A 50,383-nucleotide genomic window follows, 5' to 3' on the forward strand; every position below is an offset into this window, starting at 1 on the left:
CCCCCGCCCTCGGCACCATATGCGCCCGTAGCTCAATTGGATAGAGCGTTTGACTACGGATCAAGAGGTTAGGGGTTCGACTCCTCTCGGGCGCGCTTTTATTAACGGGAAGTGGCTCAGCTTGGTAGAGCACCTGGTTTGGGACCAGGGGGTCGCAGGTTCAAATCCTGTCTTCCCGATTTTCCCAAAAACATGGGGCCTTAGCTCAGCTGGGAGAGCGCCTGCCTTGCACGCAGGAGGTCAGCGGTTCGATCCCGCTAGGCTCCACTTTGTTTTTTATATGTCGGAGGTATACCCAAGTTCGGCTGAAGGGATCGGTCTTGAAAACCGACAGGCGGCGAGAGTCGCGCGGGGGTTCGAATCCCTCTACCTCCTCCATTTATTTTTAAAACATAATATCGTCGCGGGGTGGAGCAGTACGGTAGCTCGTCGGGCTCATAATCCGAAGGTCGCAGGTTCAAATCCTGTCCCCGCAACCAATGGTCCCGTGGTGTAGTGGTTAACATGCCTGCCTGTCACGCAGGAGATCGCCGGTTCGACCCCGGTCGGGACCGCCATTTTATGTTGGCTCGGTAGCTCAGTCGGTAGAGCAGAGGACTGAAAATCCTCGTGTCGGCGGTTCGATTCCGTCCCGAGCCATCATTTTTTTATTTTTTTTTTATTTTATGCCGGCTTAGCTCAATTGGTAGAGCAACTGACTTGTAATCAGTAGGTTGGGGGTTCAAGTCCTCTAGCCGGCATCATTTAGGGGCATAGTTTAAAGGTAGAACTGAGGTCTCCAAAACCTCCAGTGTGGGTTCGAGTCCTACTGCCCCTGTAAAGTATATGGGCCTATAGCTCAGCTGGTTAGAGCGCACGCCTGATAAGCGTGAGGTCGATGGTTCGAGTCCATTTAGGCCCACCATATATATTCCGCAGTAGCTCAGTGGTAGAGCTATCGGCTGTTAACCGATCGGTCGTAGGTTCGAGTCCTACCTGCGGAGCCATGGCCCGTTGGTCAAGTGGTTAAGACACCGCCCTTTCACGGCGGTAACACGGGTTCGAATCCCGTACGGGTCATAAAAAAAAGAGTCAGCATATTGCTGACTCTTTTTTATTATGTATAAGCCTCTTTTTATCACCTTATTTTCCTGAAATAAATAAAGGGATTTAGGAAAAGCTATGGTATGTATTAAAAGGAGGAGATGAAAAATGACACAAGTTAGAGAACTTATGAGTACTCATATCGTACATTGTACACCATTAGACAATGTATATGAGGCAGCTTTAAAAATGAAGGAAGAATCGGTTGGATTGATTCCTGTTATTGAAAATAAACAAGTTGTGGGGCTTGTTACTGATCGAGACTTAGTTGTTCGTGGGATTGCTGAAAAACATCCTGGATCTAATCAAATTACAAATGTAATGACAACAAACATTGTTTCAGTTTCTCCAAATGATTCTATTGAAAAAGCTACAGAATTAATGGCACAATATCAAATTAGACGGTTACCGGTAGTTGAGAGCGGTCAACTTGTTGGGATGCTAGCACTAGGTGATTTAGCTATAAGAAAATCAGCAGATGATCAAGCAGGGTTTGCTTTAAGTGAAATCTCAGAGCATACGGAATAAATTATGTATAAAGATCAGATACATTATTCTAGTATATACGGATTAAACTAATATGTTAGCGTGATGTATCTGAGACATTATATAATAAGTATAGAGTCAATATTTTTGACAGTTTTTTCAAATTTGTCATTCCTAATTTTTAATAAGAGAAAAAATGATATACTGAGAGATATAAGTATTATGACAGGTTTTGAATATAACAATATTTATTTTTAGTGTTGTAATAATGAATTAATATTTCCTACGTAGATAAAGTGAAACTTTAATTATTGGGGGTTTTGTCCATCCCCCAATGATTATTAGTTGAACCAATCGGGCTTTTACGGGCAGTTTTATCTCCCACCTAACTTCCTCGCATTCACTGAATTTTGAGGTGGGAGTCTTACTGCCCGTTAATGCGGGATAAAAAGGGAAGGGGAATTATATGAGGGCTGTACAGGGCGATCCAAATTGGAATTTGGTTACAGATACATATATAGAACCAAATAATTTCGCTGAGTTATTTTCTTTGCTTGTACCTTGTCATCCAAAAGGTGAAGGGAAAGAGCGAACTATATTAGTATGGAAAGAAAAAGAATTTTATAAAGAAGAAAATTTAGCGGCATTTATCGTATATGGCATGAATAAAGTAAAGAATTTACCGCAGTTTCATAAAGATGGAATTCCAACTCTAGTACGTATTCTTCGTTTATGTCAAGAGATTGGTTGGTATGAAGAGGCAAATGCTTTTATGATAACCCAAGGGCTAGATGAATTTGTCCAAACTTCATTGGAGTATGAAACATGGGATCTTTTGACGAAAGCAGTTGCTTTAAACTATTTAATTATTAAATATCGTATTGGTGAATTAACAGCTGAGGATGTAGAAATTTGGAATCGAGTTAAATTTAATGAGAAATGTATAACAGATTGCAAACATCTATTATCTCATAAAGAAGTATTGGAATTTACATTCTTTTATATATGTAAGCGAGCGAAAACACTATCAAAAGAGCAATTAAATAGTGATATGATGAGTCTGGCAATGTATTGTAATACTTTTGTGTATGATTTATATACACATGACTTATTACGAAAGTATCGTAAGTGTACAGACTTCCTATCATATTATGGACCTAGTCAAGCAGTTTTAGCTTGTCAAAGAGCTGTACTTTCACAAATTTCCGATCGATTAGACCCTTTAAAGACAACTCATGTAGATGATTATTTATATGTGATGAAAGAAATGATGGAGCATATGACGATAGGGGTAATGGATCGGTATGGTCATTTTATTGGAAAGTTACTATCATATGTACCATTTTTCGAAATGATCCAAGTTCCACAGCATGCATATTATTGTGAAGAATTACTGTATATTTGTAAGGGAATTGAATACAAAGAAGAAATACTACGCAATTATATATTTATACAATTACATGATTGTTTACCATCATTCTTTAAACTATTTCTTAAAAATAAGCGTTATGCAACGATTCATGATATTCTTTTCTATTGGTGCGACGATGAACAAAGAATGAGCCTAGAGAAAAAATATAATCTTAGTTTTATTTATGAAAAATATGCTTGTGGATAAACCGTATTTTACATATTAAAAATTAATATAAATTAAAAAGGATCTCAAGTTTATGTGAGATCCTTTTTTGTTAGTAAAACAAGGAGAAAGTAACTAAGATAAGAAATAACATTCCATAAAGGAGAAATTGTGCAGTATAACTTCCTTGTATACCAAAAAAAGTATTCATTTTTTCATATAAATTCAATATATATTTCATTGGATTATCTTTGAAAGATTGGTACACAGTGTCTCCTCTTTCTAAGCTTCTTGTTCATGTTTTTGGTTATTAGGAACATGAATGTATCTAGCTATGAATAATAAAACACCTATAAGGAATACAGGAAGTACGGTAGATAAATAAAAACCATTACTAATTATATTTGTTATAAGAGCACTCAAAAGAAAAATTGCATTATAAATATGGGCAATTCTTTGTTTTAGCCGCATTTGTAATGCTTCCATAATGATTTCTAAAGCAACAAAAGCAATAATAATAGATAAAAATACAATGTTCGTATTATAAATGATTAAACAACAGATTAAACCTAAAAAGGCCAGGTATTCAATAAATAGAGGTATATTGCGCGGCATATAATTTACCTAACTAAATATGGCAGTGGGTTTACTGCATTTGTTTTTTCAAAATTCCATTCTCCATTATGTAATTCGAAATGGAGATGTTGCCCGTATGAATGACCTGTGTTTCCCATATGACCTACTAATTGTCCAGTTTGTACTTGATCACCAGCTTGTACAGTGCGATCCTTCATATGAGCATAAACTGTTGTATATAATTTCCCATTTATTTGATGGGCGATGAACACGACATTGCCGTAGCTAGCCGAATAATAAGATTTCACAACTTTACCTGCAGCAGCAGCTTGAATAGAGACATTTCCTTGTGCTGCTATATCTATACCATAATGCATTTGCTCCCAGCGCATATCAAAAGTGGAGCTGATTTTCCCTTGAGTAGGGAATTTGAAAACTGCTGGAATTGATGCAGGTTGAGCTGTTTTAGCTTGTGCTTGATTTTGCACTACATAGTGTTTTGCTACATATCCGTATCCTGTGCCAAAACGAATTTTATACCAAGTACCTACCGTTTCTACTACTTGTACTTGTGTACCATTTTGTAATGAGCCAAGTAGAGTGCTACTTGTACTAGCATTGCTACGTACATTTAATTTTGGTGTTGCAACAGTATAAGAAGGAGAACCTTGTACAGTTACACCTTTTACTAGAGGTGTGGATCCATTAGATACAAATGTTTTTTGTGCGTATCCAATTTGACCGTTATGTAATATTTTGTACCAATCCCCTTGTTCACCTTGAATGGTAATGAATTGACCATTTGGTAATATATCTAGAATAGAAGACTCTGTATTAGGTTCAGAACGAACGTTTAATGCGTTTGCATTTACGATATATTGATACTTTGGTTGAACATTTTTTTTGAATAGAATTGCATCTTTTTTCATATAGCCTGTTTTGTTGTTAACAGATACTTTATACCAATCTTGAGTTGTCTCAAGAATAGTAACAGGGCTATTAAATCGAATGTTATCAATTATTGCACTGTCTGCATGGTTATTTTGATGTAGTGCAACGTTGTCAATTTTTACATATCCAGTTTTTACTGTAGATGGTTGCTTAGCAGCCGCTGTTTGTATATCGGATTCTCCCATAGAAGGAAGTAAAGAAGCAATTGCGATAGTAGTTGCTGTTAAAGCTGTAGCTTTCATATTCATGTAATAAAGACCTCCTCTAGTTGTATAGTTGTAATTTTATTATAGTATAAAGATATAATATATTGGTCGTATTCACATAAATGTAATATGAAATCAATAAAAATAATGTTAGAAGAGAGATTCGTATATAAATATTGTATATATCATTTGTGGGGGTGCATTTATATTTGTTTAACACGTTAAGATTTAATTCGCAATTAAGAAAATTAAAACAGTTGATGATGTCTTATGGCGGTGTTATACTGACAGTGATAATTTTATAGTTTGCTAGGAGGGCTGGTGTTGCCAGCTGAGAGTAGGGCCGTAAGCCTTTGATCCTTTTTATTACCTGATCTAGATTATGCTAGCGTAGGGAAGCAATTCGGACATTAACAATGAGTCCCCGTTTCTTTGCGTATAGAAACGGGGCTTTTTTATTTGAAAATTTCATATTAACACCACTAGGGGTGCTTTTCGTGCTGAGAGAGGAATAATCCTTAACCCTTACAACACCTGATCTAGATAATACTAGCGAAGGGAAGTGGAACAACGAATAAATTATAATTTTATTTGCTGTAACCACTTCTTATATACAGAAGTGGTTTTTTTATTGAGATAAATAGATATATAGGAAGGGGAATTATTAATGAAATTTTGTGAAAGATTATTTGATACGGTGCAGCCTGTTTGGGAGAAAAGTCATAATCATCCGTTTGTAGTAGGTATGGGAGATGGTACGTTGGAAAAAGACAAATTCCAGTACTATATTATTCAAGATTATTTATATTTGTTAGATTATGCAAAGCTATATGCAATTGGGGTTGTAAAGGCAACGAATCCACAAGTTATGGCAAAGTTTGCAGAGCAAATTGATGGGATTTTAAATGGTGAAATGACGATTCATAAACAGTATGCAAAAAGACTTGGCATTTCTGCACAAGAGATGGAATCTGCGAAACCATCTGCTAAAAATTTAGCCTATACAAATTACATGATGTCTGTATCTCAAAATGGCACGCTTGCAGAATTAATATCAGCTTTACTTCCATGTATGTGGAGCTATTGGGAGATTGGAAAGCGTTTAAATGATATTCCGGGAGCAAGAGATCATGAGTTCTTTGGAGAGTGGATTCAAGGATATAGTTCTGAAGAATACGGTAACCTTTGTATTTGGTTAATAGATTTATTAAATGAAATGGCAGTTGGAAAGTCAGAGAAAGAACTAGACCGATTAGAGGAGATTTTCTTATATTCCAGCCGATTTGAATATTTATTCTGGGATATGGCTTATCGTAAGGAGATGTGGGGTTTTGAGGAGCAAGAGCATACTACGGTTTCATAATGTTTCCTTTCATTATGATGAGAAACCAATCATCGATGAATTAAATGCTTCTATACAAGATAAAGAGTTTGTAAGTATTATCGGACCGAGTGGATGCGGGAAAAGTACTTTATTTCGCCTTATTACAGGCTTAGAAGAGGCAAGTACTGGACAGATAGAGCTGACAGAAACAAAGAGTCATTCTGTAGGGTATATGCCCCAAAAAGATATGCTCTTGCCGTGGAGGACGATTATTGAGAATGCGGCTTTACCGCTAGAGTGCCAAGGTGTGCAGAAGAAAGAAGCACAAGTAAAAGCGAAAGAACTGTTACATAAATTTGGTTTACAAGGGTACGAGAAAAAATATCCGAAAGATTTATCTGGTGGTATGAGACAACGCGTATCTTTTATCCGAACTTTATTAACAGGCGGGGAGATATTATTGTTAGATGAACCGTTTAGTGCATTGGACGCTTTAACGAAGGCATCTTTGCAAGAATGGTTGTTTGAACAATGGAAAGAGTGGGAAAAAACAATTTTATTTATCACTCATGATGTTGAGGAAGCATTGTTTCTTTCTAATCGAATTTTGGTTGTAGAAAATCAACCGATAGCAACTTTAACTGAGCGAATTGTGCCGCTTGATCGTAACCGAACAAGAAAAGATTTATATAAGCCTGAAGTGTTAGCGCTTAAAGAAGAGCTCCTTAGTATGTTACAAAGGCAGGTACTTGTATGATGAATCGTTTGAAGGAGCTATTACCTGCCCTAACAGTAAGTGGAATTTTACTTGCTCTATGGGAAGTAGGAGCAAGAATTGTAGATGAGATGTACATTTTGCCATCACCTTCTGCAATTGTAATGAAGATATGGGCGCTGAAAGATATATTATTTACGGTTCATTTACCTGCAACGTTGTACGTCGTTTTAATAGGCGTTGTTATTTCTATCGTACTGGGCGTAGGGCTAGCAATGTTAATGAATGCGAGTACGTGGATGGAAAGAGCATTTTATCCATTATTAGTAGCTTCACAAACAATCCCGATTACAGCACTTGCGCCGCTATTTGTTTTATGGTTTGGATATACCATTTGGAGCAAGGTTGTTGTCACAGTTTTAATTACATTTTTCCCAATTGCGGTAAATACGTATGATGGACTGCGTAGTACGAATAAAGAATGGGAGGAGCTCTTAGTTACGTATGGTGCAACGAAAAAAGATATTTTTCTAAAGCTAAAATTGCCATCTGCTCTTCCTTACTTTTTCTCAGCGTTAAAAATTGCAGTTCCGCTTAGTGTTATCGGGGCAGCAATTGGAGAATGGCTCGGTGCACAAGCTGGGCTTGGATATTTCAGTAAAAGAATGATGACGCAGTTAGACGGAGCTGGTGTATTTGCACCAATTGTATTGTTATCATTATTAGCTATTTTCTTCGTCATACTTGTTTCGATATTAGAAAAGAAATTTATTAGTTGGAGGAAACATTCATGAAATTATTAAAACGCATCTTTGTGTTTACATTATTAGTTGCAATGATTGCAGGATGTTCGAGTAACTCGGCATCGGATAAGAATAAATCAGAAAAAGAAATAACAGTAATGCTTGATTGGTACCCCAATGCGGTACATAGCTTTATTTATACGGCAATTGAAAAAGGATACTTTAAAGAAGAAGGAGTCAAGGTGAATATTAAATTCCCTTCTAATCCGACTGATCCATTAACGCTAGCAGCAGCAGGGAAAGTGACAGTTGGTTTGTATTATCAACCAGATGTTGTCATGGCAAAAGCAAATGAACAAATTCCAGTGAAATCAATTGGAGCTGTCGTACGTTCGCCGTTAAATCATGTTGTATCGCTGAAATCAGCAGGTATTAAGTCACCTAAAGACTTAGAAGGAAAAACAGTTGGATATTCTGGAACACCTTTAAGTGAAGCATATTTAAAAACGATGGTAAAAGAAGATGGTGGTAATCCAGATACAGTAAAAGTAGTCGATGTTGGATTCGATTTAGTACCAGCGTTAATTACGAAAAAAGTGGATGCTGTAACAGGAGCATACATTAACCATGAAGTACCTGTCATGCGTCATGAGGGCCATGAACCAGCGTACTTTAATCCAGCTGATTACGGTGTGCCGAATTATCATGAGCTTGTGTTTGTAACAGGTGATAAAACTTTGAAAAAGGATAAAGAAGCATTACAGGCCTTTTTACGTGGTGCGAAAAAAGGATATGATTTCATGAAGAAAAATCCGGATGAAGCATTAAATATTTTATTAAATCATCAAGAAAAAGAAAACTTCCCACTAGTACCAGAAGTTGAAAAAGAAAGTATGAAAATTTTATTAGAGAAGATGGAAACGAAAGATGAGCCATTCTTATCAGATTCAAAAGAGTCATGGGAGAAACAAAATAAATGGCTGAAAGAAAAAGGAATGACGAAAGAAATCGTTCCAGCCGATGAATTATTCGAAAACATTTTAAAGTAGGCGAATGAATATGAAAAATGAGCTCCATGTAATCTCAAATGGTCACATGCCATTCGAAGAGTTAGTGAATGTAGCGATGCAAATTGAGAGTGAGATTGATTATTTGCATATTCGTGAGCGTGAGAAAAGTACGAAGGAATTGTATGAAGGTGTGGAAAGTCTTTTGGGGAAAGGCTTTCCGGCATCGAAGATAGTGATAAATGATCGAATTGATATTGCTATTCTATTAAATATTCCGCGTGTGCAGCTAGGATATCGAAGCGCAGATGTAAGGTCGGTGAAAGAAAAGTTTTCTTATTTGCATGTTGGCTATTCAGTACATTCTTTAGATGAAGCGATAGTGGCATTTAAAAATGGAGCGGATTCACTCGTTTACGGTCATGTATTTCCAACGGCTTGTAAAAAGGATGTGCCAGCAAGAGGATTAGAAGAAATTGCTCATATGGCAAGATGTTTATCCATACCAATAACTGCAATTGGTGGAATCACTCCTGAAAATACAGGTGATGTTCTTGCAAATGGTGTAAGTGGCATTGCTGTTATGTCCGGGATTATAAGCAGTAGTAATCCGTATAGCAGAGCGAAATCTTATAAGGAATCAATAAGAAAGTGGGCGGAAAAACATGTGTAAGAAGTATGATGTAGCGATTATTGGCGGAGGTGTAATTGGTAGTTCAGTTGCACACTTTCTAGCAGAAAGAGGGCATAAAGTAGCGATTATAGAGAAACAAAGAATCGCATCTGAAGCTTCGAAAGCAGCTGCTGGTTTGCTCGGTGTTCAGGCAGAATGGGATGAATATGATCCGTTGTTTGAGCTTGCTAGAGAAAGCCGTGCTATATTTCCACAACTTGCAGCAGTTTTACGTGAAAAGACAGGCATCGATATTGGGTATGAAGAAAAAGGTATTTATCGCATTGCCCAAACTGAAGAGGAGAAAGAAAGAATTCTTCATATTATGGATTGGCAACAGAAAACAGGTGAAGATTCCTATTTTCTAACGGGGGATCGTTTGCGGGAAAAAGAACCGTTTCTTTCCGAGTCAATTATAGGGGCTGTATATTACCCAAAAGACGGTCACGTTATTGCGCCAGAGCTTACGAAAGCATTCGCACACTCAGCAGCATTTTCTGGAGCTGACATATATGAACAAACAGAAGTATTTGATATTCGAATTGAAAATGATACAGTGACTGGGATTGTTACGAGCGAAGGCATCATCACATGCGAAAAAATCGTTATTGCTGGAGGGTCATGGAGTACGAAATTACTACATTACTTCCATAGTGATTGGGGTACATATCCTGTTAAGGGAGAGGTTGTTGCAGTAAGAAGTAGGAAGCCGTTATTGAAAGCTCCTATTTTCCAAGAAAGATTTTATATCGCCCCAAAGCGCGGTGGGCGTTACGTAATTGGAGCAACGATGAAGCCTCATACGTTCAATAAAACTGTACAACCAGAAAGTATTACTTCCATATTAGAGCGTGCTTATACAATATTACCTGCTTTAAAAGAAGCAGAATGGGAAAGCACATGGGCAGGATTAAGGCCACAATCAAATCATGAAGCTCCTTATATGGGAGAGCATGAAGAAATAAAAGGTTTATATGCTTGTACGGGCCATTATCGAAACGGCATTTTATTAAGTCCTGTTTCAGGTCAGTATATGGCTGATTTAATAGAAGGAAAGCAGGAGAATCACTTGCTAGATTCATTGCTTTCTAAAACGGTTTAGAAAGGGGATGGAAGTTTGAATTTAAAAATTAATGGTAACCAAGTTGAAGTACCAGAGAGTGTAAAAACAGTAGCTGGGTTACTTACACATTTAGAGTTAGATAACAGAATTGTTGTAGTAGAACGTAATAAAGATATTTTACAAAAAGATGATCATAACGATACATCTGTTTTTGATGGAGACCAAATTGAGATTGTAACTTTCGTAGGAGGCGGTTGATTATGTTAAACATTGGACCATTTTCATTTCATTCTAGACTTTTATTAGGAACAGGGAAATTCTCTGATTTTGATGTGCAGCAAAAGGCAATTGATGTTTCTGAAGCTGAAATTTTAACATTTGCAGTACGTCGTATGGATATATTTGATGCAAAGCAGCCTAATTTATTAGAGAAACTAGATGTAAAAAAATATACGTTATTACCGAATACAGCAGGAGCAAAAAATGCTGAAGAAGCTGTTCGTATTGCAAAATTAGCAAAAGCTTCTGGGCTTTGTGACATGATAAAAGTAGAAGTTATTGGTGATGATAAAACGTTATTACCTGATCCAGTAGAAACATTGAAAGCATCTGAAATGTTACTGGAAGAAGGATTTATTGTACTTCCGTATACATCTGATGATGTTGTATTAGCACGTAAATTACAAGAACTTGGTGTGCACGCGATTATGCCAGGAGCATCACCAATCGGATCAGGACTTGGCATTGTAAATCCATTAAATTTAAGCTTCATTATTGAACAAGCGACAGTACCAGTTATCGTTGACGCTGGTATTGGTAGTCCAGCTGATGCGGCATTTGCAATGGAATTAGGAGCAGATGGCGTGTTATTAAATACGGCTGTATCAGGAGCAAAAGATTCTATTAAGATGGCATCCGCGATGAGATTAGGTATTGAGGCAGGCCGTTTAGGGTTTGAAGCAGGTCGTATTGCACGCAAGCGCTGTGCAACGGCAAGTAGTCCTTTAGAAGGAATGAGCGTAGTTGAATAATCGATATTCTCGCCAAGAACTATTTTCTCCAATCGGGGAAGAAGGACAACAAAAGATAAGTGAAAAGCATGTACTTATTATCGGTGCGGGTGCATTAGGTAGTGCAAATGCAGAAATGTTTGTAAGAGCAGGTGTTGGCAAGGTAACAATTGTTGACCGTGATTATGTAGAATGGAGTAATTTACAAAGACAACAATTGTATGCAGAAAGCGATGTAGAGAATAATCTTCCGAAAGCTGTAGCGGCAAAGAAACGTCTAGAAGAGATTAATAGTGAAGTAAGAATAGAAGCTCTCGTTCAAGATGTAACGGCTGAAGAATTAGAAGAACTCGTTACAAACGTTGATGTAATGATTGATGCGACTGATAATTTCGAGACACGTTTCATCGTTAATGATATATCGCAAAAATATTCTATTCCGTGGATTTACGGAGCGTGTGTAGGTAGTTACGGCCTTTCTTACACAATTCTTCCTAGTAAAACGCCATGTTTATCTTGTTTGTTACAATCGATTCCGCTTGGCGGAGCGACGTGTGATACAGCGGGGATTATATCGCCTGCTGTATCTCTTGTCGTTTCTCATCAAGTAACGGAAGCCCTGAAACTGTTAGTGGAAGATTACGAATCACTTCGAGATGGACTTGTGTCATTTGATGTATGGAAGAATGAATATTCATGTATGAATGTGCAAAAACTTCGTAAGCATAATTGTCCATCGTGCGGTGAGAATGCGTTATATCCATATTTAAATAAAGAAAATACATCGAAAACAGCAGTTTTATGCGGAAGAAATACAGTTCAAATTAGACCACCGTATAAAGAGGAAATCGATTTTGAACAATATAAAAAACTGCTGAATGGTCGCGTGAATGATTTGAATGTAAACCCATATTTATTATCATTTTCTGTTGAAGAAAAGAGATTAGTTGCCTTCAAAGATGGGCGTGTACTTGTACATGGAACGAAAGATATAAGTGAAGCGAAAACAATTTATCATCGCTATTTTGGATAGAAGAGGATGAGAGAGATGAAAGTAAATAAAGCTTTAACAATTGCTGGATCAGACAGCGGGGGCGGTGCTGGAATTCAAGCAGATTTAAAAACGTTCCAAGAGCTTGGTGTGTATGGAATGACAGCTATTACAGCAATTACTGCTCAAAATACGCTTGGCGTTCAAGGGGTATATCCTGTTTCTTTAGAAGGAATTACGGAACAGCTGAATTCAATTGGTACGGATTTAACACCAGATGCTGTGAAACTAGGGATGCTATTTAGCAGTGAAATTATTCAAATTGTTGCAGAACATATTAAGAAATTTGGCTGGAATAATATTGTACTAGATCCTGTTATGATTGCTAAAGGTGGTGCGTCATTATTACAACAAGAAGCAGTACAAGCATTAAAAGAATATTTATTGCCACTAGCTACTGTTGTAACACCGAATGTTCCGGAGGCAGAAGTGCTAACTGGGATGGGGATTCAAAATATAGAAGATAGTAAAGGAGCTGCGAAAGTATTGCATGAATTAGGGGCTAAATATGTTCTTATGAAGGGCGGGCATGCAGAATATCAAGGTAATGAAGTAATTGATTTACTCTTTGATGGAGAAGAGTTTATTGAATTTAGAAGTGAACGAATTCCTTCGAAGCAAACGCACGGAAGCGGATGTACATTCGCCTCTGCAGTTACAGCAGGACTTGCTAAAGGGTATTCAATCGAAGAAGCAGTTCAAGAGGCAAAACAATTTATTAGTATAGCGATTGAAGAGCCGTTGAATATTGGAAGTGGTCATGGACCAACGAATCATTTTGCATATAAGATGAATAATACACGTGTATAAAGACATGAGAAGCCAGTTTGTTAACTGGCTTTTTTTATGTTTACTTTTTCCAAATACAGGAGTAATATATCAGCCAGAATACATTTTTTGTAATACGCTGAGTCCAATTGTATGGAGCGGAGGAACCAATTTGTGCGTCGTCACTAGGGGTGAATCTTTCAATTTTGAAAGTAGGGCTACTCTCAAAGTCCGAATCCGACAGCTAACTTCGTAAGCGTTTTGAGAGAGGATGGTGCCCTGATGGATACATCACTTCATCGATCTGATTAGTATAGGAGAATATCAATCTATGTTTGAGTTCTTTTATGCTAAGGAGGATGAGGTATATGGAATTAACGCTTATTTGTGTTGGAGAAGAAAATAAGGTAAAGAGTTTAAGAGAGCTAGTAGCAGTTCAGCATGAGTTAATTATTTTTACAGCAAATGAAGAGATAGCAGCTGAAGTTAAGGGTTATGGATTTAAATCAGCTTATAGCTGTAATAAGGAGCAGGATTTTACTAGTATTTGCGAGCGTATTAAGAAGGTGATTTTACTAGGAGATGAGCTTCCGATAGTTAGTTTCTTCACAGAACGCATTCGTTTTTCTTTTCAAGCGCCTATTACTGTTGTTACAAGGAATAAACGATATCCGGCCAGGCTCTATGAAACAATTGGAGCTAAATTTGTCGTGTTTACAAATTGTGATAATATTTCTTTTTTATTTTTTGAATAGGACGGGGGAAACGAAGATGAAGGTATTGTTACTAGGAGATATAGCGAATCGTTGGGGGGTATCGGTAGAACGAGTTCAAGAATTGGTAGTGCTCGATCCTATTTTTCCAAGGCCATATATAATATTGCCATCGAAAGATGCTTTATATTTAAAAACAGATATTATCGAATATGAGCAGCTACATGCAGAACTGTCACAAGTTTATATTCGAGGGAGAAATTTACGTGCATTTTTGCGTGAAGAATAAAAGTTGAATGAAAAGAGAGCGAATGCTGAGTGCAACAAGCTATGCACCTCATGTCATTCGCTCTTTTTATTTCATATTTAAAAGATCATTTCTATGAAAAAGAAAGAAAAGACAAGAAAATAGATGAAAGAACATTAATAATACTCAATGTAAGCGTTTAAACGGCAGAATATTTTCTTATTTTAAGTAATTCACCTCTTTACAAGTTAAATATAGAGGAGTATATTTACTCTCATAAATCATTCATAAAATTTCCAAAAAAACCTAAAATCGCTGAGTTCCAGAAATGGAGCGGGGGAACCAATTTTGTGCATCGTCACTTGGGGTGAATCTTTCAGTTTTGAAAGTAGGGCTACTCTTTAGGCCCGAATCCGACAGCTAACCTCGTAAGCGTTTAGAGAGGAGGTTTACTTTGTGTTGTTCACTTCGAACACTAAGTAGAGCTTAGTGTTCTTTTTTTGATGAGTAAATGTAAAATTTTAACAAAAAAGTGAGGGATAGCTATGTTAGATGTTGTAATGATCGGGATATTTGTTGTATTAGTTGCATCGATGGCAAGCCTGGCAAGTTGGTCAGATAAAGTTGTGAAAGAAGGGAAGCAATCATGATGATTGCCTTATCGGTTATTGTTGCAGCGATTACGGTGTACTTAGTGTACGCATTATTAAATCCAGAAAAGTTTTAATTAGGGGGAATCATTCATTATGATTTGGGTTGCAGTTGTTATTACAATGCTCTTGTTTATTTTAGTAGCAAAGCCAACGGGGATTTATTTAGAGAAAGCTTTTCAAGGTAGCAAAATGCTAGATAAAGTATTCGGGCCTTTTGAAAAACTTATTTTTAAAATTACGGGTGTAAAAGCATACAATCAAACGTGGAAACAGTACGCATTATCATTAGTTTTACTCAATGGATGCATGATTGTTGTCGTATATTTCATTTTCAGATTACAAGGTGTGCTGCCGCTAAACCCAGCACATATTGAAGGAATGGAGCCTACGCTCGCTTTTAATACAGCGATTAGTTTTATGGCTGATACAAACTTACAGCATTATAGCGGTGAAAATGGTTTATCTTATTTATCACAATTAGTCGGGATTACATTTTTAATGTTTGCGGCACCAGCAACGACGTTAGCACTCGTTATGGCGTTTATAAGAGGACTCGCTGGAAAAGAACTTGGTAACTTTTTCGTTGATTTTACGAGAGCTTTAACGAGAGTTTTTCTTCCTATCGCATTTATTGCGGCGTTAGTCTTTGTCGCACTTGGTGTACCACAAACGTTAGACGGGGCAGTTACAGCACAAACAATTGATGGTGCGAAGCAAAGTATTTTACGTGGTCCAGTTGCATCATTGGTTTCCATTAAGGAACTTGGAAATAACGGCGGTGGATTTTTTGGGGCAAACTCTACGCATCCTTTTGAAAATCCAGGACAAATGAGTAATATTTTGCAAATGATGCTTATGATGTTATTGCCAACAGCACTACCATTTACGTACGGACGAATGGTAGGAAATAAAAAACAAGGACGTATCCTTTTCGTTTCACTATTTATGGTGTTTTTACTAGGGTTTATAACGATTACTACAGCTGAATTAAATGGGAATCCAGCGTTAAATGGAATGGGTATCGAACATGTACAAGGAAGTACAGAAGGAAAAGAAGTACGATTTGGAACAGTATTTTCTTCACTATACGCAACAGTAACGACAGCTGCTGAAACAGGGGCTGTTAATACGATGCATGATACGTTAACACCGATTGGTGGGTTAGTTCCACTCGTAAATATGATGTTAAATACAGTATATGGCGGCGTTGGAGCAGGTTTTGTGAATATTATTATGTATGCGATTATTGCAGTCTTTATATCTGGGTTAATGGTTGGACGGACACCAGAGTTTTTAGGTAAGAAAATTGAAGGGAAGGAAATGAAATTAATTGCGGTAACGATTTTATTTCATCCATTGCTTATTTTAGGATTTTCAGCATTAGCTCTTTCAACAAGTTTAGGAACGGATGCAATTTCTCATTCAGGTTTCCACGGTTTAACGCAAGTTGTATATGAGTATACATCGTCAGCTGCGAATAACGGATCTGGATTTGAAGGCTTAGCAGATAATACACTGTTTTGGAATATTACAACTGGTTTAGTTATGTTTTTAGGGCGCTATTTCAGCTTAATTACGATGTTGGCTGTTGCAGCTTCACTGAAAGAGAAGACGGTAGTACCAGAAACAGTCGGAACGTTCCGTACGGATAATAGTTTATTTGGTGGCATCTTCATCGGAACGATTGTAATTGTCGGTGCATTAACATTCTTCCCGATGTTAGTACTCGGCCCGATTGCAGAATTTCTTACATTGAAGTAATGGAGGGTAAATGATGAGACCGGTAGTAGTAAAAGAAAAACAAGTGAATGAGTCACAAATACATGTTGTAGAAGATGAGGTTAGACAAGCGAAAACGATGGATCGTGATATCGTGACACATGCGATGAAACAATCCTTTGCAAAATTGAATCCGAAAGTAATGATAAAAAATCCTATTATGTTCGTTGTGGAAATTGGATTTATAATAACGTTACTTTTATCCTTTCTTCCAAGTAGCTCTAGTAGTGTACCAGGGTGGTTTAATATAACAGTTTCTCTCATTCTATTATTTACAGTTTTATTTGCTAACTTTGCAGAAGCGTTAGCTGAAGGTCGTGGTAAAGCGCAAGCAGATTCTTTAAAACAATCGAAAAAAGATGTATTTGCAAATGTTGTAAAAGAAAATGGAGATATTGTTCAAGTTTCAGCAACTGATCTGAGAAAAGGTGACGTTGTTATTGTAAAACAAGGAGAAATGATTCCGAACGATGGCGAAGTAATTAAAGGATTAGCGTCTGTGGATGAATCTGCAATAACAGGAGAATCAGCTCCTGTTATAAAAGAAGCAGGTGGAGATTTTTGTTCAGTAACTGGCGGTACGATGGTCGTAAGTGATGAGATTACAATTGTCATTACGAGTAACCCTGGTGAATCATTTATCGATAAAATGATTTCTTTAGTAGAAGGAGCTGCTCGTCAAAAAACGCCGAATGAGATTGCTTTAAATACAGTATTAACGAGTTTAACGCTTATTTTCTTAATCGTTGTTGTGACGTTGCCGATTTTTACAAATTATCTAGGGTTTCAAATTGATACAGCTGTACTTGTAGCGTTGTTAGTTTGTTTAATTCCAACGACAATTGGTGGGCTATTATCAGCGATTGGTATTGCTGGGATGGACCGTGTGACAAAGTTTAATGTGCTAGCAATGTCAGGGAAAGCAGTAGAAGCTGCGGGTGATATTAATACAATTATTTTAGATAAAACAGGTACGATTACTTTCGGGAACCGTATGGCACATACACTGCTTCCTGTAGGAAATGAAACGATTGAGCAAGTAGGAAAATGGGCTGCGATTAGCTCAGTTTTAGATGAAACACCAGAAGGTCGATCAGTTATAGAATATGTACAAACGAAATCTATATCATATAGTAGAGAACTTGCAGAACAAGGTGAATTTGTTCCATTTAAAGCAGAAACGAGAATGAGCGGTGTTGATTTACAGGATGGAACGAAAGTGAGAAAAGGTGCTGTTGGTGCTGTGATTGAATGGGTTCAATCACAAGGCGGAACGATTCCGAAAGATGTGAATCAAAAAGCAGATTTAATTTCAAAAGAGGGCGGGACACCACTTGTAGTTGCAGTGGATGATCGTATTTACGGTTTAATTTATTTAAAGGATACAGTAAAACCTGGTATGCGTGAGCGTTTTGAACAATTGCGCCAAATGGGAATTAAAACGGTTATGTGTACAGGGGATAACCCATTAACGGCAGCAACAATTGCAAAAGAAGCAGGGGTAGATGAATTCGTTGCCGAGTGTAAACCAGAAGATAAAATTGCGGTTATTAAAGCAGAGCAAGATAAAGGGAAACTTGTAGCGATGACAGGTGATGGTACAAATGATGCCCCGGCATTAGCGCAAGCTGACGTTGGATTAGCGATGAATAGTGGTACGACAGCTGCAAAAGAAGCAGCAAATATGATTGATTTAGATTCGAATCCAACGAAAATTATTGAGGTTGTAGGAATTGGTAAGCAATTGTTAATGACACGCGGTGCGTTAACGACGTTTAGTATTGCGAATGATATTGCGAAATATTTTGCTATCATTCCAGCGATGTTTACATTAGCAATTCCGCAAATGGAAGCATTAAACATTATGAAATTAACATCACCGCTTTCAGCAATCTTATCAGCATTAATATTTAATGCAGTTATTATTCCGTTACTCATTCCGTTAGCGATGAAAGGTATTGCGTATAAACCAATGAGTTCTAATGCACTACTTAGTCGAAACTTACTCATTTACGGACTTGGCGGAGTGATCGTTCCGTTCATTGGAATTAAAGTAATTGATATGATTGTCGGCTTGTTCATATAAGGAAGAGGGGAAAAAAGATGGCGAAAAAACAAAGTATACTTTCACCAATTATTCGTATTACTTTTACATTTCTAGTCTTGTGCGGCCTTGTATACCCGTTAATTGTAACTGGTATTGCGCAAGCGGTAATGAAGGATAATGCGGATGGAAGTCTTATATATAATGATAAAGATGAAATAGTTGGTTCAAAATTAATCGGTCAAAATTTCACAGATCCACGTTATTTTCATGGACGTGTCTCTAGTATAGAATATAAAGCAGAAGCATCCGGTTCAAATAACTATGCACCGTCTGATCCAGATTTAGCAAAACGAGTTGAGAAAAGTATTGAAGACTGGAAGAAACAAAATCCAACCATTCCAGTTACAGAAGTACCGATAGATTTAGTGACGAATTCGGGTTCAGGGCTTGATCCTGACATTAGTCCAAAAGCGGCTTCTGTGCAGGTAGATCGCATCTCGAAATTAACGAATATTCCGAAAGAAAAGCTGGATCAATTGATTAAGGATCAAACGGAAGGTGCTGCACTTGGCTTGTTTGGAGAAGATCGCGTGAACGTCTTAAAGTTAAATTTAGAATTACAGAAATTAATGAAATAGTAACAGTGCTACCTCAATCTAACGGATTGAGGTAGTGTTGTTTCGAAAGAAAGGTTGTGAGTGTTTTGTATGCGGATGACTATAAACCGACGTTTCAAAGGCGAACACCAGAAGAGTATTTAGAATACATTCGTCAACAAAATCGTGGGAAGTTAAAGCTATATGTAGGAGCGGCTCCAGGAGTAGGAAAAAGTTATAAAATGCTATTTGATGCAAGAGAGATGAAAAAAGACGGTATTGATATTGTAGTTGGTTTAATTGAAACACACGGTAGAAAAGAGACGGAAGAAGCAATTGCTGATTTAGAAAAAGTTCCTTTAAAAGAAATAGATTATAAAGGAAAAGTATTTTATGAACTTGATATAGAAGGAATTATAAAGCGGGCACCACAAATTGTTGTTGTGGATGAACTTGCGCATAGTAATATTCCCGGGTCGAAAAATAAGAAACGTTACATGGATGTGCAGGAATTGTTAGATGCCGGTATATCTGTATTATCAGCATTTAATATTCAACATTTAGAAAGCGTTCACGACATTGTAGCTCAAATTACGAATGTAAAAGTACGAGAACGAATTCCGGATTTTATTTTGCAAAAAGCAAATGAAATTCAGCTTGTTGATGCAACGCCCGAGGTATTAAGGAAGAGATTAATAGATGGAAAGATATATAAAGAGGAAAAAATTCAACAAAGCTTACAAAATTTCTTTACGCTTAACAATTTAGGGGCACTACGGGAATTATCGCTTCGCGAAGTTGCAGATGATATGGATGAGAAAATTAGCCAAACTGTTATAGAACCGATCGGTGTGAAAGAAAAAATTCTCGTTTGTGTACAATACAGTTCAACAGCAGAGAAATTAATAAGACGGGGATGGCGCATGGCAGATCGGTTAAACGCTGAAATGTATGTCTTAAACGTAGAAAGGGAAAATATAGATTCTATTTCAGCAGGGAAAAAGCAAACAATTGAAGAGTGGAAATCGCTAACGAATCAATTTGATGCGAGCTTTGTGTTAGAAGAGGCGAAAGGAAGAAAGCCAGCGGATGTTATTATTGAAGTCGCGAAAAGACTACAAGTGACGCAGGTTTTACTCGGGCAATCGGCAAGAACACGATGGGAAGAAATTCGAAAAGGTTCTATTGTAAATGAAATTATGAGGCAAACGAAGTATATTGATATTCATATTGTTGCTGATCAGAGGGCGTAAAATAGAGACCACCTTTCAGGTAGTCTCTATTTTACTTTTTGTACAGTATGAAAATTTAATGTTTTTATTGTGTATCAGACTAGTGGAAGAAAAAAATTTTCAAGCCTTTTGAATATAGTTTCTGAAAGAACTCATATATAATAGAAAAAGATACTTAACATAGTGAACAATTAAAGAGTCAATATATAGAGAAAGAGGAGAGAGTAACATGCTTGAAAATACGGGTTTAGTATTAGAAGGCGGAGGTATGCGCGGTGTATATACGGGCGGGATTCTAGAATACTTTATGGAACAAGATTTGTATTTTCCATATGTAATCGGTGTATCAGCTGGTGCTTGTCACGCAGCGTCGTATCTTTCCAGACAAAGAAATAGAAATAAGACAGTAAATATTGATTATGCATCACATCCGCAATATTTATCGTATAAAAACTTGTGGAAAAAGCGTCAATTATTTGATATGGATTTCATTTTTCATGAAATTCCAGAAAAGCATGTACCGTTTGATTTTGAAACATACTTTAATAGTCCAGAGCGTTTCCTTGTAGGAACAACAGATTGTGAAACAGGACAACCCGTTTATTTTGAAAAAGAGGGAACGAATGATGATGCGTTAAATTTATTGCAAGCGTCTAGTTCATTGCCTTTCATTGCACCAGCAGTAAATTACCGAGGTAAGCAATTGTTAGATGGCGGGATTTCAGATCCGATTCCAGTTCGTAAAGCACAGGAAGATGGATTTGAAAAATCAGTCGTTATTTTAACGAGAAATCATGGTTATGCGAAGAAAAAATCAAAATTTGGTTGGGTTGCAGCGAAAGCTTATAAAAAATATCCAAACCTTGTGAATACGATGTTGACGCGTTATGAAGTGTATAATGAAACACTTCACTACATTGAAAGAGAAGAACAAGCGGGTAATTTATTTGTTATTAGACCAGAAGTTCTGCTTCAAGTAGATCGTATGGAAAAAGATACAGCAAAGCTACAAAATTTATATGAGCAAGGCTATGAAGATGCGAAGAGACAATTTGCAGATTTACAGGCGTTTTTGCAAAAATAATAATTAGGCTGTGGAGAAGATTGTCTCTGCAGTCTTTTTTATTTATGAAAAAATCCCTCTTTATGAGGGATTTTAATGTGGTAAGAATACCAATTGATAAGCGAACAAGATTCCGAATAAATACACAAGTGGGTGAACAGTACGGAATTGTCCTTTTGCCACTTTCATAAGTGGGTATGAAATAAATCCAAGTGCAATACCTGTTGAGATACTTGATGTAAGTGGCATGCTTAAGATTACTAAAAATGCTGGGAATGCTTCATCGAACGTATCCCAATCGATATATCGAACTGAACCCATCATAAGACTACCAACGATGATTAATGATGGTGCTGTAATAGCTGAAACGCCAGAAACAGCGCTCACTAAAGGTCCGAAGAATGCTGCTACTGCAAAGAGTACAGCTACTGTAATTGTTGTTAGGCCAGTACGACCACCAGCTGCAACACCAGCAGATGATTCAATGTAAGCTGTTGATGGTGTTGTTCCGAACATAGCTCCAATTGTTGCTGAGAATGAGTCAGATAGAAGAGCTCGTCCTGCTTTTGGAAGCTTTCCGTCTTTCATAAATCCGCCTTGTTGTGCAACGCCAAGTAATGTTCCTGTTGTATCAAATAGTGTAACGAGGAAGAATGAGAACACAACGCCGTATAATCCGTAATTAATTACATCAGAAACAGCAGTAATTGGATTTGAAACGATAATTCCTTCTGGTAATCCAGGCATTGATGTAACGCCATTTGAAAATGTTAATTGACCTGTGAAGTAAGCGATAATACCAGTTAATAACATTCCGATAAATAGTGCCCCGTTTATATTTAGAGACATAAGGACAATTGTAATTCCGAGTCCAGCTAATGCTAGTAAAACAGGAGGAGAATGAAGATCACCAAGTCCAACTAAGTTAGAATCATGTTTTGTAACAATTCCTGTTAAGCGTAAACCGATAAAAGCGATAAAAAGACCAATACCAGCAGTCAGTGCATGTTTTAAGTTCTCAGGAATTACTTCCATTAATTTTGTACGGAAAGATGTAAATGATAACAAAATTAAGATCATACCTGCTACGAATACAGCAGAGAATGCAATTGCGAAAGTCATGCCTTCATGTGCTTTTACAACAGAGTAAGAGAAGTAAGCATTTAACCCCATACCTGGTGCAATTGCGATTGGTAAGTTTGTAAAGATTGCCATAAATAATGTTCCGACAACAGCGGCGATAATTGTAGCTGTAAATGCTTGTTCAAATGGAACGCCTGCATCCCCAAGGATGACAGGGTTTACGACAATGATATATGCCATTGTTAAAAAGGTAATAATACCTGCCATAATTTCAGTTTTAATAGAAGTTTTATGTTTTGAAAGGTTAAACATATAAACATCCTTTCTTTTTACGAATGATTTTCACAACAGTTATATATAATATTCGTTTTTAAATCATTTTGCAAGAGTTTTGCATAAAAAGTTTAGAACAATTCATATTTTATGTCTTAAATTCGAATATTAACCGTAAAGAAGCATGTGAATTGCCGTTTTTTAATGTGTAAGTACTTTTGGATATTGTGCACATTATAAGGAAAAGGAGTTGAAGGAAGTTATGCCACAGCAAAAAAACTTTTTAACAATGCCAGCGCAACATCAAAATAAACAGCCTGGTATTGAATCGTTAATGAATCCTCTTCCAAAGTTTGAAGATCCAAATTATAAAGGAAGCGAAAAATTAAAAGGAAAGAATGTATTAATTACAGGGGGAGATAGTGGGATTGGACGAGCTGTGTCCATCGCTTTTGCAAAAGAGGGAGCAAATATTGCGATTGCTTATTTAGACGAGGATGAAGATGCAAATGTGACGAAACAACTTGTTGAAAAAGAAGGCGTGGATTGTGTATTACTGCCGGGGGATTTGAGTATTGAACAACATTGTAAAGATATTGTGGAAGAGACCGCCCGGCAGCTGGGGAGTTTAAATGTTCTTGTGAATAACGTCGCACAGCAATATCCGCAGCAAGGACTAGAGTATATTACAGCAGAACAGTTAGAAAAAACGTTCCGTATTAATATTTTTTCTTATTTTCATGTTGCAAAAGCAGCGCTCTCCCATTTAAAGCAAGGGGATGTAATTATAAACACAGCATCTATCGTTGCATATGAAGGAAATGAAACGTTGATTGATTATTCTGCAACGAAAGGAGCAATTGTCGCTTTTACAAGATCGTTATCTCAGTCGTTAGTACAAAAAGGAATTCGTGTAAATGGAGTTGCACCAGGACCAATTTGGACACCGCTTATTCCATCTAGTTTTGATGAGAAAAAAGTATCACAGTTTGGGAGCAATGTTCCTATGCAAAGACCTGGTCAGCCGTATGAATTAGCGCCTGCATATGTATATTTGGCGTCTAGTGATTCGGCATATGTGACGGGACAGATGATACATGTAAATGGTGGAGTAATTGTGAATGGATAGTTTTCATTTATAAGAGCAAAGTAAAGTTAATTGTATTTTTCATGATGTTAGTGCTAGGGAGGATTTAGATGAAAAAAGTCTGGTTTATCGTAATCCTATTTTTCTGCCTACCAGCTAGCGTATTTGCTAATACAGATCATTTAATATTAGTTAACCTTACGACGAATCAGCTTTCTTTTTTTGAAGATGGAAACTATACTAGAACATTTCCGATAACGACAGGAAGAGACAGGACCCCCACGCCTGAGGGTGATTTTTGTATTATAACTAAATATAAAAATAAAGAATACCATCGTAAAAAAATACCTGGGGGTGCACCGAATAATCCTCTCGGTACGAGATGGCTAGGTCTGGATAAAAAGGAATATGCCATTCACGGGACAAATCGTGAAGGAACGATTGGAAGTCGGGAATCAAATGGTTGTATTCGAATGCATGATCGCGATATACAGTGGTTATACGACCGGGTACAATTACAGACAAAAGTAATTATTTCTCGTTTTCATACGAGTCCCGAATATGAAGCTTATAAGCTTGGTTATCGTGTTGTGAGCTGGAATGGTCGTAAAGTAGAAGAAGAACAAATTGGAATGCTTACGTTAGTAGATCGTGTAAATATATATTGGCAAGAGCCAAATGGACAATTGACGAAAGTAAAAACGGTATTGCCAAATGAAAAATACAAAGTGTATTCCAAACGAAAAGATGGAACCTATTATATAGGAAACAATTTGTATATTGTAGAGGAAACGGGAGAAAAAATTCGTTATGAGCAATTACCTTATTCGATTTTAAGTAATATATATAAGCGGAAATATAATATTCCATAATAGCTACCGTACATAGGCGGTAGCTTATTTGTGATGTGGAAAATGAAACAGCAACTATTAGATTTTGCTGAATATAATACATTACAGATTGGGGAGGCGGTTACATTATGAAAAGTGAATTTGCATTTAAAATTCTCTTAGTAACGACCTGTTTATTTATCGTGTATTTGTATGCGTTTCTTGTCTTTTCTTTTTATGTTCCATATGTTGATTTAATATTGTTCTTCGGATTTATTTGGGCATTTGTTAAAGCGAGGGAAGGGGAGAAGAGTATATACCGGCGCATTACTTTGTGCGGGACGGTCCTTCTTGTTATTTTGTACTTTTTTATGATGCATGATTTTTGGAGGGGAATGTAAAAAGCATACGATTAATCGTATGCTTTTACCTCTGCCAATGATGGAAGTGAAGCGATTGCTCCGTAGTTTGTACATGTTATGGCACCTACTTTATTTGCAAAAGAGACAAACTCGGCTAAATCTGTGAATTTTTGAGGAAGCGTTTGTTCATTTTTAGAAATTTGATACAACATCGCTCCGACGAAAGCATCACCAGCACCAGTTGTATCTACTTGTTTAATAGAAATAGAAGGTACAATGATTTGAGCTTCTTTTGTCGCGAGAAGAGTACCGTCTTTTCCAAGTGTGATAGCTACAACTTTAGCCCCGTAATTTAATAATTTCAGTGCTGATTGTTGTAGATTAGTTTCTTTAGAAAGCATCGTTGCTTCTTCTTGGCTTACTTTTACGAAATGTGCGTGTTTTATAAAGGATAGGCAATCTTGAGAAAATTGTTCTACATCAGTAACAAGTGCATCTCGATAATTTGGATCAAAAGAAATAAAATGATTATTGTCTTTTGCATATTGTAATAGTTGAAAGTACGTTTCTTTTAATGGACTTGCTAATAAGGCCGTTGCCGAACCGAAATGTATTAGATCATTACTTTTTATTTTTGCTAAATTAATTTTATTAAAGGTGTATTGACCATCAGCCCCACGCATAAAAATAAAATCGCGTTCACCATCTTTATCGATAGATACGAAAGCAAGCGTTGTTTGTTTATCTTTTATGAGCATTGAAGTGTCAACATGAGCACGTTGTAAAGTTTGTTCTAGAAAATCACCAAATGGATCATTTCCTACTTGTCCCATAAATGTAGCATGTCCACCTAATTTTGTAATAGCAGCGGCAACGTTAGCTGGAGCTCCACCAGCTTTCTTTTCAAAATCTGTACCGTCTACTAAAGAAACATTGGAATTTCGGCAAACGAAATCAATTAATAATTCACCTATACAAAAAACATTTCTCATATAATCCCTCTTTTAAGTTTATATTGTGTAATTGTAAAGTTTAGTTTTGCATCTGAAAAGATTGCGATATGATGTTTCATGTCTTTTCGCGGAAATACTCTAGACGTAAAGACAGTGGAACCATCATATAAGAAGATTTCTACGATGCTATTATCTACAAATATTCTTAGGTCTATCGTATCTTGAATATCAATTTTTTTACAGCGTTCATATCCATATTCTCCGCCAAATTGGTGATGGAAGTTGCTTCGGTCTATGGAAACAGTTCCTTTTTCACGGTTAAATGTAATCGGGAAAGAATCTTCTTCATTATGGAAGAGAGAAAGGCCAAAGTTATTCGCATCATCTGTTTTAAGAGTTACAATTAATTCATATGAGCATTCATGGCCAAGGGTCGCCAGTACGTTTAATCCAGTTGATATGTCACCTGAAATCTCTTTTTTTGTTGTTCTTAGTTTTTTTAGTTCTGAAACTGGTTTTTGTTTTAATATATTATTTTCTAACGTTAGTTCTCGTGGAAGTGTTAAACAATGAGCCCACATATAATCATCAGAAGGGTATGTTATTTCGCTTGAGCCCGCCCAAGCAAATAAAAGGCGGCGTCCAGATTGATCTTCTAAAGTTTGAGGGGCATAAAAGTCGAAACCTTTATCAACTTCGTAATACGAATCAATATGGAAATATAAATTTTCAATATCGAAATTTCCGATTGCATATATGACATTATATACATTTTGAAAATTTTCCTCGTCTCTTTCAATTCCTTGAGGTGAAAAGAGCAGCACATCTTTCTTTGGAAATTGGAAATAATCTGGACATTCCCACATAAATCCGAATTCTTTTAAGTTTGTTTTGATCTCACCTTGGAAAATCCAATTGTATAGGTCTAGTGACTTATATAATAATAGTGTCCCCGTTTTATTTTCACGTTGTGCACCAAGCAACATATAGTACGTATCGTTATTTTTCCATACTTTTGGGTCACGTACATGCTTCGTATATCCATCAGGAATCATATCAATAACAGGATTATTACTATATTTAGTCATCGTATATTGAGAATCCATCGTTACCATACATTGTTTAGCATCCCGAGAATCATCAGGTTTCTTTATATTCCCTGTATATAATAAGTGAAGAATCCCATCTTTTATAATAGAGCTACCAGAATATGCGCCGTGTGACTCATAGCTTTCGGTAGGGATAATGGCTACAGGCATTCGTTCCCAGTTAATAAGATCTGTTGATTTTACATGCCCCCAATGTTTCATTCCGTGAATCGGGCCAAATGGATACCACTGATAAAAAACATGATATTCATCATTGTAGTATGATACACCGTTAGGATCATTCATTAATCCATATGGCGGATGAATATGATAAATCGGTTTCCATAAATCTTGATTTGCAATTGTATATAAAGAATTTAATTCTTCTTTATTGGATTGCAGTATTGTTTTATATTTCGACATAGGTTTTTACCTCGTTGTTATTTACTTTCTTTATATAAAATGAGAGTGGCAACAAAAGCAGTAATAACTGCAATAGCGAAGCCGATTACATAATGAATCACATTCATCATGCCAAGCGGTGCAACAATTGTAAGCATTGGAATACCTGTTAAACCGTATGCATTGGCTGCGACTTGCATCCAAACAACGTAAGCGCCTCCAATTGCGCCACCAATAGCAGCTGCAATAAATGGTTTACCAAGTTTTAAATTGACACCAAAAATAGCTGGTTCTGTAATTCCTAAAAATGCTGACGCTGCTGCTGGAATTGCGATTTCTTTCGTTTTTTTGTTTTTTGTTTTGAAATAAACTGCTAAAGTAGCTCCGCCTTGGGCGACGTTAGCCATTGACCAAATAGGGAGTAAGAAATTGACACCGATATCTTTATTAGCAAGTAAGCCAGCTTCAATAGCGTGGAAGCTATGGTGTAAGCCAGTAAGAACGATTGTTGAATATAGACCACCGAATATAAGACCAGCCACTGGTCCTGCAAACTGATAAATAGTATTTAAAAGGTACGTAATACCGTCACCGATTTTATATCCAATTGGTCCGATAATAATAAGTGATAAAAAGCCAGTTATAATAATTGTTAAGAACGGTGTAACTAATAAATCTAAAGAGTTCGGAACTCGTTTGCGGAGTTCTTTTTCAATTGTACTCATAACGTATACGCATAATAAAATAGGTAAAACAGTGCCTTGATAGCCAATCATATCAATATCCATACCGAGGAAATGTAAAACAGTTGGTTTTGCGTTTGCAAGAGTCCAAGGATTCGTTAAGTTTGGGTGAGTTAATATACCACCAATAACTGCACCTAAGAAAATATTTCCTCCAAATTCCTTGGCTGCACTAACACCGATTAAAATAGGTAAAATAACGAAAGCTGCACTTGAGAACATATCAAGTAATTGGATAAGTGGGTGATCGCCAGGAACTAATTTAAACGCTTTCAACATTCCGAGTAGTCCCATAAGTAAACCACTTGCAACGATGGCTGGAATAATTGGAACGAAAATATTGGATAACGTTTTTGCTAGGCGAGTAATCGGATTCATTTTTTTCTTAGGAAGATCGTTTGATGCCGTAGAATCAAGTTCAGTTATTCCGATTAGTTTTGAAAACTCATCATACACTTTGTTTACTACGCCAGTGCCAAAAATAATTTGGTATTGCTCATTCGTTGCGAAAGCACCTTTAACCCCATCAATGTTTTCGATTTCTGACGTGTTTATTTTTGTTTCATCTTTTAGTACAAGACGAAGGCGAGTAGCGCAATGAGTAGCGCGAATAATGTTTTCTGTTCCTCCGATGTTCTGTAAGACTTGAGCTGCAATTTGTTTCATATCCATAAAAATTCCCCCTTACTATATACTTTGAGTTTGTGGAACCGGTTCCGTTTTTGGTTAAAATAAAAAACAGGGACGTGATGTAAAAATCCTGTTTTTAAAATGTGGAACCGGTTTTAATTTTATTATAAAGCGCCTTTAAATTTTGTCAACGCTTTCTTGAATTTTTAATGTATAGCGAGAATGTAATATTTTAGGGATTGTTTTATTTTCAACAAGCTGCGAAAGGGAAGTAGCAGCAAGCTTACCAGCATACTCATAGTCAAATGCGATTGTCGTTAAGCTAGGGTGTACCATTTCAGAAATATCATATCCACCGAATCCTACTACAGATATATGATTTGGTATGGAAAGGTGATTAGAATGAATTACTTTCATGGCTCCAAGAGCGATATTATCTGTAGCGCATACGATAATAGTAGGACGGTTGTTATCTAAAATATGTTGTACTTGTTTCATCGCATCTTCTATTTTGAAAGTTGTTTCGTAGTAAGAAACGATGCAAGTAGGTTCTAAATTTTCAATGGCTTTTTGAAAACCATTTTTTCGATTTACACCAACAGAAATATCATCTTTTTCTACTCCTATATAAGCGATATGGCGGTGTCCTTGTGATAATACGTATGCTCCTAGCTCATAAGCAGCGTCAAAGTCATCGTGAACGAGGCAATATTGATTCTCATATTCTTGACCAACAAATAAAATAGGGGTAGTAGAATTAGCGATGATGTGTTTATGCTCTTTTGTTAAAGTTTTTGTTAATAAAATTATGCCAGCTACTTTTTGCTTTATAAAGTTTTCCATTGCTTGAATTTCTGTTTCAATTTTTTGATTCGCATTTGCAACAAGCATCTGATAGTTATTTTCCTGTAAAGCATTATCAATACCAATAAGTGTTTTTGTTGTAGCGAAGGAGTCTAATCGGGGGATAATAACGCCAATTAAATTTGTTGTTTTCGCTTTTAAACTTTGCGCAAATGTATTTGGAGAGAAATTCGTTTCTTGAATAATACCTTCAATTTTCTTTTTTGTTTTATTACTTACATAGCCACCATTTAAGTAACGAGAGACAGTACTTTTTGCAACCCCAGCTAATTTGGCGATATCTGCAATTGTTTTAGCCATAGTATTCCACCTTCATATTCATAAAAAACTTTTAATTTTATTATAGGGAGAATTAAAGGTTACGTAAACAAGAAGAGAAGAAGAAAAAACCACCTCACGTATATGAGGTGGAATAAGTGTTAATATTTCGGTTTAAATGTATGACAACACGTTTCTACACTCGTTGTTACAGAACTTTCAAGCGTCTCGTTTGTTAAAGTAGCGCTTGTATACGAACTGTTTTCAATTTGACCTGCTTCTTGTGCATCAGGTTGAACAACGATTGCACTTGCTTGACAAAAATTACCTTGTCCCCAAAATGAGCAATTGGAAACAGAGCATTTCACTTCTGGCATAAAACCCCCTCCTTATACATTAGTGTGGGATTTTACGCCCATTTCATGTGTAGAAGGAGTTTCCTTTTCTCGTTATTTCTTCGTTTGCTCAAGCCATTCTTTTAATTTGTCTTTCGGTTGTTCGCCGCTAATACGGCTCACTTCTTTGCCATCTTTAAAATGAATGATTGTTGGAGTACCTTTAATTTTATAGTCATCCCAAGGAGCATCTAACTTTTCAATATCCATAACTTTCATATCGATATTCAAGTCTTTAGCCATTGGTACTACAATAGGAGATAATTTTTGGCAATGAACGCAAGATGTTTGATAAAAGTATACGGTTTGTTCTTTTTTCTCTTCTAAATTCTTTTGGAGATCTGAAAGAGAAATTTTATTTGTGTAGTAGTCAGGACCGTCTGTTGGACTACTAGTAGTATTATTAAGTTTTTGACTTTGACTTGTCGATGCGTTTTTCTTTTCCATTTGTGTTATAGCAGTCAGTGCTGCAAACAAGGCGATAATAATACCGCCAAATATAAGCATTTTTTTCATTCTTTCATCTCCTTATTTGTTTTTAATTACAATAAAGCTACAAATAGCGATTGTGATAAAGCCGATAAGAGCTAAAAACGGGATTGTCACAAAGCCGAACCAATTTATGTATTCTCCCGTACAAGGTACGCGTCCGCAAGCTGCTCCTGCAGCTGATAGTGCTGAAACTTTTTGAATTGCATAATGATATAAAGAAATACAAGCACCAATACTTGCAATTGGTAAGGAATAACTAGCAATACGATAATCTTTTTTTACTACAGCAATGCCGAGCCATAAAACGAATGGATACATAAAAATACGTTGATACCAGCAAAGGACACAAGGCTCAAATTTCATGATTTCGGAAAAGTATAGGCTACCTAGCGTAGCAATAAAAGAAGCTCCCCATGCAGTAAATAAAGCATACTCTTGCTTTTTTTCTCGTCCCATATTTTATACCTCACTTATAATAGTTACATACTAAATTATAGTATGAAGTAGTACAGAAAAGAAAGAGAAAATATGTTTATCAATAAAAGTTTTGTAAAAGAAAACTTTTATTGATATAAAAATGTTCAAAAAAGCGCCATTCTCTAAGAGAGAATAGCGCTATATTTTACATTTGAATTTGCTCTACTACTTCTTCTACATGTGACTTCTGGGATGCATGGTCAATGTATTGAAATAGGAGCTGCAATTGTTTGTCAACTTCTGGTAATTCTTTACTGTATTGATAAGCGTGTAAAAAGTGTTCAATACGCTTAGAAAATAGTTGATCACTCGTTTGAACCATTAAAACGAGTAGTTTATCCCAATTACAGCAATACGTGTAATAGAGAGCTTTGTCATAGTCGTTATATGTTTGCACTGTATACCCTCCTTACTGAGGAGTTATATATAGTGTGTGACAAGCGAGGAGAAATACACTTGAAAGAATTTGTTAAGAAAAAAAGTGAATGAAAAGAAAAAAACGAGGAGTCTCCTCATTTTTTAAGCTTTTGGCATTGGCGTAGGTGTTGGTTTCCCATATCCTTCTTTGTATTTATTATCAATATAATTACGAATTTCAAGCGTTGATTTTCCTTTTTGTTTCATCGAAGCAGATTCAACTGCGATTTCTAAGCAATTTACACAAGTTGTTGCATGGGAATCCCAAACAACTTCACCATTCTTTTTGATTTCACGAATAAAGCAATTTTTATTATTTTTATGTCCTACACTTTCACCACACCCGCAGTAACAAGGAATCCAATCCAATAGTTCAGCATTTTGTCCAGCGACAGTATAGATGTCTTTCATTTGTGGATCAAGTTTGTCTAGGAAGGCCGGAAGTGTGTCGACTCCTTTTGTCTTTTCTTGAATGTCAGCTTGCTGAGTATGTGATGCATGGTCATGCTCTTCTTTTGATTCAGAAGATTTTTTTTCATTTGTACCAGTACTCCCGCATCCAGTAAGAATTAAGCTCAGTACTACAAGTAAAGAAAATACATACTTTTTCATTCGCTTGTCCCCTTTACAAATGTATTAATAAAATTGTATCAGAGATTATGGTGTGTCGGGTGAAGATTTTTTCGACTGATTTTTGAAGCGCCATCGTAGTGAATGGAATAGAAATAAGATTGGGATATAAGCGTATACAATATACAATCCAGCCTGAGATAGTACGGTATTTAATGTATTGATACTTTCGCGGTTTGTGAAAAACAAGGATGAAATAAATATAGTTGTGATAAAAAATGGCAGTGTAATGTTAAATGGTATGCGAAAAGATTTCTTAGTAATGCAACAAGAAGACCAAATTGTTAAACAAAGATTAGGCAAAATAATAAGAAACCAGATGAAAATAATTATGTATTCAAATCGCTGAATGAATGGGACTTTAATAATTTTTAGCATCGTTAAAGTAGGCCAAATGGTATGATGTAGTTGTCCTTGGCTATAGTACATGAGGGACACGATTGCTAGTACTACATATAAAATAGTTGTGAAAGCAATCCCGCCATGTGCCCATTTATGTAGTGATTTCCCCTTTTTAATAAGTGGGTAAAAGATAAGGATTGCTTCAAATCCGAGAAATTCTAATGCAGATGCTTTCGCTGAATATAGAATGTCTGCAGGTGAATGAGTAAAAATCGGTAAAATATTACGGACATGTGCGTATTTCATAGGAAAAACTAAGAAGAATAGTACGAAAATTGGTATTATGACGCCCCAAAAACACATTCCTGTTACAGAGCGGAAGCCACCTTTTATTACGTAATACGTCACGAGTAAAAATAATAATGTTAATTTCCAGGGTTTAATTGTAGGAAAGACCCATACTTGAATGACTTCGATATATGTACGAAGCACAGTAAGGCAAAATAACAGAAGATATGCAGCAAAGCACATAGACAAAAAGGTTCCAATCCATTTTCCGAAACATGTCGTATGAATGGTCATCAAATCATTGTCTTTATCTAACATTTTTAACATGCAAAACAGTACGATATGAGTTAAAACACCAGCAACAATAAGGGAAATCCAAGAATCATAACCAGCATATTGTGCAATAATTCGTTGATATCCTAACACACCTACTCCGATTTGAAGGGAGTGTAATAGAAGAAATGCGAAATAAGGGGAAACAGTATTTGTTTTATTTTGTTCAGCCATTATAGCACCTCACTATTCTCCGATACCAGATTGAACGACATTGATTTGTACGTGAACAGCAACATCTACATTAGGGTACATGTCTTGAATTTGCTTTATAGTCCATTTTCTTGAATGACTACGAATTTCTTCCCGTATCCCTATCGGATCGACCTCTTTTTCTTGGAATTGTTTTATTAATTCGTTTAAATGTTTCTCAACTGTTTTTTCTACATGTTTTTTTATGTAAGTTATGTTTTCGTTTTTCGCTAAATCAAGCCAGCTTGGAGCGCTTTTTATGAGTCCGTTTAATTTTAGTTGAATATGAACTTTCGGCATGTCACCAGTATCGGAAATGTAACAAACGCTCTTTCCAGATAAGTTTTGAGTGGCAATTAATCCTTTATGGTTACCTTGCTGTATTGGAACTTCGTAACGTCCATTTTTAGTTGGGTTAATGAGTAATTTGAATAAAAAAGATCCTTTTTTATCTGTATACATAACCACTTTATCCTTTTTAAAAAAAGCAATTCCTTTAATGGAAGCAGACTTGTCTTCTGCAACTTGAATGTAAGGAAGAAATGGATCGCAACCTGATGAATAAAAGTTATATAAGAAAATATTTAAAGCTGTCCGAGGAATTGTCTCGGTTTCTATATTTTGCTCCAGTAAATCAGACAAATATAGCGATCCATTTGTTTTGACATGTTTAAGTAGTTTTTCTGTTGAACCATCTACAAGTGCTAGCTGCACATCTCGGCCAATGTTAGGATCACGTTGTAAGTTGTTAATAACATCCCGAATTCCACGTTCGCCAAATGATTTTCCAAATAGGACAACACGCATTTGACCTACAGCGATAGTATGTGGCGATTTGGCGTTTAGGAGTGAAGAGATTGTTTCAATGGTACCAGCGGTAGTTGACTGAGTTTCTGGTTTGGATTGCACTCCTTTTGTGTAATCCGGATATAAAATCGTCCCACGGAATTTTTTATCTTTCGTTATATCGAATCCACCCACATGAATAATTCGCTGCGTATCAACTATATTCGTTTGTGTACAGCCGGATTGGAAAATTAAAATGATAATGGAAAAGCATAGTAAAATATTTTTCATTTTTCCTCACCATCGCGTTTTTCTTTCGCTTTGTTTGGATCATAGCGCCATTTCTTTTTTGGTCTCAGAAAAGAGGCGCGTTCTGCAGTTTGACTAAATGGTAAGCGCAGGAGACCTTCTGCTGTCCCTAAACCGCGAAATGGATATAAAGGTAATAAATAAGGTGATCCAAGTGATTTTAAGCGAATTAAATGAGCTAATATGAATACGAATCCTACAATGAGACCTAAGCCCCCAAATGCACCAGCTAAAAGAATAAGTGGAAATCGTAGTATCCGGATAGTAGAAGACATTTTTACAGTTGGTGTTGTAAAAGAAGCGAGTGCGGATAAAGCAACTGCAATTAATAAAATGGTACTCGTTAAAGCAGCCTGAACAGATGCTTGGCCAATTACAATCCCGCCAACGATGCCGATTGTTTGTCCAACTTTTGTAGGTAATCGTGCTCCAGCTTCACGGAGCAATTCGATTGTGATTTCTAAAAAAAGTGCTTCTAAAATGGGCGGAAAGGGTACATTAGCTCTTGAAAAAATAATCGGACCTAGTAAATCCGCAGGAATCATTTGATAGTGATACGTTAATACAGCTGTATAAATAGCTGATGAAAATAGCGAGAATGCTGCTCCGAAAAAGCGAACCATTCGAAGAAATGAGCCTGCTATCCATGGTAAATAATAATCTTCTGGAGAGACGAAGAAATCGAGTAATGTCGCTGGTCCAGCTAATGCATATGGTGAACCGTCTGTTAAAATGACAACTCCTCCATTCAATAATGCATAAACGGAGCGATCTAAACGCTCTGTAGGGAGTAAAACAGGGAAGGGAGAGTTGCTGTTATCACTAATAAACTGTTCAATCATAGTCGCATCGAAAGGGACATCAAAGTCAATGTCTTGTAGGCGCTGCATTGCAGTATTAACGTGCTGTTCATTCGTAATGCCTTCGATGTAAGCAACTACGACTTTTGTTTTTGATATAGAGCCAACTACAACTTGTTTGAAAACTAATTGCTCCGTTACAATATTCCGGCGAAGTAAGTGTATATTTGTATCAATATTTTCAACAAATCCAACTTTTGGACCGATTACACTATATTCATTTTCTGTATCGTTATATAACCGTGTACCTAAAACTGAACTCTCGGCACGAATAAGTGCATATTCAACTGCTTGAGAATCATTTTTCAGCTGTATAAGTACATACCCACTTAATAATTTTTCACGAATATCATCAATAGAAGGATTAGTGACAATCTCCTCAAGTGTGACGATATTTGCTATGTCACTTATATTTTCAATGTGATCTAATTCTCTTTTAATAGGTGTTAAAATGAATCGATTAATGAGGAGTGATTCGGCTGTAGATTTATAATAAAACAAACACAATGTTCCATCGTCTACTACGTTATAAGACACGAAATCACTGGATTCTTTCATAGTGTGGATAAACTCCGGAATAGAACAGAGTGCTTTTTTCTTCTTTTTAGATGATAAACGAAACATTGCTTCACCCCTTACATACATCATTTGCTTATGTTAGTTTTTGGGAAATGCGGGAATTTATACTTGGAAATTGAAAGTTCATAAAGAAAAGGAAGAGTATTGAATATCTCTTCCTTTTTGGCAGGCTAATTTGTTTTCTTTTCTTTAATAGACTTCACTAATTTAATCATTTCTGCCCGTATATCTTCTTTTTTAACATTTAATTTTTCCGCAATTTGTTTAATATCCATCCCATCTTTTTTCATTTTCAGTACATCATCGAGAGAAGTATTACTTTTTTGAGCGATGATTGTTAATACCGTGAGCTGACGTAAGCCTATGTTATACTCCTTCATTTTTTGTTTTAGTCCATCTGGTGTGGACTTTTGCATATTTGCTAATTCTTGCAGTAGTGCTTTTTTCGTTTCTTTATTCATATGATGCTTTTTCAATTTACTTGGATCTACACCGAAATGCTCGGCTGTTTTCTCCCAAGATTTATTTTGCTTATAGTAAGCTAAAACGTCCTTAATTTCTTTTTTACTTATTCTTGCAATGTGAGCAGCTTTCCAAATTTCATGTTTGTTATAGCCGAGTTTTTCTAATGATTGCATTTCTTCTTCTGAAACTGGCTTATTATGGTGCATGGTTACTTCTTTTGGCGTGGCAGCGGAAGCAGAAGCAGGAAAGACAGATATCCCGCACAATAATGCTGCCATAGTCATACTTACTACGATTTTCTTGTACATATAAACTCCTCCTAGATGGATAATGTGGAAAACTTTACACTTATCATTTCCATAAAATATGAAAAACTTGTGAACACACTAAGTTTTTTTATTCACAACGAGAAATTAATTTTTTAGCTGTTTTCCAACATAAAACATTGATTAATAGTGAAAAACTAGGTTATAATCGAAATTGAAAATCAATATCAATGAAAATGTTATACATATAGATGAAAATAGGGGAGAGATACATATGACTACATATACTTCCATCGCAAACGTTATTAAAGAAAGACGTTCTGTTCGTACATTTACAGATAAAGAAGTAGACAAAGAGCTATTAATTGAACTATTAAACGATGCAACATGGGCACCAAATCATAAACATCGCGAGCCATGGAATTGTAAATTATACATTGGAGAAGGCCGTCAGAAATTAGTAGACGCAGTATTAAACTCTTTCACAGAAGAAGAAAGAGCGAAACGCGGCAAAATTTTATCTGACCGTTTCTTAAGCACACCTGCACAAATCGTTGTGTACATTAATGAAGATCCGCGTCAAATTCAACGTGACGAAGATTACGCTGCAACATGTGCATTTATGCAAAACTTCCAATTACTTGCTTGGGAACGCGGCTTAGGATGTGTTTGGAAATCAGGTGGATTAAATTACAATCCACTATTTATAGAAGGAATCGGTTTAATAAGAGGTCAACGCATCGTTGGAATTCTTCACATCGGCTATTTCGATAAAGCACCAGAAGGAAAAGCTCGTACACCGATTACGGAGAAGATGGAGATTATTGAAGGTTAATTTGGGAGGCATTCTCGTTTTTGCGAGGGTGTCTTTTTATTATGCAATCAATCCTCATGAAAGCTTGTTCCTCATCATACACTTTCTTAAGGGAAAGTGTAAGGAGGGAAAATAATGAGAGCAAGTGAAGATAAAGCATTGCAATATGCGATTGCGGAAATTACGGAAATTGCGACTGGATTTGGGCTTGATTTTTATCCGATGCGTTATGAAGTATGTCCAGCGGAAATTATTTATACATTTGGTGCATATGGGATGCCGACGAGGTTTTCACATTGGAGTTTTGGAAAGCAATTTTTCAGAATGAAATTACAATACGATTTAGGACTTAGTAAAATTTATGAACTCGTTATTAACTCTGATCCATGTTACGCCTTTTTATTAGATACGAATTCTTTAATTCAAAATAAACTAATCGTGGCGCACGTTTTAGCGCACTGTGACTTCTTCAAAAATAATATTCGTTTTTCTAATACGAAACGTGATATGGTGGAGAGCATGTCAGCAACAGCTGAACGTGTGAAAGCATATGAGCATAAGTACGGAAAAGCAGAGGTAGAAACGTTCTTGGATGCAGTACTTGCCATTCAAGAACATATAGATCCATCACTTATGCGCCCGAAACTTGCATGGAGTATTGAAGATTTAGAAGAGGATGTAGAAAAGAAAAAGATATCACAGTACGATGATTTATGGAATTTAGATGATCGAAACAAAAAGAGGGAAAGACCTAATATGCATAAAAAGAAGAAAATCCCTCCGCAACCAGAAAAAGATTTACTCCTCTTTATTGAAGAATACAGCCGTGAGCTAGAAGAGTGGCAGCGCGACATATTAACGATGATGCGCGAGGAAATGTTATATTTCTGGCCGCAGCTTGAAACGAAGATCATGAATGAAGGCTGGGCTTCCTACTGGCATCAACGCATACTTCGTGAAATGGACTTAACATCTGGTGAAGCAATTGAATTTGCGAAATTAAATGCAGGTGTCGTACAGCCATCAAAAACAAGTATTAATCCATACTACCTCGGTATTAAAATGTTTGAAGATATTGAAGAACGCTATAACAATCCGACAGAAGAAATGAAGCGACGCGGTGTGAAGCCTGGTTCTGGTCGTGAGAAAATGTTTGAAGTACGGGAAATTGAATGGGACGTATCGTTCCTAAGAAACTACTTAAATAAAGAACTCATAATGAGAGAAGATATGTATTTATTCCAGCGCCAAGGTAAGGAATATAAAGTAATTGATAAAGAGTGGGAACCTGTGCGTGATCAACTCGTAAATATGCGTACAAATGGAGGTTTCCCGTACTTAGTAGTGGAAGATGGAGATTACTTAAAGAATGGGGAATTGTACATTAAACATAGCTATGAAGGAATCGAGTTAGACTTAAAATACTTAGAAAAAGTATTGCCGTATCTTCATCAGCTATGGGGAAGAACGGTGCATATGGAGTCGATTGTGGAAAGTAAGGGCGTTGTGTTTTCTTATGATGGGAAGATGGTGCATCGGAAGTATGTGTGATGGAAAGAACGGACATAGAATGCTGTGTCCGTTCTTTTTTATTTGGAACAAAGTTAAATATGCTATTCTTGAAGAAAGGGAGTTACATATAGAAATGGAGCGATTCAAGTGAGCAAAGTAGGGGTATGTCAGGTGGATATTACGCCGCCTTTAGGTATTGATTTTATTGGATACCATAGAGATACAGGAATTAATAATATTGAAGAGCAAATTTACGGGACAATCTTTGTATTTGAAAAAGATGAAGTGAAGACTGTATTTATAAGTATTGATAACATTGGAATGTTAGTAGAAGATACGAATATTATTCGTGAACAAGTAGCTAATGAGCTTCATGTACCATTTGAGCAAATAACAGTTGTTTATACGCATACTCACTCTGGGCCGGAAACAGTCGGTAATCATCCTTTAATAAAGTCGTATAAAACGATTTTATTAAATAATGTAGTGCACGGTGCTGTTACTGCAAATAACAACATGAGATCATGTGAAGCTGGATGGGGTGTTACGACAGGTGATATTGGAGTAAACCGAAGAGAGAGAACATCTGATGGAAAAGCGAAGATGGGCATAAATATAGATGGCATTGTGGATAAGCGAATTGGTATGTTAGCAATGAGAGATGCTGAAACGAAGGAGCTATCTGGGATAGTAGTATTTTGTACTGCACATCCGAATGTTTTAAAAGGTGATAGTGATGTATTATCAGCGGATTATCCTGGAATGACGAGAGAGATTCTTGAGAAGATAGTAAACTGTCCTGTTATTATCGTTCAAGGTGCTGCTGGAAATGTGAATGCGAAATACCGAGGCTCAAGGGAAGCGTTAAAACAAATGGCTTACACACTTAGTGGACATGTATTAACGATGCTACCAACAGTTACATATAGCCCAATTGTAAAATTAAGAACGATTTCGAGTACGATACAAATGAAATTGAAGGATATTCCTGAAATTGATGAGATAAGAGGAATGGCTCGATTAGCTGAGAAGCAGTGGGGTGTGAATACTGACGAGTGGCTTACTATCATTTTAAATAAGCATGAACAAAATTTTCGGCAGTTAAGTATTGATTTAGAAATTCAATTGTTTCAAATTAATGACGGGATGTTCTCTGGTATACCGATGGAACCTTTTTCAGAAACTGCTTTAGAAATGAAAGAGTGTCTTCAAAATGAACTGGCTTTCTTTTGTGGATATACGAATGGATATATTGGTTATTTACCAAGCAAAGAGGAATATGCATATGGTGGGTATGAAGTGGAATTAAATCCTGTTGTGTATGGGCCGGTAACGAGGTTGCTAATGCCGCCAGAGGAGAATACAGCAGAGTTGATCATGCAGAGAGTTATGGAATTATATAATGCATAAAATATGGATATCTCATATATTTAGCACAAAGTTTAAAGCAATCAATGATTTTAATAAAACTGTAGAAAACAAATCCATTTTGAAAAAGACTAATCAAAATGGATTCGTTTTTTATATGGAGTTTTTATTTACCAAACAGGTCGTATGCTCGATGATAATTTCCCTGTATTTTCTTTAGTAACAAATGTTGTTAAATCTTCTTTAAGCATTTGCATTCGTTCTGCACCTATGTTTTCAATCCATCGCTGTTCTATTTCAGCTACTATTTCTTCTTTTACTTTCATTACTGACAAACCACGTTCGGTTAGAACGATGATTTTACCTCTTTTATCAGTAGGATGAGTTTGGCGCGTGACATAACCACTGTTCTCCAGAGAATCTACCATTTTACTTATGGCTTGTTTTGAAACCCCTAAATATTCAGCTAGTTCTATACCTGTTGCTCCATTAGGAAGGATGCGTTTGAACATAAAACCATGCGCTGGTCTAATATCTTCAAATCCCAATTCACTTAATCTGTCATGTAGTTCAGTAATTAATGTACTGAAAGATAATGATAAAAGTGATGTCAGGTCTAATTCATTAAATGTTTGATGATCCATGTATATAACCTCCTCACTTATAGTCAATCAAATTGACTATAAGTGAAATCTATTGTACTATACAGGATATAGTCAATCAAATTGACTATATGATAGTGATAGAACAAATAATGATTTATCTAAATAAAATCAATGAATTATGGAGGTTTCACATGGTTAATATCGTTAAAATTAGAGGAAGTGTATTTGCACCGTATGCTTCGCTGAAACCTATTCAGGATCCTGCAACAGGAAGAGTGTTTGAATATGCCGGAGATGCACGTGAGTTTACACCATACGCTGTGAACACAAAGCGTTCAAGATTAGAACAAGAAGTGAATATTGATTTTTATAAAAGAGAAATTTTCACATATACAGATGCTTGTATCGTTACTGTGAAAATTACAAATCCAGATGGCTCAATTGAGTATCAAAAAGGAGAAACAAGTACAGAAAACATTGCATGTACAAATATTGTATGGGGTGAAGATGAAGTTTCATTTGAAATGAGAGCAAGTGCAAGTAATCCGTTAAACGCGGCAGCACCTGCAGCTGATTATTTTTTGACTATACGATTTAATGAAAGTGGTACTGTGCATGTTGAAGGTGTACATGATGGTTTCCCTTGCTATGAATTTTATAAACAAATAGACTTTGGTTCATTTGAATTAATATATACACATGATTTCAGGGAAACGGATGATACCCCAGCAGCACTAGCTGGAGAAATGGAATATAGCTTTAAAACGAAAATCTAGATATAAATATAGCGCTATTTTTTAGAAGGAAGTAGCAAACGTAAAAGAGAAAGCTATTGGTTCTGGGACCGAAATTGTGGTCTATTTTATTCAATAGTATGCAGTATATAAAATTAGAATTATAGGGGTGTTTCTTATGACGAATATCGTTAAAATTAGAGCTAGTGTATTTATTCCAATGTCTTGGACGGAACCGAGTAAGGATGTACAAACAGGGAGAGTAATACAATTCGAAGGTGATTCACGTGAATTTACACCACATGCGGTAAATACTATGCGCTCTAGAGTTGAGCAAGAGGTAGTAGTAGATTTTTATAAAGAAGAAGTGTTTTCATATGCAAACACGGGTATTACGACAGAGAAGATTACAAATCCAGATGGTTCTGTGAATAAAAGAACAGGAAAAGCGAGTACTGAAAATATTGTGTGTACTCATATTGCATGGAATTCTGATGGTGTACAATTCAAAATGAGTGCAAGCGCTAGTAATCCGTTAAATGTGTATGCACCACCTGTAGATTATTTATTAACTGTATGTGTGAACAAGGATGGTAGTATCGATATTCAAGGAGAGCATGATGGATTCCCTTGTTATGAATTTTATAAACAAGTAGATTTCGGTTCATTTGAACAAATTTATACACATGATTTTAGAGAAACTGGTGATACAGCTGAAGCTTTAGGTGGAGAGATGGATTATAGTTTTACAAAGAGATTATAGGAAGTAGGATAATGGAACGAGTGATTACTTCATTAGAAAAGGAAATGAATTAGTTGGACTACAATGCAGTATAGTTGAGAAATGCAAAAGCCAATAAAATCAGTGGCTTTTGCATTTTTGCTATACCTCAGAAGGTTTCAAAAAAACAAACCACTTTACAATATACCCTTGAGGGTATATGATATTATACAAAGTTACAAAGTAATGTATAATATAGTTATAATTACGGAGGTGTTCTACAGTGGAATATAATCAAGATATGAAAAATAGATTGAAACGTATTGAAGGTCAAGTTCGTGGTGTGCTTCGCATGATGGAAGAGGGAAAAGATTGCCGAGATGTTATTACACAGTTAACTGCATCCCGTTCTGCGCTAGATCGTACAATTGGACTCGTTGTTGGAACAAATTTAGAGCAATGTTTGCGCGAGCAGTTTGAAAAAGGTAATGGCTCAAATGAAGAGTTAATTAAAGAAGCTGTTCAATTACTAGTAAAAAGCCGATAATCTGTCAAACATATGTGTTGACAGATTTTCAAAAACATTTTATTATACCCATGCGGGTATATGCATATAAGTTATGGAGGAATTGATTATGAGTATAAAAGTGGATATGAGTTTAGATTGTAAAGGTTTGGCTTGCCCGATGCCGATTGTGAAGACGAAGAAGGCGATGGAAGGATTGGCATCAGGACAAGTAGTTGAAATTGAGGCAACAGATAAAGGATCTACAGTAGATATACAAAGTTGGGCGAGTAAAGTGGGGCATCAATATATCGGGACGAAACACGAGGGCGATATATTGATGCATTATGTGAGGAAAGCACATGAGCATGAAGTGAATGAAGTTGTGAAATATCCTCATACAATTACGAATGTAGAATTACAGGATATATTATCTTGCGGAGAAGAGTGCATCGTACTAGATGTTCGCGAAGCAGCGGAATTTGCTTTTGGTCATATTCCATCCGCTATTTCGGTGCCACTAGGTGAACTAGACAGTGCATCGTTAGATCAGACGAAGCAAATTTATGTTGTTTGCCGAACTGGTAACCGTAGTGATATAGCGTGTCAAACGTTGAAAGAAAAAGGTTTTTCAAACGTGAAAAATGTCATTCCAGGTATGTTAGAGTGGCAAGGGAATATAGAGAAGTAAATTTTTAAAAATTAAAATATACCATGGGGGGTAAAAAATGAGTGTTAAACCGTTACAAGCAAAAGATATAGCAGAGAAAGTTTTATTTGGAGAGTTGTTTATTTTAGATGTTCGGAATGAAGCGGATTATGAAGAATGGAAAATTGAAGGGAAACAAATTTCTTCAATGAATAAACCGTATTTTGATTTATTAGATGGTGTAGAACATATTGTAGATGAATTACCGAGGGAGAAAGAGATTTTAGTTGTATGTGCGAAAGAGGGTTCTTCTCAGTTTGTCGCAGAGCAATTGCTAGATGAGGGTTTCAATAATATTTATTATTTAGCTGGCGGTATGAAAGCTTGGAGTGAGTATGTGAAGCCGGTAAAGGTAGGGGATGTACAGGGCGGGGGAAGTATATATCAATTTAATCGTCTTGGAAAAGGATGCTTATCTTATATGGTAGTTTCAAACGGTGAAGCAGCAGTCATTGATGCGGTGAGAACGATTGAAGCATACGAAGATTTTGCAAAAGAACATGGAGTTACTATTACTAACGTAATGGATACACATCTACATGCAGATCATATTTCTGGTGGGCATAAGTTGGCTGAAAAAGTCAGTGGTACGTATTGGTTACCTCCAAAAGATGCGGAGGAAGTTGTTTTCTCTTACGAACCGCTAGTAGAAGGCACTGTTATTACGGTAGGGGGTACCCTAATTAATATTGATGCACTATACTCACCAGGGCATACGATTGGAAGTACATCCTTTATTATCGATGAGACGTATTTATTATCAGGTGATATTTTATTTGTAGATTCAATTGGTCGTCCCGATCTTGCTGGGAAGGCGGAAGACTGGGTAGGGGATTTACGAAATACTTTATATAAGCGATATAAGGAATTATCTCAAGAGTTAATTGTTTTACCAGCTCATTATTCAAAAATAAGTGAAATTGATGAAAATGGGATTGTAAGTGCTAATTTAAAACAATTGTTTGAAGTGAATGCAGGATTAAATATTAAAGATGAGGATGAATTCCGTAAAATTGTAACGGAGAATTTACCACCGCAGCCGAATGCTTATGAAGAAATTCGTCAAACGAATATGGGGAAAATCCATCCGAGTGTGGAAGAAGAGCGTGAAATGGAGATTGGTCCAAATCGCTGTGCAGTTCATGAATAATGATATAAACAAAAAATGGAGGTATAGATGATGAATGTAAAACAAGTATTAGATGCGAAAGGTTTAGCATGTCCGATGCCGATTGTAAGAACGAAGAGAGCGATGGATACTTTACAATCTGGAGATGTGTTAGAAGTACATGTAACGGATAAAGGGTCGGTAAAGGATATTACAGCATGGTCAAAAACAGGCGGTCATGAAATAGTAAAGCATAATATAGAAGACGATGTGCTGAAATTTTGGATTAAGAAGGCATAGGGAAGAACTAGTTTTGTAAAGGCGGAGAGGGTGGTTATATGAATACAATATTTAGTACGCTTTTCATTGTACTTGCTGCATGGTTTGTTATTTCACGTTTTTTACCGGTGAAAGGTGTTCAAAATATAAATGGAAAAGAATTAAAGAGTATAGCGGGAAAAAAGGGAAAACAATTTATCGATGTTCGTACAGTAGGTGAATATAGAGGAAATCATATGAAGGGATTTCAGAATATCCCGCTAAATGAGTTAGCTAGTAAAGTAAATCAGTTAGATAAAAATAAGGAAGTAATAGTTATTTGTCAGAGCGGGGTGAGAAGTAAACAAGCAGCAAAAGTATTAAAGAAATTAGGATTTCAGCGCGTTATAAATGTTTCAGGCGGTATGAACGCTTTGTAAGGGGAAAGTAGTATCGGTGTAGCTAGATAATTTGAGCCTTTTTACAACTTTTAAAATACCCCTATAGGTAATTAGGAGGAGAACAACATGGAACAACAGAAGAAAACGACGATTGTTTTATTTAGTGGAGATTATGATAAAGCGATGGCAGCTTACATTATTGCGAATGGTGCAGCCGCGTACGATCAAGAGGTGACTATTTTTCATACTTTCTGGGGTTTAAATGCCCTTAGGAAAGATGAGCATGTGAAAGTAAAGAAAACGTTTATAGAGAAAGTGTTTGGGAAAATGATGCCGCGCGGCGCTGATAAGATGGGATTATCAAAAATGAATTTTGCTGGTATGGGGCCAAAAATGATTAAAGGTATTATGAAAAAACATAACGCAATGCCTTTGCCAGATTTAATTGATATGGCGAAAGAACAGGGAGTTAAGCTTGTAGCTTGTCAAATGACAGTAGATTTATTAGGGTTAAAAGAGGAAGAGATTATGGAAGGGGTAGAGTTTGCAGGAGTAGGTGCATATTTAGCAGATGCTTCGGATGGGAATGTGAATTTATTTATTTAAATCACCTTCTTTTTAGAAGGCAGGGGATACAATATGAGTTTAACAGTACTACTTTTTATTATTGGGTTTATAGGTTCGTTTATTTCAGGAATGGTTGGGATTGGCGGTGCAATTATTAATTATCCGATGATCTTATACATTCCAGTATTGCTAGGATTTGCTGGATATACATCACATGAGGTGAGTGGTATTACAGCGATTCAAGTATTCTTTGCAACTTTTGCAGGCGCGTGGGCGTACAGGAAAAGTAACGATATGGATAAAACGTTAGTTGTGTATATGGGAGCTAGTATATTAATAGGAAGCTTTGTAGGTAGCCTTAGCGCGAATTTATTAAATGAGCATGCTGTAAACATTGTTTACACATTATTAGCTACTATTGCGGCTATTATGATGTTTATACCAAAGCGAAGCGATCGTAAGGGATCAGAGGGAATTATGTACAATAAATGGCTAGCTAGTTTGCTAGCGTTTAGTGTAGGAAGTGTTTCCGGCATTATTGGGGCCGGTGGTGCATTTCTTTTAGTCCCGATTATGCTAGTTGTTTTAAAACTACCGATACGTACGACAATAGCAACATCTATCGCTATTACTTTTATTTCCTCGATAGGAATTACTACTGGGAAAGTGATTACTGGACAAATAGTTGTTATTCCGGCTCTTATCGTTGCGATAGCAAGTTTATTTGCCGCTCCTCTTGGGGTGAGAGTAGGGAAGAGAGTGAATCAAAAAGTTTTGCAATATGTATTATCTATTTTAATTGTAGGAACTGCGATAAAGATGTGGATTGATATGATATTGAAGTAAAAGGATGGTGCTGCTTGCAGCCCATCCTTTTATTTTATGCCCAAATAACTTTCATTAAGTTCTTATATTCATCGTTTGCCAGTTTATATAGCATTCTCGTATGTTCAAAGACAAGTGCAGGATTAAAGTTTGGTTCTGAGAATGCAAGAGATGTTGAAATATCAATTGCATTTTGTTTGTTTAGCGTGAATTTTGCAAATCGATAAGATGTGTTTAATTCATTGATGACATGTAAAATGTCATTTTTTGATGTTGAATCAGGTACAAGAGCAACATTGAAGCAGTATATATCCACAGCAGGATGTTCGTTTTGGAAAGCAGCGATAAGTTGAATTTTTGCGCCAGCTTCTGTTTCTAATCCTACTGAGAAATGTACAGAACCATCATTTTCATCTATATTTTCTTCCATGTATATATCGTTTGATTTTAAGTACTCTTTAAAATCTGAAATGTTATGTTTTACTGCAGCTTTCATATGTGTGAGCCCCCTGATAATTGGAATAGATTACTATTATTTATTATAATTTAAAAATATTAAAAAAGATAGTTGGAAAGTTCTGATTTTTAATTTTGAAAGAATTAAAAAGAAGCAGTGCTCTACCTCCATAGAGCACTGCTTCACTTTATTCATTGTCATTAGACGATGTTTCTGTATCTTCACTGTTATTCTTATTTTGAGTTTCATCGTTACTTGATTCGCGTTCACTCGTATTTTCAGACTTAGATTCTTTTGTTTTCTCTGAGCTTGTTTTTTTTGAATCAGAATCAGATTTTGTATAGGCAGGTAGTCCAAGGTGACTACGAAGTTCGTTTGTAACATTAGCTAATTCTTTTTTATCTGGATTGTAGTAGTAAGTTCGGCCACCACCAGGAGACTTACTACATGTATCATCACCTTTTGCCATGTAACAATCTTCACCTTCAATTTGTAATTTCTCAATTGAAGAATCTGCTCCATATTTATAGAATGAAAGCATATCGTCGAATGTTAAGTTTGTAACGAATTGTCCGTTAATATCATCAATGATGTTACCAACTTTTGTTACGGATCCAACGCTTGTTAGTTTCTTTAAAATGGCTTCGATAACGAGTTGCTGACGTTGTCCACGCATCGCATCACTATCAATGTGTCGTGTTCTAGCCAGAGCAAGAGCCTCTTCGCCATTTAACTTTTGAACACCTTTTTGCAGGTGAATTGCCTCAGCATTATCATTGCTATCTTGCTCAGTAAATTCAACTGGTACATCAACTTCAATACCGCCTAGGTCATCGACGATTTTTATAAATGATTTAAAGTTAAATTTTACAAAGTAATCGACGGGAACATTCATTAATTTTTCAACTGCATCAATACTAGCTTGTGGTCCACCATCTTTTCCGTTTTTAGTAGAACCAAATGCATGAGCGTGTGTAATTTTATCTTTTTTCTTTTCCACTGGAATATAAGTATATGTGTCTCGTGGAATACTTAATAGCTTTACAGTTTTGCTATCTTTATTAAAGGTTGCAAGTAATAATGCATCCGTTCTTATAGCTTCACCATATTCTTTCCCGCGGACATCACTTTCATCAACACCCATTATTAAAACAGATACATTATTCGTAATAGGTTTTACAGCTTTATCACGTAAATCAGATTTATCACCGCGCGCTAAATCGTGAGCGGCATTTCGAATAGCAGAAGATGCTTTATTTACTAAAAACCAAGTATAACCGCCACCTACTATTAAAACTAATAGAATAACGCTTATAATAATTTTGGTTTTTTTCTTACTATTTTTCGGTTTACTTCGTGTATTTTCTTGCAAAGGTGGGTTTTGCTCCATTTCTTGTACTCCTTCATTTGGATTGAAATACGACACTCATATCCACTTATTATAATGAAATTTAGCGAAAAAAAACATTACAAATCATTTACATTCCGTAAAAATTCAATTTATTTATAAAAAGTCAGATTTTCTATATTTTATTTTAAAGATGTAGAACAAGTATAAGGTGTTTTAGTAGAAATGAAAATATGTATTGTGAGAAAGTGATAGAGAAGTAAGATTTGTTGAAATATAGCCAAGAAGAAGCGATTCGATTTATATGCATTTCTTATATAATAAAGAAGGATTTTACGGATGAAGGAGAGAGAGCATAATGAATTATACATCATTCCGAGCGATGGTCGTGAAAGAAAAGGAAAATAATCAATTTGAAAGAACCTTTGTTGAGAGAGAAGTAAATAGTTTACCTGAAGGGGACGTAGTAATACGTGTTCATTATTCTTCATTAAATTATAAAGATGCCCTTTCAGCTACTGGTAATAAAGGTGTAACGAGAACATATCCTCATACACCTGGAATCGATGCAGCGGGAGAGGTTGTTAGTAGTGGAAATAACGCCTTTCAGGAAGGCGATCAAGTTATTGTAACTGGATATGATTTAGGTATGAATACTTCTGGTGGTTTCGGGGAATATATTCGCGTGCCATCATCTTGGGTCGTTCCCTTACCAAAAGAAATGTCTTTGAAGGAAAGTATGATGTACGGGACAGCAGGTTTTACGGCTGCCTTATCGGTATATAAGCTTATTAGAGCGGGAATTACGCCTAATATGGGAGATGTTTTAGTGACTGGTGCTACGGGTGGAGTAGGTAGTGTAGCAGTTAGCATTTTAGCGAAGCTAGGATATAACGTAGTAGGATCAACTGGGAAAATGGAAGAAGAACAGATGCTACTACGTCTAGGAGCGAAACAAGTTATTCATCGTGAAGAATTGAATGATAAGTCCGGGAGACCGATGTTGAAGAGTGTATACGCAGGTGTTGTCGATACAGCAGGTGGAAACATGTTAGAAAGTTCTTTAAAGGTAGTTAAGTATGGAGGCTGTGTAACAACGTGTGGTAACGTAGCAGGGCATGAATTAAATACAACTGTATACCCATTCATATTGCGAGGGATTAGCCTTTTAGGAATAGATTCAGTTCAATGTCCAGTAGATATGAGAAGAGAAGTGTGGGCATTGCTAGCCGGTGAGTGGAAAAATTCAGAGCTATTATCTTATACAGAAGAATGTACATTAAAAGAATTAGATGAGAAGTTTGCACTTATACTGCAAGGAAAGTTAAAAGGAAGAACGGTTGTAAAGATGAAATGAAAAAAGAGACGCTCAAATTAATCTGTACCCTTTGTAAAGGACATTTTGAAAAAAGTTAGGCAACATCAAGAAGATGATTTCTGTATCCAACAGGAGTCATCTTTTTTAAATTCCATTGATATCTATAA

56 protein-coding genes, 12 tRNA genes, 1 pseudogene and 4 riboswitches are annotated in these 50,383 nt (G+C 36.3%); of the genes and pseudogenes, 49 read left to right on the plus strand and 20 right to left on the minus strand.

The genetic code is table 11. The features are described 5' to 3' along the window. Positions 1 to 21: 21 nt before the first annotated feature. The 14 genes from MR071_RS21120 (at position 22) to MR071_RS21185 (ending at position 3,187) form a co-directional block, all read left to right on the plus strand. Positions 22 to 95 (plus strand) — tRNA-Arg (locus tag MR071_RS21120). Between the two features lie 10 nt (positions 96 to 105). Further along, positions 106 to 179: transfer RNA gene (locus MR071_RS21125), tRNA-Pro, on the plus strand. Positions 180 to 194: 15 nt separating this feature from the next. Then, positions 195 to 267, plus strand: a tRNA-Ala gene (locus tag MR071_RS21130). 18 nt (positions 268 to 285) lie between these two features. Then, positions 286 to 378 (plus strand) — tRNA-Ser (locus tag MR071_RS21135). 24 nt (positions 379 to 402) lie between these two features. Further along, positions 403 to 479, plus strand: a tRNA-Met gene (locus tag MR071_RS21140). Positions 480 to 481: 2 nt separating this feature from the next. Next, positions 482 to 557, plus strand: a tRNA-Asp gene (locus MR071_RS21145). A gap of 9 nt (positions 558 to 566) precedes the next feature. Continuing rightward, positions 567 to 639 (plus strand) — tRNA-Phe (locus MR071_RS21150). A 28-nt stretch (positions 640 to 667) separates the two neighbouring features. Continuing rightward, positions 668 to 740, plus strand: a tRNA-Thr gene (locus MR071_RS21155). A 6-nt stretch (positions 741 to 746) separates the two neighbouring features. Continuing rightward, positions 747 to 817: transfer RNA gene (locus MR071_RS21160), tRNA-Trp, on the plus strand. Between the two features lie 10 nt (positions 818 to 827). After that, positions 828 to 904: transfer RNA gene (locus MR071_RS21165), tRNA-Ile, on the plus strand. 7 nt (positions 905 to 911) lie between these two features. Next, positions 912 to 986 (plus strand) — tRNA-Asn (locus MR071_RS21170). A 1-nt stretch (position 987) separates the two neighbouring features. Further along, positions 988 to 1,059: transfer RNA gene (locus MR071_RS21175), tRNA-Glu, on the plus strand. A gap of 132 nt (positions 1,060 to 1,191) precedes the next feature. After that, the gene (locus tag MR071_RS21180) at positions 1,192 to 1,611 is read left to right on the plus strand and encodes a CBS domain-containing protein (protein WP_105585858.1); all 420 of its coding nucleotides are present in this window, start codon (positions 1,192 to 1,194) and stop codon (positions 1,609 to 1,611) included. A 424-nt stretch (positions 1,612 to 2,035) separates the two neighbouring features. Continuing rightward, complete coding sequence (locus tag MR071_RS21185) at positions 2,036 to 3,187, plus strand: DUF3965 domain-containing protein (protein WP_105585857.1); 1,152 nt, start codon at positions 2,036 to 2,038, stop codon at positions 3,185 to 3,187. A 240-nt stretch (positions 3,188 to 3,427) separates the two neighbouring features. On the opposite strand, the gene MR071_RS21190 is transcribed toward MR071_RS21185, so the two are convergent. Continuing rightward, positions 3,428 to 3,760: a hypothetical protein gene (locus tag MR071_RS21190; RefSeq protein WP_105585855.1), complete on the minus strand. Its 333-nt coding sequence runs from the start codon at positions 3,758 to 3,760 to the stop codon at positions 3,428 to 3,430. Between the two features lie 5 nt (positions 3,761 to 3,765). Then, entirely contained in the window at positions 3,766 to 4,920 is a 1,155-nt protein-coding gene (locus MR071_RS21195; RefSeq protein ID WP_242237846.1) for an SH3 domain-containing protein, read from the minus strand. A 259-nt stretch (positions 4,921 to 5,179) separates the two neighbouring features. Further along, a riboswitch (TPP riboswitch) is annotated at positions 5,180 to 5,292 on the plus strand. Positions 5,293 to 5,352: 60 nt separating this feature from the next. After that, a riboswitch (TPP riboswitch) is annotated at positions 5,353 to 5,456 on the plus strand. 89 nt (positions 5,457 to 5,545) lie between these two features. Between MR071_RS21195 and tenA the strand changes: the two genes are divergently transcribed. From tenA to MR071_RS21290, 19 genes are all read left to right on the plus strand, one after another. Beyond that, positions 5,546 to 6,241 (plus strand): thiaminase II, encoded by a 696-nt coding sequence (tenA, locus tag MR071_RS21200; protein WP_002159241.1) that lies wholly within the window; start codon positions 5,546 to 5,548, stop codon positions 6,239 to 6,241. Then, positions 6,210 to 6,959 (plus strand): ABC transporter ATP-binding protein, encoded by a 750-nt coding sequence (locus tag MR071_RS21205; protein ID WP_242237847.1) that lies wholly within the window; start codon positions 6,210 to 6,212, stop codon positions 6,957 to 6,959. Before tenA ends, MR071_RS21205 begins: the two co-directional genes overlap by 32 nt. Beyond that, the gene (locus tag MR071_RS21210; RefSeq protein WP_242237915.1) at positions 6,959 to 7,711 is read left to right on the plus strand and encodes an ABC transporter permease; all 753 of its coding nucleotides are present in this window, start codon (positions 6,959 to 6,961) and stop codon (positions 7,709 to 7,711) included. Before MR071_RS21205 ends, MR071_RS21210 begins: the two co-directional genes overlap by 1 nt. Continuing rightward, entirely contained in the window at positions 7,708 to 8,709 is a 1,002-nt protein-coding gene (locus MR071_RS21215; RefSeq protein ID WP_242237848.1) for an ABC transporter substrate-binding protein, read from the plus strand. The genes MR071_RS21210 and MR071_RS21215 overlap by 4 nt, the downstream gene beginning before the upstream one ends. Positions 8,710 to 8,719: 10 nt before the next feature. Then, positions 8,720 to 9,340 (plus strand): thiazole tautomerase TenI, encoded by a 621-nt coding sequence (gene tenI / locus MR071_RS21220; protein WP_113936771.1) that lies wholly within the window; start codon positions 8,720 to 8,722, stop codon positions 9,338 to 9,340. Beyond that, positions 9,333 to 10,442 carry a glycine oxidase ThiO gene (gene thiO / locus MR071_RS21225; RefSeq protein ID WP_242237850.1) on the plus strand — a complete coding sequence of 370 codons (1,110 nt, stop codon included), beginning with the start codon at positions 9,333 to 9,335 and terminating at the stop codon, positions 10,440 to 10,442. Before tenI ends, thiO begins: the two co-directional genes overlap by 8 nt. 15 nt (positions 10,443 to 10,457) lie before the next feature. Next, on the plus strand, positions 10,458 to 10,661 hold the full coding sequence (thiS, locus tag MR071_RS21230; protein ID WP_105585848.1) for a sulfur carrier protein ThiS: 204 nt from the start codon (positions 10,458 to 10,460) through the stop codon (positions 10,659 to 10,661). 2 nt (positions 10,662 to 10,663) lie between these two features. Further along, a complete protein-coding gene (gene thiG, locus MR071_RS21235) occupies positions 10,664 to 11,434 on the plus strand; it encodes a thiazole synthase (RefSeq protein ID WP_242237852.1) in 771 nt (256 codons plus the stop codon). Continuing rightward, a complete protein-coding gene (thiF, locus tag MR071_RS21240) occupies positions 11,427 to 12,446 on the plus strand; it encodes a thiazole biosynthesis adenylyltransferase ThiF (protein ID WP_242237854.1) in 1,020 nt (339 codons plus the stop codon). Before thiG ends, thiF begins: the two co-directional genes overlap by 8 nt. Positions 12,447 to 12,461: 15 nt before the next feature. Continuing rightward, entirely contained in the window at positions 12,462 to 13,274 is an 813-nt protein-coding gene (gene thiD, locus MR071_RS21245; RefSeq protein ID WP_242237856.1) for a bifunctional hydroxymethylpyrimidine kinase/phosphomethylpyrimidine kinase, read from the plus strand. Positions 13,275 to 13,359: 85 nt separating this feature from the next. After that, a riboswitch (cyclic di-AMP (ydaO/yuaA leader) is annotated at positions 13,360 to 13,507 on the plus strand. Positions 13,508 to 13,600: 93 nt separating this feature from the next. Continuing rightward, positions 13,601 to 13,987, plus strand: coding sequence for a hypothetical protein (locus tag MR071_RS21250; RefSeq protein ID WP_242237858.1), 387 nt, complete (start codon positions 13,601 to 13,603; stop codon positions 13,985 to 13,987). Between the two features lie 16 nt (positions 13,988 to 14,003). Beyond that, entirely contained in the window at positions 14,004 to 14,234 is a 231-nt protein-coding gene (locus MR071_RS21255; protein ID WP_242237860.1) for a hypothetical protein, read from the plus strand. A gap of 261 nt (positions 14,235 to 14,495) precedes the next feature. After that, positions 14,496 to 14,641, plus strand: a riboswitch (cyclic di-AMP (ydaO/yuaA leader). Positions 14,642 to 14,737: 96 nt separating this feature from the next. Then, positions 14,738 to 14,842, plus strand: coding sequence for a SipW-dependent-type signal peptide-containing protein (locus MR071_RS21260; RefSeq protein WP_000887889.1), 105 nt, complete (start codon positions 14,738 to 14,740; stop codon positions 14,840 to 14,842). After that, positions 14,839 to 14,919, plus strand: a complete 81-nt coding sequence (kdpF, locus tag MR071_RS21265; RefSeq protein WP_000972378.1) for a K(+)-transporting ATPase subunit F — start codon at positions 14,839 to 14,841, stop codon at positions 14,917 to 14,919. Before MR071_RS21260 ends, kdpF begins: the two co-directional genes overlap by 4 nt. Before the next feature lie 19 nt (positions 14,920 to 14,938). Continuing rightward, positions 14,939 to 16,606, plus strand: a complete 1,668-nt coding sequence (gene kdpA, locus MR071_RS21270; RefSeq protein WP_242237862.1) for a potassium-transporting ATPase subunit KdpA — start codon at positions 14,939 to 14,941, stop codon at positions 16,604 to 16,606. Positions 16,607 to 16,619: 13 nt separating this feature from the next. Beyond that, a complete protein-coding gene (gene kdpB / locus MR071_RS21275; protein ID WP_142395835.1) occupies positions 16,620 to 18,710 on the plus strand; it encodes a potassium-transporting ATPase subunit KdpB in 2,091 nt (696 codons plus the stop codon). Between the two features lie 17 nt (positions 18,711 to 18,727). Continuing rightward, a complete protein-coding gene (gene kdpC, locus MR071_RS21280; RefSeq protein ID WP_105585839.1) occupies positions 18,728 to 19,309 on the plus strand; it encodes a K(+)-transporting ATPase subunit C in 582 nt (193 codons plus the stop codon). 56 nt (positions 19,310 to 19,365) lie between these two features. Beyond that, complete coding sequence (kdpDN, locus tag MR071_RS21285) at positions 19,366 to 20,520, plus strand: KdpD-like non-kinase potassium sensor (RefSeq protein WP_242237863.1); 1,155 nt, start codon at positions 19,366 to 19,368, stop codon at positions 20,518 to 20,520. A 208-nt stretch (positions 20,521 to 20,728) separates the two neighbouring features. After that, on the plus strand, positions 20,729 to 21,583 hold the full coding sequence (locus MR071_RS21290) for a patatin-like phospholipase family protein (protein WP_242237865.1): 855 nt from the start codon (positions 20,729 to 20,731) through the stop codon (positions 21,581 to 21,583). A gap of 72 nt (positions 21,584 to 21,655) precedes the next feature. Here MR071_RS21290 and MR071_RS21295 read toward each other — a convergent pair whose 3' ends face one another. Next, the gene (locus MR071_RS21295) at positions 21,656 to 22,957 is read right to left on the minus strand and encodes an NCS2 family permease (RefSeq protein ID WP_242237866.1); all 1,302 of its coding nucleotides are present in this window, start codon (positions 22,955 to 22,957) and stop codon (positions 21,656 to 21,658) included. 223 nt (positions 22,958 to 23,180) lie between these two features. Between MR071_RS21295 and MR071_RS21300 the strand changes: the two genes are divergently transcribed. The 3 genes from MR071_RS21300 to MR071_RS21310 all read left to right on the plus strand — a co-directional run bounded on the left by MR071_RS21300 (position 23,181) and on the right by MR071_RS21310 (position 25,236). Next, positions 23,181 to 24,047, plus strand: a complete 867-nt coding sequence (locus tag MR071_RS21300) for an SDR family oxidoreductase (RefSeq protein WP_242237868.1) — start codon at positions 23,181 to 23,183, stop codon at positions 24,045 to 24,047. Between the two features lie 68 nt (positions 24,048 to 24,115). After that, positions 24,116 to 24,877, plus strand: a complete 762-nt coding sequence (locus tag MR071_RS21305) for a L,D-transpeptidase (protein ID WP_242237870.1) — start codon at positions 24,116 to 24,118, stop codon at positions 24,875 to 24,877. A 107-nt stretch (positions 24,878 to 24,984) separates the two neighbouring features. Next, complete coding sequence (locus MR071_RS21310; protein WP_242237872.1) at positions 24,985 to 25,236, plus strand: hypothetical protein; 252 nt, start codon at positions 24,985 to 24,987, stop codon at positions 25,234 to 25,236. 11 nt (positions 25,237 to 25,247) lie between these two features. Here the strand turns inward: MR071_RS21310 and MR071_RS21315 are convergent, their stop codons facing one another. From MR071_RS21315 to MR071_RS21375, 13 genes are all read right to left on the minus strand, one after another. Then, on the minus strand, positions 25,248 to 26,189 hold the full coding sequence (locus tag MR071_RS21315) for a carbohydrate kinase family protein (RefSeq protein WP_242237876.1): 942 nt from the start codon (positions 26,187 to 26,189) through the stop codon (positions 25,248 to 25,250). Continuing rightward, positions 26,186 to 27,661 carry a glycoside hydrolase family 32 protein gene (locus MR071_RS21320; RefSeq protein ID WP_242237878.1) on the minus strand — a complete coding sequence of 492 codons (1,476 nt, stop codon included), beginning with the start codon at positions 27,659 to 27,661 and terminating at the stop codon, positions 26,186 to 26,188. The genes MR071_RS21315 and MR071_RS21320 overlap by 4 nt, the downstream gene beginning before the upstream one ends. Positions 27,662 to 27,678: 17 nt before the next feature. Beyond that, positions 27,679 to 29,055: a sucrose-specific PTS transporter subunit IIBC gene (locus MR071_RS21325; RefSeq protein WP_078178473.1), complete on the minus strand. Its 1,377-nt coding sequence runs from the start codon at positions 29,053 to 29,055 to the stop codon at positions 27,679 to 27,681. A gap of 135 nt (positions 29,056 to 29,190) precedes the next feature. After that, a complete protein-coding gene (locus tag MR071_RS21330; protein WP_242237880.1) occupies positions 29,191 to 30,177 on the minus strand; it encodes a LacI family DNA-binding transcriptional regulator in 987 nt (328 codons plus the stop codon). A gap of 119 nt (positions 30,178 to 30,296) precedes the next feature. Then, on the minus strand, positions 30,297 to 30,512 hold the full coding sequence (locus tag MR071_RS21335; protein WP_002010693.1) for a DUF1540 domain-containing protein: 216 nt from the start codon (positions 30,510 to 30,512) through the stop codon (positions 30,297 to 30,299). Between the two features lie 72 nt (positions 30,513 to 30,584). Then, positions 30,585 to 31,046 carry a thioredoxin family protein gene (locus MR071_RS21340; protein ID WP_242237882.1) on the minus strand — a complete coding sequence of 154 codons (462 nt, stop codon included), beginning with the start codon at positions 31,044 to 31,046 and terminating at the stop codon, positions 30,585 to 30,587. A 12-nt stretch (positions 31,047 to 31,058) separates the two neighbouring features. After that, a complete protein-coding gene (locus MR071_RS21345; RefSeq protein WP_002116351.1) occupies positions 31,059 to 31,478 on the minus strand; it encodes a disulfide formation protein C in 420 nt (139 codons plus the stop codon). 166 nt (positions 31,479 to 31,644) lie between these two features. Beyond that, complete coding sequence (locus MR071_RS21350; RefSeq protein ID WP_105585828.1) at positions 31,645 to 31,896, minus strand: YhdB family protein; 252 nt, start codon at positions 31,894 to 31,896, stop codon at positions 31,645 to 31,647. A 122-nt stretch (positions 31,897 to 32,018) separates the two neighbouring features. Beyond that, a complete protein-coding gene (locus MR071_RS21355; protein WP_002186740.1) occupies positions 32,019 to 32,528 on the minus strand; it encodes a PCYCGC motif-containing (lipo)protein in 510 nt (169 codons plus the stop codon). A 45-nt stretch (positions 32,529 to 32,573) separates the two neighbouring features. Further along, a complete protein-coding gene (locus tag MR071_RS21360) occupies positions 32,574 to 33,683 on the minus strand; it encodes a GerAB/ArcD/ProY family transporter (protein WP_242237884.1) in 1,110 nt (369 codons plus the stop codon). 12 nt (positions 33,684 to 33,695) lie between these two features. Beyond that, complete coding sequence (gerYC, locus tag MR071_RS21365; RefSeq protein WP_242237886.1) at positions 33,696 to 34,778, minus strand: spore germination protein GerYC; 1,083 nt, start codon at positions 34,776 to 34,778, stop codon at positions 33,696 to 33,698. Continuing rightward, positions 34,775 to 36,280 (minus strand): spore germination protein, encoded by a 1,506-nt coding sequence (locus MR071_RS21370; RefSeq protein ID WP_242237888.1) that lies wholly within the window; start codon positions 36,278 to 36,280, stop codon positions 34,775 to 34,777. The genes gerYC and MR071_RS21370 overlap by 4 nt, the downstream gene beginning before the upstream one ends. Positions 36,281 to 36,405: 125 nt before the next feature. Continuing rightward, positions 36,406 to 37,008 carry a hypothetical protein gene (locus MR071_RS21375; RefSeq protein WP_242237890.1) on the minus strand — a complete coding sequence of 201 codons (603 nt, stop codon included), beginning with the start codon at positions 37,006 to 37,008 and terminating at the stop codon, positions 36,406 to 36,408. 232 nt (positions 37,009 to 37,240) lie between these two features. Here MR071_RS21375 and MR071_RS21380 point away from each other — a divergent pair, with 232 nt between their 5' ends. The 3 genes and pseudogenes from MR071_RS21380 to MR071_RS21390 all read left to right on the plus strand — a co-directional run bounded on the left by MR071_RS21380 (position 37,241) and on the right by MR071_RS21390 (position 40,702). Then, entirely contained in the window at positions 37,241 to 37,801 is a 561-nt protein-coding gene (locus MR071_RS21380; RefSeq protein ID WP_242237892.1) for a nitroreductase family protein, read from the plus strand. Positions 37,802 to 37,915: 114 nt separating this feature from the next. Continuing rightward, on the plus strand, positions 37,916 to 39,331 hold the full coding sequence (gene spoVR, locus MR071_RS21385; RefSeq protein WP_242237894.1) for a stage V sporulation protein SpoVR: 1,416 nt from the start codon (positions 37,916 to 37,918) through the stop codon (positions 39,329 to 39,331). Positions 39,332 to 39,350: 19 nt separating this feature from the next. Next, positions 39,351 to 40,702, plus strand: a pseudogene (locus tag MR071_RS21390) (neutral/alkaline non-lysosomal ceramidase N-terminal domain-containing protein). Positions 40,703 to 40,830: 128 nt separating this feature from the next. Here the strand turns inward: MR071_RS21390 and MR071_RS21395 are convergent. Continuing rightward, positions 40,831 to 41,304 carry a MarR family winged helix-turn-helix transcriptional regulator gene (locus MR071_RS21395; RefSeq protein WP_242237899.1) on the minus strand — a complete coding sequence of 158 codons (474 nt, stop codon included), beginning with the start codon at positions 41,302 to 41,304 and terminating at the stop codon, positions 40,831 to 40,833. A 152-nt stretch (positions 41,305 to 41,456) separates the two neighbouring features. On the opposite strand from MR071_RS21395, the gene MR071_RS21400 reads away from it, so the two are divergent. From MR071_RS21400 to MR071_RS21440, 9 genes are all read left to right on the plus strand, one after another. After that, positions 41,457 to 42,041, plus strand: coding sequence for a DUF3238 domain-containing protein (locus tag MR071_RS21400; RefSeq protein WP_242237902.1), 585 nt, complete (start codon positions 41,457 to 41,459; stop codon positions 42,039 to 42,041). A 136-nt stretch (positions 42,042 to 42,177) separates the two neighbouring features. Then, the gene (locus MR071_RS21405) at positions 42,178 to 42,762 is read left to right on the plus strand and encodes a DUF3238 domain-containing protein (protein WP_105585819.1); all 585 of its coding nucleotides are present in this window, start codon (positions 42,178 to 42,180) and stop codon (positions 42,760 to 42,762) included. Positions 42,763 to 43,003: 241 nt separating this feature from the next. Beyond that, positions 43,004 to 43,267, plus strand: coding sequence for a metal-sensitive transcriptional regulator (locus MR071_RS21410; RefSeq protein WP_002159198.1), 264 nt, complete (start codon positions 43,004 to 43,006; stop codon positions 43,265 to 43,267). 73 nt (positions 43,268 to 43,340) lie between these two features. Further along, positions 43,341 to 43,916, plus strand: a complete 576-nt coding sequence (locus tag MR071_RS21415) for a sulfurtransferase TusA family protein (RefSeq protein ID WP_242237903.1) — start codon at positions 43,341 to 43,343, stop codon at positions 43,914 to 43,916. A 37-nt stretch (positions 43,917 to 43,953) separates the two neighbouring features. Continuing rightward, positions 43,954 to 45,084 carry an MBL fold metallo-hydrolase gene (locus MR071_RS21420; protein WP_242237905.1) on the plus strand — a complete coding sequence of 377 codons (1,131 nt, stop codon included), beginning with the start codon at positions 43,954 to 43,956 and terminating at the stop codon, positions 45,082 to 45,084. A gap of 27 nt (positions 45,085 to 45,111) precedes the next feature. Next, positions 45,112 to 45,342 (plus strand): sulfurtransferase TusA family protein, encoded by a 231-nt coding sequence (locus MR071_RS21425; RefSeq protein WP_242237908.1) that lies wholly within the window; start codon positions 45,112 to 45,114, stop codon positions 45,340 to 45,342. A gap of 38 nt (positions 45,343 to 45,380) precedes the next feature. Continuing rightward, the gene (locus MR071_RS21430) at positions 45,381 to 45,740 is read left to right on the plus strand and encodes a rhodanese-like domain-containing protein (protein WP_105585814.1); all 360 of its coding nucleotides are present in this window, start codon (positions 45,381 to 45,383) and stop codon (positions 45,738 to 45,740) included. Positions 45,741 to 45,827: 87 nt separating this feature from the next. After that, positions 45,828 to 46,307 carry a DsrE/DsrF/DrsH-like family protein gene (locus MR071_RS21435; RefSeq protein WP_105585813.1) on the plus strand — a complete coding sequence of 160 codons (480 nt, stop codon included), beginning with the start codon at positions 45,828 to 45,830 and terminating at the stop codon, positions 46,305 to 46,307. Positions 46,308 to 46,340: 33 nt separating this feature from the next. Beyond that, the gene (locus MR071_RS21440) at positions 46,341 to 47,114 is read left to right on the plus strand and encodes a sulfite exporter TauE/SafE family protein (RefSeq protein WP_242237909.1); all 774 of its coding nucleotides are present in this window, start codon (positions 46,341 to 46,343) and stop codon (positions 47,112 to 47,114) included. A gap of 34 nt (positions 47,115 to 47,148) precedes the next feature. On the opposite strand, the gene MR071_RS21445 is transcribed toward MR071_RS21440, so the two are convergent. Both MR071_RS21445 and MR071_RS21450 read right to left on the minus strand, forming a co-directional pair. Further along, positions 47,149 to 47,589 carry a hypothetical protein gene (locus tag MR071_RS21445; protein ID WP_060750000.1) on the minus strand — a complete coding sequence of 147 codons (441 nt, stop codon included), beginning with the start codon at positions 47,587 to 47,589 and terminating at the stop codon, positions 47,149 to 47,151. Positions 47,590 to 47,737: 148 nt separating this feature from the next. Next, positions 47,738 to 48,940 carry an LCP family protein gene (locus MR071_RS21450; protein ID WP_242237911.1) on the minus strand — a complete coding sequence of 401 codons (1,203 nt, stop codon included), beginning with the start codon at positions 48,938 to 48,940 and terminating at the stop codon, positions 47,738 to 47,740. Positions 48,941 to 49,256: 316 nt separating this feature from the next. Between MR071_RS21450 and MR071_RS21455 the strand changes: the two genes are divergently transcribed. Further along, positions 49,257 to 50,255 (plus strand): YhdH/YhfP family quinone oxidoreductase, encoded by a 999-nt coding sequence (locus MR071_RS21455; RefSeq protein ID WP_242237913.1) that lies wholly within the window; start codon positions 49,257 to 49,259, stop codon positions 50,253 to 50,255. A gap of 55 nt (positions 50,256 to 50,310) precedes the next feature. On the opposite strand, the gene MR071_RS25850 is transcribed toward MR071_RS21455, so the two are convergent. Beyond that, positions 50,311 to 50,383 (minus strand): IS3 family transposase (locus MR071_RS25850; RefSeq protein ID WP_325782561.1); only part of this gene is annotated, 73 nt, incomplete at its 5' end.

Source organism: Bacillus cereus group sp. BfR-BA-01316 (assembly GCF_022664195.1).
Taxonomy (GTDB): Bacteria; Bacillota; Bacilli; order Bacillales; family Bacillaceae_G; genus Bacillus_A.

What these genes read in the sequence shown, in the direction of transcription:
- MR071_RS21180 (WP_105585858.1), top strand. Translation starts at nt 1,192, where the DNA reads ATGACACAAGTTAGAGAACTTATGAGTACTCATATCGTACATTGTACA.
- MR071_RS21185 (WP_105585857.1), top strand. Translation starts at nt 2,036, where the DNA reads ATGAGGGCTGTACAGGGCGATCCAAATTGGAATTTGGTTACAGATACA.
- MR071_RS21190 (WP_105585855.1), bottom strand. Translation starts at nt 3,760, where the DNA reads ATGCCGCGCAATATACCTCTATTTATTGAATACCTGGCCTTTTTAGGT.
- MR071_RS21195 (WP_242237846.1), bottom strand. Translation starts at nt 4,920, where the DNA reads ATGAATATGAAAGCTACAGCTTTAACAGCAACTACTATCGCAATTGCT.
- tenA (WP_002159241.1), top strand. Translation starts at nt 5,546, where the DNA reads ATGAAATTTTGTGAAAGATTATTTGATACGGTGCAGCCTGTTTGGGAG.
- MR071_RS21210 (WP_242237915.1), top strand. Translation starts at nt 6,959, where the DNA reads ATGAATCGTTTGAAGGAGCTATTACCTGCCCTAACAGTAAGTGGAATT.
- MR071_RS21215 (WP_242237848.1), top strand. Translation starts at nt 7,708, where the DNA reads ATGAAATTATTAAAACGCATCTTTGTGTTTACATTATTAGTTGCAATG.
- tenI (WP_113936771.1), top strand. Translation starts at nt 8,720, where the DNA reads ATGAAAAATGAGCTCCATGTAATCTCAAATGGTCACATGCCATTCGAA.
- thiO (WP_242237850.1), top strand. Translation starts at nt 9,333, where the DNA reads ATGTGTAAGAAGTATGATGTAGCGATTATTGGCGGAGGTGTAATTGGT.
- thiG (WP_242237852.1), top strand. Translation starts at nt 10,664, where the DNA reads ATGTTAAACATTGGACCATTTTCATTTCATTCTAGACTTTTATTAGGA.
- thiD (WP_242237856.1), top strand. Translation starts at nt 12,462, where the DNA reads ATGAAAGTAAATAAAGCTTTAACAATTGCTGGATCAGACAGCGGGGGC.
- MR071_RS21250 (WP_242237858.1), top strand. Translation starts at nt 13,601, where the DNA reads ATGGAATTAACGCTTATTTGTGTTGGAGAAGAAAATAAGGTAAAGAGT.
- MR071_RS21255 (WP_242237860.1), top strand. Translation starts at nt 14,004, where the DNA reads ATGAAGGTATTGTTACTAGGAGATATAGCGAATCGTTGGGGGGTATCG.
- MR071_RS21260 (WP_000887889.1), top strand. Translation starts at nt 14,738, where the DNA reads ATGTTAGATGTTGTAATGATCGGGATATTTGTTGTATTAGTTGCATCG.
- kdpF (WP_000972378.1), top strand. Translation starts at nt 14,839, where the DNA reads ATGATGATTGCCTTATCGGTTATTGTTGCAGCGATTACGGTGTACTTA.
- kdpA (WP_242237862.1), top strand. Translation starts at nt 14,939, where the DNA reads ATGATTTGGGTTGCAGTTGTTATTACAATGCTCTTGTTTATTTTAGTA.
- kdpB (WP_142395835.1), top strand. Translation starts at nt 16,620, where the DNA reads ATGAGACCGGTAGTAGTAAAAGAAAAACAAGTGAATGAGTCACAAATA.
- kdpC (WP_105585839.1), top strand. Translation starts at nt 18,728, where the DNA reads ATGGCGAAAAAACAAAGTATACTTTCACCAATTATTCGTATTACTTTT.
- MR071_RS21290 (WP_242237865.1), top strand. Translation starts at nt 20,729, where the DNA reads ATGCTTGAAAATACGGGTTTAGTATTAGAAGGCGGAGGTATGCGCGGT.
- MR071_RS21295 (WP_242237866.1), bottom strand. Translation starts at nt 22,957, where the DNA reads ATGTTTAACCTTTCAAAACATAAAACTTCTATTAAAACTGAAATTATG.
- MR071_RS21300 (WP_242237868.1), top strand. Translation starts at nt 23,181, where the DNA reads ATGCCACAGCAAAAAAACTTTTTAACAATGCCAGCGCAACATCAAAAT.
- MR071_RS21305 (WP_242237870.1), top strand. Translation starts at nt 24,116, where the DNA reads ATGAAAAAAGTCTGGTTTATCGTAATCCTATTTTTCTGCCTACCAGCT.
- MR071_RS21310 (WP_242237872.1), top strand. Translation starts at nt 24,985, where the DNA reads ATGAAAAGTGAATTTGCATTTAAAATTCTCTTAGTAACGACCTGTTTA.
- MR071_RS21315 (WP_242237876.1), bottom strand. Translation starts at nt 26,189, where the DNA reads ATGAGAAATGTTTTTTGTATAGGTGAATTATTAATTGATTTCGTTTGC.
- MR071_RS21320 (WP_242237878.1), bottom strand. Translation starts at nt 27,661, where the DNA reads ATGTCGAAATATAAAACAATACTGCAATCCAATAAAGAAGAATTAAAT.
- MR071_RS21325 (WP_078178473.1), bottom strand. Translation starts at nt 29,055, where the DNA reads ATGGATATGAAACAAATTGCAGCTCAAGTCTTACAGAACATCGGAGGA.
- MR071_RS21330 (WP_242237880.1), bottom strand. Translation starts at nt 30,177, where the DNA reads ATGGCTAAAACAATTGCAGATATCGCCAAATTAGCTGGGGTTGCAAAA.
- MR071_RS21335 (WP_002010693.1), bottom strand. Translation starts at nt 30,512, where the DNA reads ATGCCAGAAGTGAAATGCTCTGTTTCCAATTGCTCATTTTGGGGACAA.
- MR071_RS21340 (WP_242237882.1), bottom strand. Translation starts at nt 31,046, where the DNA reads ATGAAAAAAATGCTTATATTTGGCGGTATTATTATCGCCTTGTTTGCA.
- MR071_RS21345 (WP_002116351.1), bottom strand. Translation starts at nt 31,478, where the DNA reads ATGGGACGAGAAAAAAAGCAAGAGTATGCTTTATTTACTGCATGGGGA.
- MR071_RS21355 (WP_002186740.1), bottom strand. Translation starts at nt 32,528, where the DNA reads ATGAAAAAGTATGTATTTTCTTTACTTGTAGTACTGAGCTTAATTCTT.
- MR071_RS21360 (WP_242237884.1), bottom strand. Translation starts at nt 33,683, where the DNA reads ATGGCTGAACAAAATAAAACAAATACTGTTTCCCCTTATTTCGCATTT.
- gerYC (WP_242237886.1), bottom strand. Translation starts at nt 34,778, where the DNA reads ATGAAAAATATTTTACTATGCTTTTCCATTATCATTTTAATTTTCCAA.
- MR071_RS21370 (WP_242237888.1), bottom strand. Translation starts at nt 36,280, where the DNA reads ATGTTTCGTTTATCATCTAAAAAGAAGAAAAAAGCACTCTGTTCTATT.
- MR071_RS21375 (WP_242237890.1), bottom strand. Translation starts at nt 37,008, where the DNA reads ATGTACAAGAAAATCGTAGTAAGTATGACTATGGCAGCATTATTGTGC.
- MR071_RS21380 (WP_242237892.1), top strand. Translation starts at nt 37,241, where the DNA reads ATGACTACATATACTTCCATCGCAAACGTTATTAAAGAAAGACGTTCT.
- spoVR (WP_242237894.1), top strand. Translation starts at nt 37,916, where the DNA reads ATGAGAGCAAGTGAAGATAAAGCATTGCAATATGCGATTGCGGAAATT.
- MR071_RS21395 (WP_242237899.1), bottom strand. Translation starts at nt 41,304, where the DNA reads ATGGATCATCAAACATTTAATGAATTAGACCTGACATCACTTTTATCA.
- MR071_RS21400 (WP_242237902.1), top strand. Translation starts at nt 41,457, where the DNA reads ATGGTTAATATCGTTAAAATTAGAGGAAGTGTATTTGCACCGTATGCT.
- MR071_RS21405 (WP_105585819.1), top strand. Translation starts at nt 42,178, where the DNA reads ATGACGAATATCGTTAAAATTAGAGCTAGTGTATTTATTCCAATGTCT.
- MR071_RS21415 (WP_242237903.1), top strand. Translation starts at nt 43,341, where the DNA reads ATGGAGGAATTGATTATGAGTATAAAAGTGGATATGAGTTTAGATTGT.
- MR071_RS21420 (WP_242237905.1), top strand. Translation starts at nt 43,954, where the DNA reads ATGAGTGTTAAACCGTTACAAGCAAAAGATATAGCAGAGAAAGTTTTA.
- MR071_RS21425 (WP_242237908.1), top strand. Translation starts at nt 45,112, where the DNA reads ATGATGAATGTAAAACAAGTATTAGATGCGAAAGGTTTAGCATGTCCG.
- MR071_RS21430 (WP_105585814.1), top strand. Translation starts at nt 45,381, where the DNA reads ATGAATACAATATTTAGTACGCTTTTCATTGTACTTGCTGCATGGTTT.
- MR071_RS21435 (WP_105585813.1), top strand. Translation starts at nt 45,828, where the DNA reads ATGGAACAACAGAAGAAAACGACGATTGTTTTATTTAGTGGAGATTAT.
- MR071_RS21440 (WP_242237909.1), top strand. Translation starts at nt 46,341, where the DNA reads ATGAGTTTAACAGTACTACTTTTTATTATTGGGTTTATAGGTTCGTTT.
- MR071_RS21445 (WP_060750000.1), bottom strand. Translation starts at nt 47,589, where the DNA reads ATGAAAGCTGCAGTAAAACATAACATTTCAGATTTTAAAGAGTACTTA.
- MR071_RS21450 (WP_242237911.1), bottom strand. Translation starts at nt 48,940, where the DNA reads ATGGAGCAAAACCCACCTTTGCAAGAAAATACACGAAGTAAACCGAAA.
- MR071_RS21455 (WP_242237913.1), top strand. Translation starts at nt 49,257, where the DNA reads ATGAATTATACATCATTCCGAGCGATGGTCGTGAAAGAAAAGGAAAAT.